General features: G+C 63.5%; 58 protein-coding genes and 1 tRNA gene (2 of these 59 cut by a window edge). 41 read left to right on the top strand and 18 right to left on the bottom strand.

Annotated elements, in window-relative coordinates:
- The 3 genes in view from pyrF to purB are tightly spaced (at most 59 nt apart) and all read right to left on the bottom strand, a layout consistent with a single transcriptional unit that may run on beyond the window.
- Positions 1–190 carry the 5' end (the start) of an orotidine-5'-phosphate decarboxylase gene (pyrF, locus tag ACQY4G_RS14260; RefSeq protein WP_067689789.1) on the bottom strand. The gene continues 485 nt to the left of window position 1, outside the view, so 190 of the gene's 675 nt are visible here — the first part of the coding sequence; its start codon is at positions 188–190; its stop codon lies beyond the left edge, outside the window.
- Positions 187–540 carry a DUF1049 domain-containing protein gene (locus tag ACQY4G_RS14255; RefSeq protein ID WP_421991831.1) on the bottom strand — a complete coding sequence of 118 codons (354 nt, stop codon included), beginning with the start codon at positions 538–540 and terminating at the stop codon, positions 187–189. The genes pyrF and ACQY4G_RS14255 overlap by 4 nt, the downstream gene beginning before the upstream one ends.
- A gap of 59 nt (positions 541–599) precedes the next feature.
- On the bottom strand, positions 600–1,910 hold the full coding sequence (gene purB / locus ACQY4G_RS14250; RefSeq protein WP_421991829.1) for an adenylosuccinate lyase: 1,311 nt from the start codon (positions 1,908–1,910) through the stop codon (positions 600–602).
- 208 nt (positions 1,911–2,118) lie between these two features.
- Here purB and ACQY4G_RS14245 point away from each other — a divergent pair, with 208 nt between their 5' ends.
- Complete coding sequence (locus ACQY4G_RS14245; RefSeq protein WP_421991827.1) at positions 2,119–4,893, top strand: DUF3857 domain-containing protein; 2,775 nt, start codon at positions 2,119–2,121, stop codon at positions 4,891–4,893.
- 137 nt (positions 4,894–5,030) lie between these two features.
- Positions 5,031–7,241 (top strand): FAD-dependent oxidoreductase, encoded by a 2,211-nt coding sequence (locus ACQY4G_RS14240; RefSeq protein ID WP_421991825.1) that lies wholly within the window; start codon positions 5,031–5,033, stop codon positions 7,239–7,241.
- On the opposite strand, the gene radC is transcribed toward ACQY4G_RS14240, so the two are convergent.
- Positions 7,238–7,948, bottom strand: a complete 711-nt coding sequence (radC, locus tag ACQY4G_RS14235) for a RadC family protein (protein ID WP_421993674.1) — start codon at positions 7,946–7,948, stop codon at positions 7,238–7,240. The genes ACQY4G_RS14240 and radC overlap by 4 nt on opposite strands.
- A gap of 60 nt (positions 7,949–8,008) precedes the next feature.
- On the opposite strand from radC, the gene ACQY4G_RS14230 reads away from it, so the two are divergent.
- The 8 genes from ACQY4G_RS14230 to ACQY4G_RS14195 all read left to right on the top strand — a co-directional run bounded on the left by ACQY4G_RS14230 (position 8,009) and on the right by ACQY4G_RS14195 (position 14,578).
- Positions 8,009–11,236: an intermembrane phospholipid transport protein YdbH family protein gene (locus ACQY4G_RS14230; RefSeq protein ID WP_421991823.1), complete on the top strand. Its 3,228-nt coding sequence runs from the start codon at positions 8,009–8,011 to the stop codon at positions 11,234–11,236.
- Positions 11,237–11,268: 32 nt separating this feature from the next.
- Positions 11,269–11,436: a YnbE family lipoprotein gene (locus ACQY4G_RS14225; RefSeq protein WP_369815348.1), complete on the top strand. Its 168-nt coding sequence runs from the start codon at positions 11,269–11,271 to the stop codon at positions 11,434–11,436.
- A gap of 11 nt (positions 11,437–11,447) precedes the next feature.
- Positions 11,448–11,837, top strand: coding sequence for a YdbL family protein (locus ACQY4G_RS14220; protein WP_157075076.1), 390 nt, complete (start codon positions 11,448–11,450; stop codon positions 11,835–11,837).
- Positions 11,838–11,998: 161 nt separating this feature from the next.
- Positions 11,999–12,319: an AtpZ/AtpI family protein gene (locus ACQY4G_RS14215; protein ID WP_067689776.1), complete on the top strand. Its 321-nt coding sequence runs from the start codon at positions 11,999–12,001 to the stop codon at positions 12,317–12,319.
- Positions 12,320–12,404: 85 nt separating this feature from the next.
- Entirely contained in the window at positions 12,405–13,163 is a 759-nt protein-coding gene (locus ACQY4G_RS14210) for a F0F1 ATP synthase subunit A (protein WP_421993672.1), read from the top strand.
- 39 nt (positions 13,164–13,202) lie between these two features.
- On the top strand, positions 13,203–13,430 hold the full coding sequence (locus ACQY4G_RS14205) for a F0F1 ATP synthase subunit C (RefSeq protein ID WP_040964046.1): 228 nt from the start codon (positions 13,203–13,205) through the stop codon (positions 13,428–13,430).
- A gap of 82 nt (positions 13,431–13,512) precedes the next feature.
- Entirely contained in the window at positions 13,513–14,007 is a 495-nt protein-coding gene (locus ACQY4G_RS14200; protein WP_067689772.1) for an ATPase, read from the top strand.
- Positions 14,000–14,578, top strand: a complete 579-nt coding sequence (locus tag ACQY4G_RS14195; protein ID WP_421991821.1) for a hypothetical protein — start codon at positions 14,000–14,002, stop codon at positions 14,576–14,578. Before ACQY4G_RS14200 ends, ACQY4G_RS14195 begins: the two co-directional genes overlap by 8 nt.
- 158 nt (positions 14,579–14,736) lie before the next feature.
- Here the strand turns inward: ACQY4G_RS14195 and ACQY4G_RS14190 are convergent, their stop codons facing one another.
- The 7 genes from ACQY4G_RS14190 to aroA form a co-directional block, all read right to left on the bottom strand.
- A complete protein-coding gene (locus tag ACQY4G_RS14190) occupies positions 14,737–15,702 on the bottom strand; it encodes an NADPH:quinone oxidoreductase family protein (protein ID WP_421991819.1) in 966 nt (321 codons plus the stop codon).
- Between the two features lie 184 nt (positions 15,703–15,886).
- Positions 15,887–16,642, bottom strand: coding sequence for a hydroxyacylglutathione hydrolase (gene gloB / locus ACQY4G_RS14185; protein WP_291171817.1), 756 nt, complete (start codon positions 16,640–16,642; stop codon positions 15,887–15,889).
- Positions 16,643–16,822: 180 nt separating this feature from the next.
- Entirely contained in the window at positions 16,823–18,526 is a 1,704-nt protein-coding gene (gene rpsA / locus ACQY4G_RS14180; protein ID WP_421991817.1) for a 30S ribosomal protein S1, read from the bottom strand.
- Positions 18,527–18,912: 386 nt separating this feature from the next.
- Positions 18,913–19,860 carry a bifunctional helix-turn-helix transcriptional regulator/GNAT family N-acetyltransferase gene (locus tag ACQY4G_RS14175; RefSeq protein ID WP_421991815.1) on the bottom strand — a complete coding sequence of 316 codons (948 nt, stop codon included), beginning with the start codon at positions 19,858–19,860 and terminating at the stop codon, positions 18,913–18,915.
- Between the two features lie 72 nt (positions 19,861–19,932).
- A complete protein-coding gene (locus tag ACQY4G_RS14170; RefSeq protein ID WP_421991813.1) occupies positions 19,933–20,553 on the bottom strand; it encodes a (d)CMP kinase in 621 nt (206 codons plus the stop codon).
- On the bottom strand, positions 20,550–20,810 hold the full coding sequence (locus ACQY4G_RS14165) for a CBU_0592 family membrane protein (protein ID WP_291176852.1): 261 nt from the start codon (positions 20,808–20,810) through the stop codon (positions 20,550–20,552). Before ACQY4G_RS14165 ends, ACQY4G_RS14170 begins: the two co-directional genes overlap by 4 nt.
- On the bottom strand, positions 20,807–22,168 hold the full coding sequence (gene aroA / locus ACQY4G_RS14160; protein WP_421991811.1) for a 3-phosphoshikimate 1-carboxyvinyltransferase: 1,362 nt from the start codon (positions 22,166–22,168) through the stop codon (positions 20,807–20,809). Before aroA ends, ACQY4G_RS14165 begins: the two co-directional genes overlap by 4 nt.
- Positions 22,169–22,285: 117 nt before the next feature.
- Between aroA and ACQY4G_RS14155 the strand changes: the two genes are divergently transcribed.
- The 7 genes from ACQY4G_RS14155 to ACQY4G_RS14125 all read left to right on the top strand — a co-directional run bounded on the left by ACQY4G_RS14155 (position 22,286) and on the right by ACQY4G_RS14125 (position 27,001).
- Positions 22,286–22,630, top strand: a complete 345-nt coding sequence (locus ACQY4G_RS14155; protein ID WP_067689751.1) for a TIGR02300 family protein — start codon at positions 22,286–22,288, stop codon at positions 22,628–22,630.
- A gap of 90 nt (positions 22,631–22,720) precedes the next feature.
- Positions 22,721–22,796, top strand: a tRNA-Ala gene (locus ACQY4G_RS14150).
- 320 nt (positions 22,797–23,116) lie between these two features.
- A complete protein-coding gene (ffh, locus tag ACQY4G_RS14145) occupies positions 23,117–24,613 on the top strand; it encodes a signal recognition particle protein (RefSeq protein ID WP_421991809.1) in 1,497 nt (498 codons plus the stop codon).
- Positions 24,614–24,647: 34 nt separating this feature from the next.
- A complete protein-coding gene (gene rpsP / locus ACQY4G_RS14140; RefSeq protein WP_421991807.1) occupies positions 24,648–25,106 on the top strand; it encodes a 30S ribosomal protein S16 in 459 nt (152 codons plus the stop codon).
- Positions 25,107–25,114: 8 nt separating this feature from the next.
- Positions 25,115–25,603: a ribosome maturation factor RimM gene (gene rimM, locus ACQY4G_RS14135; RefSeq protein WP_421991805.1), complete on the top strand. Its 489-nt coding sequence runs from the start codon at positions 25,115–25,117 to the stop codon at positions 25,601–25,603.
- Between the two features lie 7 nt (positions 25,604–25,610).
- On the top strand, positions 25,611–26,168 hold the full coding sequence (locus ACQY4G_RS14130; RefSeq protein ID WP_421991803.1) for a glycine-rich domain-containing protein: 558 nt from the start codon (positions 25,611–25,613) through the stop codon (positions 26,166–26,168).
- Positions 26,165–27,001 carry a TIGR04222 domain-containing membrane protein gene (locus ACQY4G_RS14125; RefSeq protein WP_421991801.1) on the top strand — a complete coding sequence of 279 codons (837 nt, stop codon included), beginning with the start codon at positions 26,165–26,167 and terminating at the stop codon, positions 26,999–27,001. Before ACQY4G_RS14130 ends, ACQY4G_RS14125 begins: the two co-directional genes overlap by 4 nt.
- On the opposite strand, the gene ACQY4G_RS14120 is transcribed toward ACQY4G_RS14125, so the two are convergent.
- Positions 26,998–27,918 carry an NAD(P)/FAD-dependent oxidoreductase gene (locus ACQY4G_RS14120; protein WP_421991799.1) on the bottom strand — a complete coding sequence of 307 codons (921 nt, stop codon included), beginning with the start codon at positions 27,916–27,918 and terminating at the stop codon, positions 26,998–27,000. The two genes, ACQY4G_RS14125 and ACQY4G_RS14120, sit on opposite strands and share 4 nt — an antisense overlap.
- A gap of 79 nt (positions 27,919–27,997) precedes the next feature.
- On the opposite strand from ACQY4G_RS14120, the gene ACQY4G_RS14115 reads away from it, so the two are divergent.
- The 17 genes from ACQY4G_RS14115 to rimK all read left to right on the top strand — a co-directional run bounded on the left by ACQY4G_RS14115 (position 27,998) and on the right by rimK (position 42,277).
- Positions 27,998–28,330 carry an ArsR/SmtB family transcription factor gene (locus ACQY4G_RS14115; RefSeq protein ID WP_421991797.1) on the top strand — a complete coding sequence of 111 codons (333 nt, stop codon included), beginning with the start codon at positions 27,998–28,000 and terminating at the stop codon, positions 28,328–28,330.
- Positions 28,327–28,818 carry an SRPBCC family protein gene (locus ACQY4G_RS14110; protein ID WP_421991795.1) on the top strand — a complete coding sequence of 164 codons (492 nt, stop codon included), beginning with the start codon at positions 28,327–28,329 and terminating at the stop codon, positions 28,816–28,818. The genes ACQY4G_RS14115 and ACQY4G_RS14110 overlap by 4 nt, the downstream gene beginning before the upstream one ends.
- Positions 28,819–28,874: 56 nt before the next feature.
- Entirely contained in the window at positions 28,875–29,837 is a 963-nt protein-coding gene (locus ACQY4G_RS14105) for a carbon-nitrogen hydrolase family protein (protein WP_421991793.1), read from the top strand.
- A complete protein-coding gene (locus ACQY4G_RS14100) occupies positions 29,827–30,126 on the top strand; it encodes a hypothetical protein (RefSeq protein WP_421991791.1) in 300 nt (99 codons plus the stop codon). Before ACQY4G_RS14105 ends, ACQY4G_RS14100 begins: the two co-directional genes overlap by 11 nt.
- A 48-nt stretch (positions 30,127–30,174) precedes the next feature.
- Entirely contained in the window at positions 30,175–31,023 is an 849-nt protein-coding gene (gene trmD, locus ACQY4G_RS14095) for a tRNA (guanosine(37)-N1)-methyltransferase TrmD (protein WP_421991789.1), read from the top strand.
- A gap of 12 nt (positions 31,024–31,035) precedes the next feature.
- Positions 31,036–31,404 carry a 50S ribosomal protein L19 gene (rplS, locus tag ACQY4G_RS14090; protein ID WP_067689727.1) on the top strand — a complete coding sequence of 123 codons (369 nt, stop codon included), beginning with the start codon at positions 31,036–31,038 and terminating at the stop codon, positions 31,402–31,404.
- Positions 31,405–31,662: 258 nt separating this feature from the next.
- The gene (locus tag ACQY4G_RS14085) at positions 31,663–33,924 is read left to right on the top strand and encodes a DPP IV N-terminal domain-containing protein (RefSeq protein WP_421991787.1); all 2,262 of its coding nucleotides are present in this window, start codon (positions 31,663–31,665) and stop codon (positions 33,922–33,924) included.
- An 86-nt stretch (positions 33,925–34,010) separates the two neighbouring features.
- Complete coding sequence (locus ACQY4G_RS14080) at positions 34,011–35,036, top strand: aspartate-semialdehyde dehydrogenase (protein WP_421991785.1); 1,026 nt, start codon at positions 34,011–34,013, stop codon at positions 35,034–35,036.
- Positions 35,033–35,578: a hypothetical protein gene (locus ACQY4G_RS14075; protein WP_421991783.1), complete on the top strand. Its 546-nt coding sequence runs from the start codon at positions 35,033–35,035 to the stop codon at positions 35,576–35,578. The genes ACQY4G_RS14080 and ACQY4G_RS14075 overlap by 4 nt, the downstream gene beginning before the upstream one ends.
- Positions 35,579–35,603: 25 nt before the next feature.
- The gene (locus ACQY4G_RS14070) at positions 35,604–36,251 is read left to right on the top strand and encodes a 2-hydroxychromene-2-carboxylate isomerase (protein ID WP_421991781.1); all 648 of its coding nucleotides are present in this window, start codon (positions 35,604–35,606) and stop codon (positions 36,249–36,251) included.
- The gene (locus ACQY4G_RS14065) at positions 36,248–36,697 is read left to right on the top strand and encodes a GFA family protein (protein WP_421991779.1); all 450 of its coding nucleotides are present in this window, start codon (positions 36,248–36,250) and stop codon (positions 36,695–36,697) included. The genes ACQY4G_RS14070 and ACQY4G_RS14065 overlap by 4 nt, the downstream gene beginning before the upstream one ends.
- Entirely contained in the window at positions 36,694–37,458 is a 765-nt protein-coding gene (locus tag ACQY4G_RS14060) for an alpha/beta fold hydrolase (protein ID WP_421991777.1), read from the top strand. Before ACQY4G_RS14065 ends, ACQY4G_RS14060 begins: the two co-directional genes overlap by 4 nt.
- Positions 37,455–37,973 carry a hypothetical protein gene (locus ACQY4G_RS14055; protein ID WP_421991775.1) on the top strand — a complete coding sequence of 173 codons (519 nt, stop codon included), beginning with the start codon at positions 37,455–37,457 and terminating at the stop codon, positions 37,971–37,973. The genes ACQY4G_RS14060 and ACQY4G_RS14055 overlap by 4 nt, the downstream gene beginning before the upstream one ends.
- 72 nt (positions 37,974–38,045) lie before the next feature.
- Positions 38,046–39,890, top strand: a complete 1,845-nt coding sequence (locus tag ACQY4G_RS14050) for a M2 family metallopeptidase (protein ID WP_421991773.1) — start codon at positions 38,046–38,048, stop codon at positions 39,888–39,890.
- Between the two features lie 50 nt (positions 39,891–39,940).
- Positions 39,941–40,900 (top strand): YncE family protein, encoded by a 960-nt coding sequence (locus ACQY4G_RS14045; protein WP_421991771.1) that lies wholly within the window; start codon positions 39,941–39,943, stop codon positions 40,898–40,900.
- A complete protein-coding gene (locus ACQY4G_RS14040; protein WP_067689701.1) occupies positions 40,897–41,361 on the top strand; it encodes an ATP-dependent zinc protease family protein in 465 nt (154 codons plus the stop codon). Before ACQY4G_RS14045 ends, ACQY4G_RS14040 begins: the two co-directional genes overlap by 4 nt.
- A gap of 10 nt (positions 41,362–41,371) precedes the next feature.
- Positions 41,372–42,277, top strand: a complete 906-nt coding sequence (gene rimK / locus ACQY4G_RS14035) for a 30S ribosomal protein S6--L-glutamate ligase (protein WP_067689698.1) — start codon at positions 41,372–41,374, stop codon at positions 42,275–42,277.
- A 327-nt stretch (positions 42,278–42,604) separates the two neighbouring features.
- Here rimK and ACQY4G_RS14030 read toward each other — a convergent pair whose 3' ends face one another.
- From ACQY4G_RS14030 to rpsF, 5 genes are all read right to left on the bottom strand, one after another.
- Complete coding sequence (locus ACQY4G_RS14030) at positions 42,605–43,378, bottom strand: SDR family NAD(P)-dependent oxidoreductase (RefSeq protein WP_421991769.1); 774 nt, start codon at positions 43,376–43,378, stop codon at positions 42,605–42,607.
- 25 nt (positions 43,379–43,403) lie between these two features.
- Complete coding sequence (locus tag ACQY4G_RS14025) at positions 43,404–44,843, bottom strand: AMP nucleosidase (RefSeq protein ID WP_421991767.1); 1,440 nt, start codon at positions 44,841–44,843, stop codon at positions 43,404–43,406.
- A 129-nt stretch (positions 44,844–44,972) separates the two neighbouring features.
- On the bottom strand, positions 44,973–45,641 hold the full coding sequence (rplI, locus tag ACQY4G_RS14020) for a 50S ribosomal protein L9 (protein ID WP_425061763.1): 669 nt from the start codon (positions 45,639–45,641) through the stop codon (positions 44,973–44,975).
- Positions 45,642–45,652: 11 nt separating this feature from the next.
- Entirely contained in the window at positions 45,653–45,877 is a 225-nt protein-coding gene (gene rpsR, locus ACQY4G_RS14015) for a 30S ribosomal protein S18 (protein ID WP_067468986.1), read from the bottom strand.
- Positions 45,877–46,242, bottom strand: coding sequence for a 30S ribosomal protein S6 (gene rpsF / locus ACQY4G_RS14010; RefSeq protein WP_421991765.1), 366 nt, complete (start codon positions 46,240–46,242; stop codon positions 45,877–45,879). The genes rpsR and rpsF overlap by 1 nt, the downstream gene beginning before the upstream one ends.
- A 214-nt stretch (positions 46,243–46,456) precedes the next feature.
- Between rpsF and ACQY4G_RS14005 the strand changes: the two genes are divergently transcribed.
- The 3 genes from ACQY4G_RS14005 (at position 46,457) to ACQY4G_RS13995 (ending at position 50,476) form a co-directional block, all read left to right on the top strand.
- Entirely contained in the window at positions 46,457–47,620 is a 1,164-nt protein-coding gene (locus tag ACQY4G_RS14005) for a hypothetical protein (RefSeq protein ID WP_421991763.1), read from the top strand.
- 51 nt (positions 47,621–47,671) lie between these two features.
- Positions 47,672–48,622: a DUF808 domain-containing protein gene (locus tag ACQY4G_RS14000; protein WP_421991761.1), complete on the top strand. Its 951-nt coding sequence runs from the start codon at positions 47,672–47,674 to the stop codon at positions 48,620–48,622.
- Between the two features lie 156 nt (positions 48,623–48,778).
- Positions 48,779–50,476 carry a diguanylate cyclase domain-containing protein gene (locus tag ACQY4G_RS13995; protein ID WP_425061762.1) on the top strand — a complete coding sequence of 566 codons (1,698 nt, stop codon included), beginning with the start codon at positions 48,779–48,781 and terminating at the stop codon, positions 50,474–50,476.
- Here ACQY4G_RS13995 and ACQY4G_RS13990 read toward each other — a convergent pair.
- A complete protein-coding gene (locus ACQY4G_RS13990; RefSeq protein WP_421991757.1) occupies positions 50,473–51,900 on the bottom strand; it encodes a glutamate ligase domain-containing protein in 1,428 nt (475 codons plus the stop codon). The genes ACQY4G_RS13995 and ACQY4G_RS13990 overlap by 4 nt on opposite strands.
- A gap of 54 nt (positions 51,901–51,954) precedes the next feature.
- On the opposite strand from ACQY4G_RS13990, the gene ACQY4G_RS13985 reads away from it, so the two are divergent.
- From ACQY4G_RS13985 to dnaN, 4 genes are all read left to right on the top strand, one after another.
- Entirely contained in the window at positions 51,955–52,779 is an 825-nt protein-coding gene (locus ACQY4G_RS13985; RefSeq protein ID WP_421991755.1) for an LD-carboxypeptidase, read from the top strand.
- Between the two features lie 22 nt (positions 52,780–52,801).
- Positions 52,802–53,740 (top strand): ACP S-malonyltransferase, encoded by a 939-nt coding sequence (gene fabD, locus ACQY4G_RS13980; protein ID WP_421991753.1) that lies wholly within the window; start codon positions 52,802–52,804, stop codon positions 53,738–53,740.
- On the top strand, positions 53,740–54,492 hold the full coding sequence (fabG, locus tag ACQY4G_RS13975) for a 3-oxoacyl-[acyl-carrier-protein] reductase (protein WP_067689666.1): 753 nt from the start codon (positions 53,740–53,742) through the stop codon (positions 54,490–54,492). The genes fabD and fabG overlap by 1 nt, the downstream gene beginning before the upstream one ends.
- 244 nt (positions 54,493–54,736) lie before the next feature.
- Positions 54,737–55,198: the beginning of a DNA polymerase III subunit beta gene (gene dnaN, locus ACQY4G_RS13970; protein WP_067689663.1), read on the top strand. 663 nt of this gene lie beyond the right edge of the window; only the first 462 of its 1,125 coding nucleotides appear in the window; its start codon is at positions 54,737–54,739; the stop codon falls past the right edge of the window.

The raw sequence follows: 55,198 nt of genomic DNA, 5'->3' as shown, positions 1-55,198 counted from the left end.
CGTAGAGCTTGAGGTCGAGGAAGATCGGCAGGCCGAGCTGGCCGATCATATGCACGCCGTGCGCCCCATGCGCGCAGAAAAACTCAAGCCCCAGCTTGATTCCGCCGACATGCCCCTTGACCTTCTTCGCGAGAGCCACGCCGTCGTCGAGGCGTGGAACGTCGAGAGCGAGGTAGATCGGATTGGTCATGCCGGTTTCGACGGTTCGGGTTCGACCGGATTGTCCGGCTCGGGAGCACTCTCTTCGGTCGGGCTGTCGGTGGCTGTCGTCGGTGCGGATGCCGGCGCCGGCGTCGCCAGTCGGTTGGTTGCCGCCTCAAGAGCACTGATGCGCCGCGCCGCCCGCCACTTGCTCGCCCGGTGGAGCAACCACATCGGAACCAGGCCGAGCAGGAAGGCGACGATTACCAGCGCTGGCAGCTTGGTCTCCAGCACGAGGTTAGACCAGATCTGCACTTCGACCGGCTTCCAGTTGAAAAAGCTGAAAGCCAGCAGCGAGAAGAGCAACAGGGCCCAGACGATGGTACGCACGATCTGCATGGAGCGATGTCCCCTCTTGTGTATCGTGACCGGATGCTAGGCTGCGGTGACCTGCGCGTCTAGCCGAAGACCCTCGCGAAGATGGTGTCGACATGTTTGAAGTGGTACTCGAGGTCGAATTTCTCTTCGAGTTGCGCTTCGGATAGGGCCGCGGTGACTTCATCGTCCTGCTTGAGCAGGTCGAGCAGCTTCAGTTGTCCGTCGGACTCCCACACTTTCATCGCATTGCGCTGGACCAGGCGATAGGCGTCCTCGCGGCTTACTCCGTTCTGGGTCAATGCCAGCAACACGCGCTGCGAATGGATCAGGCCGCCCATGCGGTCCATGTTGGCCTGCATGCGGTCGGGATAGATCAGCAGCTTGTCGACCACGCCGGTGAGGCGGGCGAGCGCGAAGTCGAGAGTGACGCACGCATCCGGTCCGATGAACCGTTCGACCGAGGAGTGCGAAATATCGCGCTCGTGCCAAAGCGCCACGTTTTCCAATGCGGGCAGGGCATAGGCGCGGATCATGCGCGCCTGGCCGGTGAGGTTCTCGGTCAGGATCGGGTTGCGCTTGTGCGGCATCGCGCTCGACCCCTTCTGGCCGGGCGAGAAGTATTCTTCCGCTTCGAGCACTTCGGTGCGCTGGAGATGGCGGACTTCGACCGCCAGTCGCTCGATCGATCCGGCGATAACTGCGAGCGTGGAAAAGAACATGGCATGGCGATCGCGCGGGATGACCTGGGTGGAGACGGGCTCGACCGACAGGCCGAGCTTGTCGGCGACATGCCGTTCCACTGCGGGATCGATATTGGCGAAGGTGCCGACCGCGCCGCTGATCGCACAGGTCGCGATTTCCTCGCGCGCGGCGATGAGGCGGGTCTTGCAGCGATCGAACTCGGCATAGGCCTGCGCGAGCTTGAGGCCGAAGGTCACCGGCTCGGCGTGAATGCCATGGCTGCGGCCGATGCTCGGGGTGTATTTATGCTCTTCCGCGCGGCGCTTGATGGCCGACAGCAGGTCGTCGAGATCGGCGAGCAGGATATCGGCCGAGCGCGCCAGTTGCACTGCCAGCGTGGTGTCGAGCACGTCGCTCGACGTCATGCCCTGGTGCATGAAGCGTGCTTCGTCGCCCACGTTTTCGGCCACCCAGGTCAGGAAAGCGATCACGTCGTGCTTGGTGACCGCCTCGATCGCATCGATCGCCTCGACGTCGATCTTGGGATCGGTCGCCCACCAGTCCCACAGCGCCCTGGCCGCACTATCGGGCACGACTCCCAGTTCGCCGAGCTTTTCGGTGGCATGCGCCTCGATCTCGAACCAGATGCGGTACTTCGCTTCGGCTTCCCAGAGGGCAGTCATTTCGGGGCGGGCGTAACGGGGGACCATGTGTGAACTCCAGGTGCGCTCTGGCGGGATTCGCGGGATGCGCGGCGGCTAGGCGGAGCGGCCCGGAATAGCAAGGTTCGCGCATTGCATCCGAAGCTGTGTTGTGCGCGCCACTTGGGGCGATGAAACGGTTCACCTTTGCGACGAATTCTTGTGAGGAAGCCGCAAATACCATAGGCTTGCTGAAAAGAGGGGGAGTTCCAAAAACTTGTTGTACCGTTCGTTTGTCATCGCACCGATGTTCGTTCTCGCTGCGCCTGCCATCGCAGGGGAGGAGGTCCGCTTCGTCGAGCCGCCGGCCTGGGTCGAGCCACTCTATGATGGTGGCATAGCTGAATCGCGCGAAGACGTGCCGCTTTACGACCGGCAGGTACGGCTCGAAGACGGGACGGTCACCCGCTATACCGATATCGCCTATCGCCTCGATACGACCCAGGCGCTGCAGCAGATGGGCACCATCCAGCTGGCCTGGTTGCCGGACAAGGGCGACCTGTCGATCCATCGCCTCCAGATCCTGCGCGATGGCGACATCATCGATCTCGTCGCGGACGGACTGCGTCCCGAAATCCTGCGCCGAGAGCGTGAACTGGAAAAACGATCGGTCGACGGTGCGCTTACCGCGGCTTTCGCGATTCCGGGGCTGAAGATCGGCGATGTGTTGCGCGTAACCTCTTCGACCAGCCTGCGCGACCAGGCGCTGGCGGGCGAGATGCAGGCGATCGAGACGATCCTCGCCGAACCGACCAAGATCGGATTGGGACGCCTGCGGCTCTCCTGGCCGGAATCCGCGCCGATACGCTGGGCGACGTTGGGCGATGTCGCGGATCCCGAAAGCTGGAGCGAAAACGGCTTTACGATACTGGATTTCAACCTGCCGGTAACGCAGCCTGCAGCGATGCCTGATGATGCTCCGGGCCGTTTCAAGGTCTCGCCGCACATTCAAGTCGGCAGTTTCGCCGACTGGTCGGATGTCTCGAGCACGATGGGCGGATATTTCGCGACCGAAGGCACCATCGCACCGGGCGGTTCGATCGCTCAGGAGATCGAACGGATCGAGCAGGCGGCCACGCAGCCGCTCGAACGTGCGGCCCTGGCACTGCGACTGGTTCAGGACGAGGTGAGCTACCTGCTGAACGGGATGGCCGGGGGCAACTATCTGCCTCAATCTCCGGCCGAGACCTGGGCCAAGCGCTACGGCGACTGCAAGGCCAAGAGCCTGCTGCTGCTGGCGATGCTCCGCGCCATGGAGATCGAGGCGGAGGCCGTGCTGGTCGACAGCCGGAACGGCGATGCGGTGGCGATTTCGCAGCCGATCCCGGGGGCTTTCGACCATATGATCGTGCGCGCGACTATCGGCGACAAGGACTATTGGCTGGATGGCACCAGCGCAGGCACGCGCCTTGAAACCATTGGGGAAGTGCCCGACTTCACATGGGCGCTGCCGCTTCGCAGCGAGGGCGCCGGATTGATACCCGTCGAACAGCGCTGGCCGAGCGTGCCGGACAGGGTGCTGAAGGTCACCTACGACATGTCGGCCGGTGTCGATATGCCGGTGCTCTATGCGGCCGATGTCGAGCTTCGCGGCATCATGGGCGCGCGCCTTCGCGCGCAGGCTGCCCGCGACGATCGTATGACGCTGGTCGGGGTCGCGACAAAATATCTCGAAGACGTGATCGGCGGGCTCGTCTACGACGCGCGCATCACCTACGACGATGAGGCCGGGATCGCACGCCTGGAAGCCGAGGGAATGACCTTCGACCAGTTCGGGTTCGATCGCGGAGTGGCCAGCCATGCGATTCCGGGGGCGACCGTCAACTGGAGCTTCAAGCCCGATCGCGCGCGCTCCGCCTGGCGCGACATACCCTATCGCACCGGCGGTCCGCTGACGATGCGGGAACACTGGACCTACCGCCTGCCCGAAGCTGCGGGCAGCATCCAGATGACCGGAATCGCCGAGCTCGACGAGACTGCGGCCGGGGTTCGCTTCAAACGCAGCACGAGGTTGGGAGACGGCATCTTCGAGATCGCCGATTCCACTTCCTATATCCCAGCCGAGATTCCGGCAGCAGAACTGGGCGATGCGCGCCGCGCCATGCGCCGAATAGCAAGCGGCGACCCCGACCTGAGATTGGAAAACCCGCAGCGGCTGTGGGAACTCGACGATCGGGCTATCGCCCGGCGTCTCCAACCGCACATCGATGCAGCATCGACGCTGATCGACCTGCAGGACGATATGGCGGCATTCCATAATTTCCGCGCCAGCCTGTTGAGCCTGGCGCGCGATTACGAGGCTGCGATCGCCGATTACGATCGCGCGATCGAACTCGAAGCGACCCCGGAAATGTACCTGTTGCGTGGCGAAGCCTATAATGCGCTGGGGGAATACGATGCCGCGCTGGCCGATGCGCAGACCGCGTTCGATCTCCAGGGCGATATCTCCTACGCTTCCAACCTCGCCATACAGCTTTCCCGCGCGGGCCGGGCCGATGAAGCGCTCGACCTTATCGACCGGCTGGGCCTCTCGGGCGACGAGGGTGTCGATGCCGAGATCGTCTGGTCGGAAATTGCCGGCCATGCCGATCGCGCCGCGGAAGCATGGGACCGATTGCAGGTCGCGCTCGACGAGCGCCCGGACGAGGCAGCCCTGCTCAATTCGCAATGCTGGACCGCAGGCATCTGGAACTACGAAGTCGAACTGGCCGAGGAGGTCTGCGACCGCGCGGTTGCGGTGTCGGGCAATTCGCCCGGCGTGCTCGATAGCCGCGCGCTCGCCTACTATCGCCTCGGCCGAAAGGACCGCGCCATGGCGGATCTCGACGCTGCACTGGCCCAGGAACCGGGACAGGCGGCGAGCCTTTTCCTGCGTGGTCTGATCCGTCTCGAAACGGGGGACAAGGGCGGTCGCGAAGACCTGGTCAAAGCACGCCGCATCAGCCCGGATATCGATCGCCAGTACAAGGGCTATGGCCTGGTACCGCGCTGACCGGGGCGGGCTTTGGCGAACTGCAAGCGATCGATCCCTGGGACCGGTCCGATTCGGCCTAGACCGATGCCGACGGCGCGTTAGCCTGTAACCGACCAGGTGCTGGACACGAACCTCTTCCCGGGAGGATGAGTGTCATGACCGCAGCGGGCGAAATTGGCGCCGGACCCAAGCGTGAACTCTTGCAGGAAGAGCGGTTTCCACCGCTTGTGCGCGTGACTTTGCGGCGCTGGGTCAAATGGTATCTTGGCGGCACCGAAACCTTCTGGCCCCTTACCGATTTCGCCACGCGGATATTCATCGGCCTGTGGTTCCTGCGTTCCGGGCTGGTGAAAGCGGCCGATTGGCAGACGGCGGTCTATCTTGCCGCGAACGAATATCCGGTCGGCTGGATGGACCCCGTGACCGCCGCAACAACGGGCCTTGCCATCGAACTGGTCGGGCCGCTGCTTTTCATCTTGGGATTCTTCACCCGTCCCGCGGCTCTGGCGATGGCGACGTTGATCCTCATATCGCAGGCAGTCTACGTCCCGACGACGACCAACCTCGTCATCGGTGCGATGCTCGCCTGGTACGTGTTTCACGGACCTGCGGCCATCTCGCTCGATCGGGTTCTGGCGACCGGCCTCAAGCGGAGCGCGCTGCCATTCGCGCGGCCCATCGGCATTGCCGGGGACTGGTCGCGCGAGAAGCTTGCGCCTGTCGCGATGGCGGCGATCCGGGTGTGGCTTGGTCTGACATTGCTTGCCCACGCCGGAGTCATCGAACCGTCGGTAGAGGTCCTCACATGGCTGCCGACAACGATCTTCTGGGGCTTTCCCGACTGGCTTGCGCTGGTCAGCGCTGCCTTCTTCGTTACCGGCTTCGGCGCCGTGATCGTATCCTACGGTCTCTTCATTCTGATCGCTGCCTTCATGGTAACGAGCGCGCATCCCAGCGTGACGCTTTTCCCGTTTCTCTTCCTCGCGATCTATGAGGCGCGCGGTGCGGGAGCCCTTTCGGTCGATCGCGCGCTGCTGGCGTGGATGGAAAAGAACATCCTTTTCGACCGCGACTACTCGGAAATTCCCGAAGACTGGCCCCACGTCATCGTCGTCGGTGCAGGCTTCGGCGGGCTCGCCGCGGTGGAACGGATCAAACGCCTGCCGGTGCGGATCACGTTGATCGACAAGCGCAATTACCATCTGTTCCAGCCCCTGCTTTACCAGATTGCCACGGCAACGCTCAATCCGGCCGACATCGCCACACCCATTCGCAGCCTGTTCCGCGGTGATGGCAACGTGCGCGTGATCAAGGGCGAAGTTCATGCCGTCGATACCGACGCCAGGACGGTCGCTTTCGCGTCCATCGGCACCGATGACCAAACTCTACGGTACGATAAGCTGCTCCTCGCGACCGGGGCTGCGCACAGCTATTTCGGGCGCGAAGAATGGCGCTCCTGCGCGCCGGGCCTCAAGACGATCGAGGACGGTGTTGCCGTGCGCGCCGCGATACTCAACGCTTTCGAAGAGGCCGAAGCCTGCGCGGATGAAGACCGTATCCGCCGCTTGCTCACCTTTGTGATTGTCGGGGGCGGACCCACCGGAGTGGAATTGGCGGGTGCCATCGCGGAGCTTGCGAAGGTCAATGTAAAACGGGAATTTCGCACCATCGATCCGGCGAGCGCGCGCGTGATCCTGGTCCAGTCGGGTCCGCATATCCTCCCCGCTTTCCCCGAAGAACTGTCGGTCAAGGCAGCCGAGTCGCTCGAGGATCTCGGGGTGGAAATTCGCACAGGCGGGCGCGTGACCGAAATCGCGGAAAATCACGTGCGTGTCGGCGAAGACGCCCTGATAGCGACCGAAACCGTCTTGTGGGCGGCCGGGGTCACCGCTTCGCCCGCTGCCCGGTGGCTCGACGCCGACAGCGACCGATCGGGCCGAGTCTTGGTCGATGAAAACCTTCTTGTGTTGCGTGGCGGAGAGGCCGTCCGAGACGTTTATGCCATCGGCGATACCGCCGGCAGTCATGGTTGGGACGGCAAGCCTGTCCCCGGACTTGCCCCGGCGGCCAAACAGGCCGGGTCATATGTGTCGAAGGTCTTGGAGGCCGAGTTGCTCGGCAGGCCGTGCCCTGGCCCGTTTCGGTACAAGCACCGGGGCAGTCTTGCGACAATCGGTCGGAAATCGGCAGTTGCCGACTTCGGGACCATCAGATTGTCGGGCAACCTCGCCTGGTGGCTCTGGGGCCTTGTCCATGTGGGTTTCCTCGGCGGTGTGCGGAACCGCCTGACGGTGATGATAAACTGGGCCTGGAATTTCTTCGCCCAACAATCGGGCGCCCGGCTGATTACCGGCGGGAAGGCTTAGATAAGCCCCTTTGCCCGCAGGCTGACATGCCCGTCGCGCCCGACGATCACGTGGTCGTGCACGGTTACGCCCAGCAACCGGCCCGCTTCGGCGATGCGCGCGGTGATCGCGATGTCGGCGCGGCTCGGTTCGGGATTGCCGCTCGGGTGATTGTGCACGAGGATCAGCGCGGTGGCGCCGATGTCGAAGGCCTTGCGGATCACCTCGCGCGGATGGATCGCGGCCTCGTCGATCGAACCTTCGCCCAGCATGTGATCGAGGATCAGGCGATTCTGCGTGTTGAGATAGAGCACCCTTACGCGCTCGTGATTGAGATGGGCCATATCGATCGCGAGATAGTCGAGCAGCGACTGCCAGCTTCCCAACACCGGCTTGTCCTGTACGGCTCCGCGCGCCATGCGCCTCGCGGCAAGGTTGACCGCATGGAGCGCAGCGGCACTGGCTTCGCCCATACCTTTCACCTGTTTGAGCGCCTGCGGATCTGCCGCCAACACGGCCGGCAACGATCCGAAATGCCGGATCAGCGCCTTGGCGAGCGGCTTGGTATCGCCCTGGCGGATCGCCGCGAACAGGAGGAATTCGAGCAATTCGTAATCGGCCAGCGCTTCTGCCCCGCCGGATAACAGCCGCTGACGCAGTCGACCGCGATGCCCCGCACCCGCGTGTGCTGGTGAAATTTTTCGATCCCCCGGCAACCATTCCCCCATGCACGGCGTTTCAAGCACTTGCATTGCCTTCGGCGAGCGCTAGGCGCAAGTGTGGGATCGATGGAGCGGGACGCAAACGACGATACTATGACGGTCGATACCGATCCCGTCCGCCGTGCGCGCTGGCGCCGGAAGCGCTGGGCGATCCCCGGCGTCCTGCTTGCCCTGCTTATCGTCGCGGGCATTGCCGTGTGGTTCTCGCGCGAAACGATCGTCGACGACATTATCCGCGACCAGCTCGAAGCCAACGGCGTCCCGGCAAGCTACACGATCGACCGGGTGGGTGGGCAGACGCAGGTCCTGTCGGACGTTGTTGTCGGGGATCCCGATGCCCCCGATTTCACGGCCGAGCGCGTCATCGTCGATTTGCGCCACCGCTTCGGCACGCCCGAGATCGGCGGTGTCACGCTCGTCGCGCCGAGGCTTTATGGCACCTATGTCGATGGCGAAATCAGCTTCGGCAGTCTCGACAGCCTGATCTTCGGGCCAAGCGAGGAACCTGCGGGCCTCCCGAATATCAATCTCGCGATTCGCGACGGGCGTGGGCTGATCGAGACCGAATTCGGTCCGGTCGGACTCAAGATCGTCGGATCGGGACTGCTGAGTCACGGTTGGGAGGGTCGACTGGCCGCGGTCGCGCCGGATCTTGCCTTGACCGGCTGCGAAACGGGGCGAACGAGCGCCTACGGCCGACTTTCGACGACTTCGGGCGAGCCGCAGTTTTCCGGGCCCGTTCGCCTGGCTTCGCTCACTTGCGAGGAGCCGGACCTCGCCCTCGCCGACTACGCGATGGATTTGACTGTCGCCGCCGACACGAGACTGGCCAATCCCTCGATCGAGGCGCGGATCGAGGGGGGAGACACGCGTTATGCCGAAAATTCGGCGTCCGCAGTGCTGGGCACAATCCGTGCGCAGATGCGCGACCGGCTGGTCACCGCACGGTTCTCGCTCGCCGCGCGGGGGGTCGAGACTCCGCAGGCGCTGGCAGCGGTCATGACCGCCGAAGGACAGTTGCGCGCCAATGACGGGTTCGCGCGCGTCCAGATGGACGGCGATCTCGAAGGCAACGGCTTGCGGCTCGGCCGCGATTTCGTTGCGGGCGTGGAAGGACTGGCGCGCACGGGCGAGGGCACTTTCATCGCGCCGCTTACGCGCAAGCTGGCGAATGCGCTGCAGGCGGAAACCCGCGGCAGCGCGCTCGATGCCGAAATCCGGATGCGGCTCGATCCCAATGGCTATTCCTTGCTGACACCGCGGGCGGAGCTTCGCGGAGGCAGCGGTGCGCGCCTGGTTTCGCTCTCGCGGGTCGAGATCGCTGCACAGGGTGGCGAGATGCCGCGAATCGCGGGCAACATCGCGACGGGCGGGGCGAATATGCCGCGGATCACCGGACGCATGGAGCGCAGCGAATCGGGCGGCTCGATCTTCCGCCTCGCCATGGAACGCTATGCTGCCGGATCGTCCGCTTTGGCCGTTCCGCAGATCGTTATCGCGCAGGGCAGTTCGGGGGCGCTGGGCTTTTCGGGCCGCGTCCTCGCCAGCGGCCCGCTTCCGGGCGGTTCGGCGACCAATCTCTTGCTGCCGGTGGAAGGACGCTACGGCAACCAACAACTCGCGCTGTGGCGCAATTGCATGGATGTGCGCTTCGACCGGCTGGAATATGCCGATCTCGCCTTCGAGAAGCGCGGGCTGACGCTTTGTCCGGTCCCCGGTCGCGCGATCCTGACCAATGGCCCGGGAGGCATGCGGATCGCCGCCGGGACACCGTCGCTCGACCTCGAAGGCTACCTTGGCGAAACGCCTATGAGGCTCACCACGGGACCTGTTGGATTTGCCTATCCCGGCGTGATGACGGCCCGCTCGATCGACGTTGCGCTCGGGCCGCCGGACACCGCCAGCCGCTTCCGCGTCGCAGATCTCGAAGCGCGCATCGGCGAAAACGTAGCGGGTACGTTCACCGATGCCGACGTTGCGCTCGCGGCAGTGCCGATGAATCTCAACGGGGCCAGTGGAAACTGGCGCTTTGCCGATGGCCGGCTGGCGATCGATCAGGGCGCGTTCACGCTGGTCGACCGCGAGAATCCGCCCCGGTTCGAACCGCTGGTTGCGCGCGGCGCGACCCTGTCGCTCGTCGACAATCTCATCCTGGCCGATGCCGAGCTGCGCAACCCGGCGAGCGATCGGCTCGTGACCACGGTGGACATCCGTCACGATCTCGCGAGCGGCGCGGGCCATGCCGATCTGGATGTGCCCGGAGTGCAGTTCGACCGCGGCTTGCAGCCCGACGAGCTTTCCCGTCTCGCGCTGGGCGTGATCGCCAATGCCGAAGGTGTCGTAACCGGTTCGGGTAGGATCGATTGGGCGCCGGACGGCACGATCACCAGCTCGGGCGAGTTCTCCAGCGACGATCTCGATTTCGCCGCCGCCTTCGGACCGGTGAAGGGGGCCAGCGGGACGGTCACGTTCACCGATCTGCTCAACCTGACGACTGCACCGAATCAGACGATCAGGGTGGGCTCGGTCAATCCGGGCGTCGAGGTCTTCGATGGCGAGGTCGCGTTCGAATTGCGCAATGGCGAACTGCTCGCCGTGTCGGGTGGCAGCTGGCCCTTTATGGGCGGCCAGCTGATATTGCGCGATGTCGATCTCAACCTCGGGATCAGCGAGGAACGGCGCTACATATTCGAGATCGTCGGTCTCGATGCGGGAACATTCGTTACCGAAATGGAGCTAGAGAACCTGTCCGCTACCGGCCGGTTCGACGGCACGGTCCCGATCGTTTTCGACGAGAACGGCAATGGCAAGATCGACACCGGCGTGCTGATTTCGCGTCCACCCGGCGGCAATATCTCCTATGTCGGCGAATTGAGCTATGAGGATCTCTCGCCGATCGCCAATTTCGCCTTCGATGCGCTCAAGAGCCTGGACTACTCGCAGATGCGGGTGATCATGGAGGGGCCGCTGACCGGTGAAATCGTGACCCGCGTCCGGTTCGACGGCGTCAAGCAGGGCGATGGCGCCAAGTCCAACTTCGTCACTCGGCGCCTCGCCGCGCTGCCATTACAGTTTCGCATAAACATCAAGGCGCAGTTCTATCAGCTGCTGACCAGCCTCAAATCGCTTTACGATCCCGCTTCCGTGCGCGATCCGCGCGAACTGGGCCTGCTGTCCGACGACGGCACACGCCTGCTGCGCCGCTCGATCACCGGCGAGGAAGCCGAACCCGACATCGATCCGGAAGATATCCTTCCGGATGAATCCACTATTCAGGAGCAGGAAAGCGAGTGAGGGCTATGACTCAAGCCAAATTGACCGGGAGGATGGCTGCCGCCATGCTTGGTACCGTCGCGCTCGGAGGATGTATTACGGTCAATGCGCCCGAAGAGCCGATCGTGATCGAGCTGAACGTCAACATCCGCCAGGAAGTGATCTACCGGCTCGCGGAGGATGCGGGCAATACGATCGAGGAAAACGCGGATATCTTCTGATGGGTGACATGATGAAATCAATAACCAAATCGGTTCTTGCGGCTACGGCTTTCGCCACCGCGCTCGGTGGATTTGCCGCGCCTGCCTTCGCCCAGCGCGATCCGGCATACGCCGCCGCGCGCGCCGCCGGTCAGGTCGGCGAAAAGATGGACGGCTATCTCGGCATCGTCGTTGCCGAAACGCCCGAACTGCGGCGCATCGTCAACGATATCAATATCAAGCGGCGCGCCGTCTATTCGGAGCGCGCGCAGGCCAACAACGCCACGCTTGAGGAATATGCGCTGACGGCGGGCTGCCAGGCGATCCTCGCGACCGCGCCGGGCGAGAAGTACCAGGCCCCCGATGGCAGCTGGCAGACGCGTGGCACTTCGGCGCCGCTGCGCGATCCGCGCTGCCCCTGACTTGATAGGTGCGCTAGCGACGTCCGTCGCAAGCTTTGTGCTGATCCGGCCAATCGCGCCGCACTCCATGTTGACTCGCCACCACCCCCCTTCTAAGGGGGCGGCGCCCTCGGCGGGCAAGTCCGTGCCCGTGCCGCGCAACCCCCTTCAAGGAGCAAGGCATGAGCGACGACGAGCCCGCACGGGAACCTATCGAGGAGGATGCGCGGATCGACGCGCTGGAAAAGCGGCTAGCGGCCGCCCAGCAGCGCGAAGAGCAGCGTAACCGCCCGCAAAGTTCCGGGGCCGATGCGAATTATCGCAGCGGCAACCGGGTCCTGGCGGACCTCCTTGGCGGGATTCTCGGTGGAACGGTGATCGGATATGCCATCGGCTATTTTACCGGCACCAACCCCTGGGGTCTGTTGGTCGGCCTGTTCCTCGGAATAGTGGTCGCCTTCAGGAACGTAATTCGTGCGGCAAACAAGCGCCCCGAGGAATGATCTCCCAAGCGGGAATTTCCGGGGCGTTGTTCTTAGGGTTTAGGGATTAGCAGACGTGGCAGCCGATCAAGCCAAAGTCGACCCGATGAAGCAGTTCGCGATCGAGCCGATCGCCGGAACGCAGGGTTGGGAAATTGCCGGCCTCAACATCGCCTTCACCAACAGTGCGATGTGGATGCTGATCACGACCGTGGTGCTGTTCTTGTTCGTGCTGGGTGGCATGAAGCGCGAGCTGGTTCCCGGTCGTTGGCAGATGATGGTGGAGACCTTCACCGGCTTCATCGACAACATGCTCGAAGCGAACATCGGCAAGGAAGGGCGCAAATACGTGCCCTATGTCTTCAGCCTGTTCATGTTCATCCTGATCGCCAACCTGATCGGCCTGCTGCCGCTGGGCCTCGTCGGCATCCACCCGTTCACCTTCACCAGCCATTTCACGGTGACCGGCGTGCTTGCGATCATCAGCTTCTCGATCGTGCTGATCGTGGGTTTCTGGAAGCACGGCGTGCATTTCTTCAGCCTGTTCGTACCCCATGGCACTCCGTTGCCGATGGTTCCGGTGATCGCGCCGATCGAGTTCATCTCGTTCATGGTACGCCCCTTCAGCCTCGCGCTCCGTCTCTTCGTTGCGATGATGGCCGGTCACGTGCTGCTCAAGGTCCTGTCCAGCTTCGTGATCGACGGTACCAATGCCGGTATCGGCTTCGGTGCGCTGGTCGGTCTGCCGAGCTTCCTGCTGATGATCGGGATCAGCGCCCTCGAAATACTGGTGGCGGGCATCCAGGCCTATGTCTTCGCCCTGCTCACCTCGCTCTACATCAATGATGCAGAGAACCTTCACTAAGTTTATCCCTCAATTGCCTGTTTTCCAAAGGAGTTTGTCATGGAAGTAGAAGCTGCAAAGCTGGTTGGTGCCGGTCTCGCTGCAATCGGTGCCGGCATGGCCGCCATCGGTGTCGGTAACGTCTTCGGTTCGTTCCTCGAAAGCGCCCTGCGCAACCCGGGTGCAGCCGACGGCCAGCAGGGCCGCCTGTTCATCGGCTTCGCCGCTGCCGAGCTTCTCGGCCTGCTGGCGTTCGTCGTCGCGATGATTCTGATCTTCGTCGCCTAAGCACGACTGCCGATTTCGCGCCGGCCGGGGAATGCCTCGGCCGGTGCCGTGAATTTATCGTACCCGCCTTTCGAGAGCTGCAATGCCCCAGATAGCACAGCTTGCCGATACATGGTCCAGCCAGGTCTTCTGGCTGCTGGTGTTCTTCGGCATCACCTTCTTCGTCATCGGCCGCGGCATGGTGCCCAAGGTGATGGAAACCGTCGCCCAGCGTGACGGCCAGATCGCCGCCGACCTCGCTGCCGCCAAGGCCGCGCGCGAGGCCGCCGACGAGCAGGAAGAAGCCTGGCGGGTGCGCGAGAACGAGAACCGCGCCGCGGCGCAGGCGATCGTCGCCAAGGCCAAGGACGAGGCTGCGGCCAAGTCCGAGAAGAAGCTGAAGGCGGCGCAGACGCGGCTCGACAAGAAGCTCGCCGAAGCCGAGACCCGTATCGCCGAGGCGCGCACCGCGGCACTCACGGAAGTGGAGTCGGTTGCGGTCGAAGCGGCTCAGGACATCGTCAAGACGCTCGCCGGCGTGAAGGTGACCAAGCCCACCGCCGCCAAGGCGGTGAAGGAGGCGATGGCTCATGGCTAATCCCGCATCCGATCTGCCCGAAGTGATCGCTACCGAAGCCGCTCAGACGGAAGCGGTGGTGGATATGGGCGCAGCCAAGCTCGTCGGCCCCGAACTGTGGGGTCTCGAGCCCTACCAGATCGTCTCCGTGGCGATGCTGGTCCTGTTCGCTTTCGCCTTCTTCGGCGCCAAGGTGCACAAGATCATCGGGGGCGGCCTCGACGGCAAGATCGCCGCGATCAAGGAACAGCTCGACGAAGCCAAGCAGCTGCGTGCCGAAGCCGAAGCGCTGCGTCAGGAATATGCCGACAAGATCGCCGGTGCCGAGAAGGACGCGGAAGCCATGCTCGCCAATGCGCAGCACGAGGCCGACGCGATCCTCGAGAAGGCCGAGGCCGACAGCAAGGCGATGGTCGAGCGCCGCAAGCGCATGGCCGAAGACAAGATCGCCGCTGCCGAGCGCGAAGCGGTTGAAGACGTGCGCAACCGCGCGGTCAGTGCCGCGACCGAGGCCAGCCGCACGCTGATCGCCTCCAAGCACGACGCGGAAGCGGACAAGGCGCTGGCCGACAAGGTCATCGCCGGGATCTGAGCGACTCTTGATCGAAGAACTTTGTAGAGGGCGGTCCTGCGGGGCCGCCCTTTTCGTATGTCGCGAGCCCCAGCGAAGGTCGGGACCTCAGGCACCAACGCGCCAACTCTCCTGAGACCCCTGCGTTGGCCGTCGGCCAGCTCCGCTCTCGCAAGGGATCACGGTTCAAGCACGATCTTCCCAACGATCTCCCCGCGTTGCATGGCCTCGAAAGCCTCTCGCCAGTCGGTGAGGGGAAGGGTGCGGTCTACATGGGGTCTGATGCGCCCCTCCGCAGCCAGCCGATCGACCGCCTCGGCAATACGCGCACCTCGATCGGGAAAGCGCCGCGAATATTCGCCCGCCCGCACACCGACGACCGAGAAGCCCTTGATCAGCGGGATGTTGACCGCGATCTCCGGGATGCGACCCGATACGAAGCCGATTACCAGCAGCTTGCCGCCGAAGGCCACGCAGCGCGTGCTCTCGTCGAATACGTCGCCGCCGATGGGATCGTAGACGAGGTCGCACAATTTCACGTCGGTCAATTCCGAGACGTCTTCGCGAAACCGGCCGGTGTTGAGTATGACGGCCTCGGGCCTGGCGATCCTGCGCAATGGCTCGACTTTGTCTTCGCGATGCGTCGCCGCGATGACTGTCGCTCCGAGAGCACGCGCAAGATCGCAGGCGGCAAGCCCCACGCCGCCGCTCGCGCCGTGGACCAGAACCGTCTGCCCCGCCTTCAGCCCGCCGATCTCTACCAGCGCGACATAAGCGGTATGATAGGCGGCGCCCATGGCCGTTGCCGTGGCGAAATCGAGATTCTCGGGCAATTTGCGCAGCGAGGCGGCAGGCAGGGCGACATAGTCGGCAAAAGCACCGGTCTTGGCCCCGCCGCGTACCCTGTCGCCGGGTTTGAAACCACTGCCTTCGGCCGCCTCGACCACTTCGCCCGCCATCTCGAGTCCCGAGACGAAGGGCGGCTCGGCTTTGAACTGGTACTCCCCTCGAGTCATCAGCAGGTCGGGATAGTTGAGCGAGGCGGCGCGAACGCGCACCAGCACCTCGCCTTCCGGCTGCTCGAGCTCGGCCAGCTCGACACCCGAAAGGTCGGGCGACAGCTTGCTGACAAAAACGGCTTTCATTGCTGCTGGGCCGGCAGATCAATAGTTACCGTATGTGACTGGGAATCAGGGGGAGCAAATAGCACAGCCATCCCTGCTACGATCCCTACCGCCCCCCAAGTGTATTTCCGCTGTCGAATGTCGGCAAAAGCCCGAGCAAAGCAATAGAGGGCTGCGCCAAGTAGCATCAACATCCAGAACATGTTCAGAAATGGTCCTTGGCGGTGCGCAGTGCGGCGAAGGTTTCGGCAGGGCTGTTGCCGCCCCAGCGATCGCGCAGATCGGCATCGTCGGCCCGCAGGAAGGGATTGGTTGCAAGTTCGCGAGAGAGAACCGTCGGGACCGTCGGCTCGCCCTTGGCGCGCTTCTCGTCGATCCGTGCGGCATAGAGGCGCAATTCGGCATTGTCGGGGTCGGCATGAAGCGCGAACTTGGCATTCGCCTGCGTATATTCATGCGCGCAATAAAGCAGCGTGTTGTCGGGCAGCTGGCGAATACGGTCGAGGCTGTTCCAGAACTGCTCCGGCTGGCCTTCGAACATCCGGCCGCATCCCAACGCAAAGACGCTGTCGCCGACGAAGGCCATATCAGCATCGGCGATGTGATAGGCGATATGGCCGTTGGTGTGGCCGGACACGTCGATCACGCGCGCCTGCCAGTCGCCCAGCGCCACGCTGTCGCCATTGCCTACAACGCGGTCGATCGGGCTGAGCTTCTCGACTTCCCTGGGCGCAATCACCTTGGCACCGGTTGCCTCGACGATGGCCTTGTTGCCGCCCGCGTGATCGGGGTGCCAATGGGTGTTCCAGATCTGCGAGATTTGCCAGCCCTTGGCCTCGGCCTGCTTGAGGTACTCCGCACCGTCGGGCGTATCGATCGCCGCGGTTTCGCCGCTGGCAGGATCGTGGAGGAGGAATCCGTAATTGTCGGACAGGCAGGGGAACTGGTGGACTTCGAGCATGGGTAATTTTCGGCCCTATCGCTGCGCTACGTGAGAGCGGGGAGCCTACGCGCCTTGGCCGATGTAGGAAAGGCCCGCCGCTCGATTGAGCAGCGGGCCTTCCTTTGTCGTCTGGATCCCCGCCTGCGCGGAGATGACGGTGCGGTAAGCGCCCGCTTCGCAGGCGCCAACCTGTTACCGTCAGTCTTCCTTCTTCTTCAGCGCTTCGCCGAGGATGTCGCCGAGCGATGCGCCCGAATCCGACGAACCGAACTGTGCGACCGCTTCCTTCTCTTCGGCGATCTGACGCGCCTTGATCGAGAAGTTCGGCTTCTTCGAGCGATCGAAGCCGGTAACCATCGCGTCGACCTTGCCGCCGACCTGGAAGCGGTCGGGGCGCTGTTCGTCGCGGTCGCGGCCGAGGTCGCTGCGCTTGATGAAGCCGGTCGCGCCGTCTTCGCCAACCTGCACTTCGAGGCCGCCATCGCGGACTTCGAGGACGGTGACGGTGACGGTTTCGCCCCTGCGCAGCGAGCCCGAAGCGCCTGCTTCGGTCGGCGCGCCCTTTTCCAGCTGCTTCATGCCGAGGCTGATGCGCTCCTTGTCGGTGTCGACGTCGAGAACGACGGCTTCGACCTGCTCGCCCTTGCGGTGCAGCGCCAGCGCGTCTTCACCCGAGATGCCCCAGGCGATGTCCGACATGTGGACCATGCCGTCGACGTCGCCATCGAGGCCGATGAAGAGGCCGAATTCGGTGGCGTTCTTGACTTCGCCTTCGACCTTCGAGCCGACTGGGTGCTTCTCGGCGAACTCTTCCCAAGGATTACGCTGGGCCTGCTTGAGGCCGAGGCTGATGCGACGCTTTTCGCTGTCGACCTCGAGGACCATGACTTCGACTTCCTGCGAGGTCGAGACGATCTTGCCCGGGTGGACGTTCTTCTTGGTCCAGCTCATTTCCGAAACGTGGACCAGGCCTTCGATGCCAGGCTCGATTTCGACGAATGCGCCGTATTCGGTGATGTTGGTGACGGTGCCCGTCAGCTTCATGCCGACCGGGTACTTGGCCGAAACGCCGTCCCACGGATCCGATTCCAGCTGCTTCATGCCGAGGCTGATGCGCTGGGTTTCTTCGTTGATGCGGATGATCTGGACGGTCACGGTCGCGCCGATCTCGATCATTTCGCTGGGGTGGTTGACGCGCTTGTAGCTCATGTCGGTGACGTGGAGCAGGCCGTCGATACCGCCGAGATCGACGAAGGCACCGTAATCGGTGATGTTCTTCACGACGCCGTCGATCACCTGACCTTCGGCCAGCTTGTCGATCAGTTCGCTGCGCTGTTCGGCGCGGGTTTCTTCGAGGACCGCACGGCGCGAGACGACGATGTTACCGCGGCGGCGGTCCATCTTGAGGATCTGGAACGGCTGAGCCATGTCCATCAGCGGGGTGACGTCGCGCACGGGGCGGATGTCGACCTGGCTGCCGGGCAGGAAGGCCACGGCGCCGTCGAGGTCGACGGTGAAGCCGCCCTTGACGCGGCCGAAGATGCGGCCTTCGACGCGCTTGCCTTCGCCGAATTCGTTTTCGAGCTTGTCCCAGGCGGCTTCGCGGCGGGCGCGGTCGCGGCTGAGCATCGCTTCACCTTCGGCGTTCTCGACGCGGTCGACATAAACTTCGACTTCGTCACCGACGCCGGGCGCGGTTTCGTTTTCGGAGCGCTGGAATTCCTTGAGGTCGACGCGGCCTTCGCTTTTCAGGCCGACATCGATGTGCGCCATGCCGTTTTCGATGGCGGTGACGGTGCCCTTGACGACGCGGCCTTCGAAGCCGCCGTCATCTGCGCCGCCGAGCTGCTCGTCGAGCATTTTCGCGAAATCGTCGCGAGTGGGATTGGCTGCAGTTGCCATGTGTGTAGTCCTAACGTTCGTTTTGCTACCGGCCACCGGTTTTCCCGGGGTCTTTACCCGTCTGCCTGCGCACCATTGCACGGGCCGTACGGGGCAAGAGGGCCGATGCCGCGCGGGGCCGGATGCCGTCGCACGGGTCCACTCAATCCAGAGATTGCGAGAACGGGCGCGCGCCTAGGCGAAACGGGCACGAAAGGCAAGTGAATTGCGGGAGCGTCGTCCGGAGACATGGACCGCATGTTACACCGTCCAGGGCGAAAACCGTCGCCGCCGGCTCGGGGGCGGAAAACGCCGGAATTGCGCGAGTTTCGAGGTCGGGCAAGGGCATCGGGCAGGTCATGCCAGCGCAGCCCCCCTGTAGGAAAGCGGCTATCGCCGCGATGCGGTCATCCTGTGTAGAGCATCGCGACATCGCAACGATCGTAGCGCGCGGCATAGCGCTCCATCACTGCCCGATCGTGTTCGAAGCCGAGCTTCTCGTACAGATGGATGGCCGGGGCGCACTTGCTGTTGGTGAGGAGGTAGAGCGTCTCGGCACCGAGTTCGCGCGCTCGCTCGATCGTCGCGGCGAGCAGGAATTCGCCCGCTTTCAGTCCGCGCGCGCTTTCGCGTACGCCCATCTTGGTAAGTTCGAAGGCGCCCGGGCCCGTCTTGAGCAGCGCGCAGGTGCCGACGATGCCGAGCCCTGCAGCTTCGACGAACAGGATATCGCCGCCTGCATCGATGATCCGCTCCTGCGGGTGCTCGAGGATCTCGCGGTCGGCCTCTTCCATCGCGAACATGTCCTCGATCCATGCACGGTTGATGTCGAAGAATTCGTGAGCGAGCGAGGGATCGTATTCGCGCAGGGAGAGGGGTTGCGGGACGATACGGGCGGCGCGTTCGGCGATGGAGGCCTCGGCAAGCGCTTCTTCGATAATCGCGAGCTGGCGAAGGAAGTCGCCATCGACGCGGGCGAGGATTTGCTCTGCCGCGGCGCCTACCTTCGGCCATACGTCGCTCGCGATGGTCTGCGCCATGCGCTCGCCTTGCTCGGTAAGCGAGATCATGCGGCTGCGCTGGTCCGCGCAGGCTTCGTCCGTGGCGAGGCCGAGCTTCTTCAGGTGCCCGATCGTGCGCGTCATGCCCGGCTGGCTGGTCCCGCTGGCTTCGGCAAGCTGGCCGACCGTCTTCGGACCCGTCCTCAGCGCCGCCATCGCTGCCATATGGCCGGGTTGCAGCGGGATACCCGCATCGGTCAGAACGCTGGCCGCGCCCGCCTGCATGCGCTCGCCAAGCCGCTTGAGGCGGCTGCCGAGAAAGGCGGGCCCCATCTGGGCAACGACATCGACCATGCGAATCTCCATAGCGTGATATATAACATGATATGGATATGGGCGAAGTATGGCAAGGGCGGGAGAGGCAGCTTAGGAAACAGCTTCAGTCACAGCCTCGATCGCGGCGGCGATGGCCTCGTCCTTTCCCAGCGCGCTGGTGTCGATCACCATCGCGTCCTCGGCAGGGATCAGCGGCGCCACTGCACGGTTGCGATCGCGCTCGTCGCGGCGGCGCAAATCGTCCTGGATTTCGAGCAGGGTCACGCCGGCCCCGCGCTCGCGCATCTCGACGAAGCGCCGCTGGGCGCGCGCTTCGACGCTCGCCGTGATGAACAGCTTCGCGTCCGCCTCCGGCGCAATGACGGTCCCGATGTCGCGTCCGTCGAGGATCGCTCCGCCATCTTGCGTGGCGAAGGCGCGCTGGCGTTCGTGGAGCGCTTGGCGGACCGCCGGATGGACCGAGACGCGGCTGGCGAGTCCGCCGGTTTCCTCGTCGCGCAATTGGGGATCGTCCAGCAGGCTGTCCGCAAAGCCCGTCGCCGCCAGCGCATCCTCGGCATCGTCGGGATTGCCGCCATTCAGCGAGACCTGCCTCCCGACCGCGCGGTAGAGCAGCCCCGTATCGAGATGCGGCAGGCCGAAATGCGCGGCCAGCGCCTTGGCAATCGTGCCTTTCCCGCTGGCAGTGGGTCCGTCGACGGCGATAATCATACGCCTGTCCTGCGCGCCCGCACCGCTTTCGCCAAGCCCCAGATGGCAATCGCTGCCCAGAATCCTTCGAGCACGAGGCTGGGCCAGTTGGTGTGCACCAGCAGCGAGACGGTCAGTAGCGCCGCGCCGGTGAGATTGGTGCCGTGCAGGATGAAGGGGTTCGGGTCTTCCTTCCACGTGAGATAGGCATAGGCGGCAATGATGCAGGCCATCCCGACGAAGCCGATGAGCGTATAGATGTCGAGCTGGTCGGTCACTCGGCCGCCTCGTCCAGCAGGGCGGTGAAATTCGGGAAACTCGTCGCGATCGGTTCGAGGCTGTCGATTTCGACGCCGTCGCGACTGACCAGTCCGGCGATTGCCATGCTCATGGCGATGCGGTGATCGAGGTGAGTGGCGATGGGGCCACCTCCGGCAAGGGGCTTACCCCCGGTCCCCTCGATAACCAGGCCATCGTCATTCTCCTCGACATTCGCACCGGCGAGGCTGAGCGCCTCGGCCATGGCCGCCAGGCGGTCGCTTTCCTTGACGCGCAGTTCCTCCAGCCCGCTGGTGATGGTCGTCCCTTCGGCCAGCGCAGCGGCGACGAACAGGACGGGAAACTCGTCGATCATGCTCGGTGCGATGCCGGGGTCGACCTCGATGCCTTTCAGCGCCGCATGGCGCACGCGCAGGTCGGCAACCGGCTCGCCGCCGACTTCGCGCGCATCGAGCCTCTCGATGTCGGCGCCCATGAGCTCAAGCACGCGGAAGATGCCGTCGCGCGTGGGATTGAGCCCGACGTTCTCGATCACGAGATCGCTGCCCGGCACCACGCTTGCCGCCACCGCGAAGAAAGCGGCGGAGGAGGGGTCGCCCGGCACGGTGATGTCGCAAGGCTTGAAATCGGCGGGGCCGTGAATGCGAATTACGCGCTCGCCCTCGTTCTCCTCGACCGTCAGTTCGGCACCGAAGCCGCGCAGCATGCGCTCGGTATGATCGCGCGTCGGCACCGGTTCGATCACCGTGGTGATGCCGGGAGTGTTGAGACCGGCGAGCAGCACCGCGCTCTTTACCTGCGCGCTCGCCACCGGCAGGCGGTATTCGATCGGCACGGCCGGTTGCATGCCCTCCATCATCAGCGGCAGGGTCCCGCCGGGGGAGGGGGTGAAGCTTGCGCCCATGGTCGAAAGCGGATCGATCACCCGGCCCATCGGTCGCTTCGACAGGCTGGCATCGCCGGTAAAGGCCGTGGAAATGCCGTGGCTTGCGACAAGGCCCATGAGGAGCCTGGTGGAAGTGCCCGAATTGCCCATGTCGAGCGCCTGTTCGGGCTGGAGCAATCCTCCGACACCCACGCCATCGACCACCCAGTCGTCACCGTCGCGCTCGATCCGCGCGCCCATGGTACGCAGGGCCGCTGCGGTCGCGAGAACGTCCTCGCCCTCTAGCAGGCCGGAAATGCGGCTGCGGCCTACGGCCAGCGCGCCGAACATGAGCGAACGATGGCTGATCGATTTGTCGCCCGGTACACGGATGCGTCCGGTCAGCGGTCCTGCGGGCATGAAGCGGTGAGCGGTCAATCGGGCGTCCCGGTGATGGCATGGATAGGGATGCGGCGCTTTGACAGCGCACATACGTTCTGGCAAGGCGCGCGCGCTGTTGATTCCTGCCCAGCGGGAACCCATCAAGACAATTACGAATTCACGACCCCGCGGCGCTACGCCGGGGGCGGCAGACTCTAAGGATTACACATGGTCAAACCTGAATGGGGCACCAAGCGGACCTGCCCGAACTGCGGCACCCGCTTTTACGATCTGAACAAGGACGATCCCGTCACCTGCATCGAATGCGGCGAAGAGTGGACGCCGGAACCGGTGCTCAAGTCGAAACAGCCGATCCTCGCCGAGGAAGAGAAGAAGGACAAGAAGGGCGAAGCCGACAGCGATCTGGGCGGCGACGACGACGACGACGATCTGGACATCGACATCGACGAGGACGACGATTCGCCCGACAATGAAGTCGATCTGGGCGGCGACGACGACCTCGGCGTCGAGACCAAATCGAAGGGCGACGACGACGACGCCGACGAAAGCTGATTTAGCTGTTGCATTGCGGGATGGCTGCTTATATTGGGCGCCTCCCGCAAGGGTGACGCGCCTCCCAGGACGCGTCGCAGGAAATGGCTCGGGGCCTTAGCTCAGCTGGGAGAGCGCTACAATGGCATTGTAGAGGTCAGCGGTTCGATCCCGCTAGGCTCCACCATTCCACCGCTTTGAGGCCCAGGTCGGGCTGCAAATGGCGGATCGGTGCGCTTCCGGTGCTCACGGACTTTTGGTCCGCTGCGCGCCGGTTCTCGCGATCCCCCGTTTTCGCTCCAACCTGAACCTCAAATCGGCGAAATGGCCCGTTTTGGGTTTGATGGTAGCAGGTCGTGGCGACGGCTGCGGCTTGCTTCCACCACACCCGGGCATGAGTTTGGGTTTCATCGGGGAATTCCCCACGCTGGCCGACGAGTTCTCGTCCGCCGGCGTTTTTCGCGTTTAATCGGGCCGGTCATGGTTCGATAAGGAGTTTAGGCAGTCATGTTCGACAATCTGTCCGACCGCCTCGGTAATGTCTTCGACCGCCTGAAAGGGCGTGGCGCGCTGTCGGAAAACGACGTGCGCGAGGCGATGCGCGAAATTCGCATCGCGCTGCTCGAAGCCGATGTCGCGCTGCCCGTCGTGCGCCGCTTCATCGATGCGGTCACCGAGAAGGCGATCGGTTCGGAAGTCCTCAAGTCGGTCACGCCCGGCCAGCAGGTCGTCAAGATCGTCGACGACGAACTCACCTCCATGCTGGGCGGGGGCGAGGATGCCGATCCTGCCGACCGCGAACTGAACTTCGCCGCCAAGCCCCCGGTGGTCATCATGATGGTCGGCCTGCAGGGCTCGGGTAAGACGACGACCACTGCCAAGCTCGGCAAGCTGATCAAGGAAAAGCACGGCAAGAAGGCCATGATGGCCTCGCTCGACGTCAATCGTCCGGCCGCGCAGGAACAGCTCAAGGTGCTCGGCGAGCAAGTCGAGGTCGCGACGCTGCCGATCATCGAAGGCCAGCAGCCGGTCGACATTGCCCGCCGCGCGATGGAAAGCGCCAAGCTGCAGGCCGCCGACGTGCTGCTGCTCGACACAGCGGGCCGCCTCCATGTCGACGAAGCGCTGATGGCCGAGATGAAGGCGATCGCCAGCGTCTCCGCGCCGACCGAAGTGCTGCTGGTGGTCGACAGCCTGACCGGTCAGGACGCGGTCAACGTCGCGCAGAGCTTCACCGGCGAAGTGCCGCTGACCGGCGTGGTTCTGACCCGCATGGACGGCGATGCGCGCGGCGGTGCGGCGCTCTCGATGCGCTATGTAACCGGCAAGCCGATCAAGTTTGCCGGCACGGGCGAGAAACTCGACGCGATCGAGGCTTTCGATCCCAAGCGCGTGGCCGGCCGAATCCTGGGCATGGGCGATGTCGTGTCGCTGGTCGAAAAGGCCGCCGAAACCATCAAGCAGGACGAGGCGGAAGCGCTCGCCAAGAAGATGGCGAAGGGCGAATTCGACCTCGAAGACCTGCGCATGCAATTGAAGCAGATGCAGAACATGGGCGGACTTGGCATGCTGGCAGGCATGCTTCCGGGCATGAAGAAGGCCAAGCAGGCCATGGCGGCCTCGAACATGGACGACAAGGTGCTCGTCCACATGGATGCGATCATCGGTTCGATGACGCCCAAGGAGCGCAAGCAGCCCAAACTGCTCAACGCCAAGCGCAAGAAGCGCGTGGCCGCCGGTTCGGGCACGCAGGTGCAGGACGTCAACAAGGTGCTGAAGATGCACCAGGAAATGTCCCGCGCGATGAAGCAGATCAAGAAAATGGGCGGGCTTAAGGGCCTCGGCGCGCTGTTCGGCGGCGGAGGCATGGGGGCTGCGATGCCCGGCCTCGGCGGTCCCGGCGGCGCAGCGGGCGGCCTTCCCGGAATGGGCGGCGGCAAGGGCCCCGGCGTGGACCCCAGCACGCTCCCGCCTGACCTTCAGGACCTCCTTAAGAAGAAATAAGTTTCAGACGTTTACATTCGAAAGGTAATATCAAATGGCAGTTGCAATCCGTCTTTCCCGTGGTGGTGCCAAGAAGCGCCCCTACTACCGCATCGTCGTTGCCGACTCGCGCGCTGCGCGCGACGGCAAGTATCTCGAGCAGATCGGCACCTACAACCCGATGCTGCCGAAGGATTCGGGCGAGCGCGTGAAGCTCAACGAAGACCGCGCGCGTCACTGGCTGTCGGTCGGCGCAACGCCGTCGGATCGCGTCCACCGCTTCCTCGATGCCGCCGGCATCCTGGAGCGCGCGCCGAAGAACAACCCGAAGAAGGGCGAGCCGGGTGAAGCCGCCAAGGAACGCGCCGAGGAGAAGGCCGCCAAGATCGCTGAAGCCGAGGAAGCCAAGAAGGCTGCCGAGGAAGAAGCCAAGGCTCCGGCCGAAGAAGCTGCTGCTGAAGAGGCTCCGGCTGAAGAAGCCGCCGAAACCGCTTCGGAAGACAAGGCCGAGTAATCGCGCCCATGTCGGACAAACCCGTCACGCTGGCTGCCGTCACCGGCGCGCATGGCGTGACGGGCGAGGTTCGGCTGAAGCTGTTCGGCGAGGGCGTCGACGCGCTCAAGCCGCACAAGAGCTTCAACGAGGGTGCGCTGACCCTCGCCAAGATCCGCAGCGACAACAAGGGCGGTGCCATCGCGCGCTTTGCCGAGGTGACCGATCGCACCGCGGCCGAGCGATTGCGCGGCACCGCCCTTTCCGTTTCGCGCGAAGCCTTGCCCGCGCTGGACGAGGGCGAGTTCTACTTCTCCGACCTGATCGATCTCGCGGTGGTCACCGATGCCGGCGAGGCGGTGGGCCGCGTCTGCGCGGTCGAGAATTACGGTGCGACCGACATCGTCGAAATCGAGAAGCCCGACGGCAGGAAATTCATGGTCCCGCTGACCAGGAAGGCAGTGCCCGGCTGGACGACGAGCGAGTTGACCATTTCGGAGCATTTCTGGGATAGGTAAGCGCGCAATGTGCGCCGCCTCCACAGACCTCTGGCAACGCCTCGCCGCTTACGAGATCGGTCCGGCCGATGCTGCGCTTGGCTTCACCCAGAGGCTGGCGCGCGAGAACCGCTGGAGCGCCGATTATACAACCCGCGTCGTTCGCGAGTACAAGCGCTTCTGCTACCTTGCCAAGACCGCCGGCCACGAGGTTACGCCTTCGGATTCGGTCGACCAGGCTTGGCACTTGCACCTGACCTACAGCCGCGATTACTGGCAGCGTTTCTGTCCCGAGGTGCTCGAAGCGGAACTGCATCATGGCCCGACTGCGGGCGGGCAACTCGAGCGTACGCGCTATTACGATCAGTACGCCGCCACGCTGAGGAGCTACGAAGAGGCTTTCGGCGAGGCGCCACCGTCCGACATCTGGCCCGATGCGAACCGCCGCTTTAACATCGACCCGCAGTCTTTTCGCGTTAACCCCCGCGATGTATTCGTGGTCCCGAGGTGGCGGTTTATGCTACCGCTTGGGCTGGGCGCACTGCTGGTTGCGGGCGTCCTACTGATGGAGGTATTCAGCGGATGATCGAAGGCTTCTCGACCTATTCCGGCGGCGAGTTTCTCGTATTCTACGCCCTGCTGGTGATCGGTGCGATCATCGCGGGTGTGTGGTTGCCGGGCTTCCTGCGCGCGGATGGCGAGAATCGCCGGGTCGATGACCGCTACGATATGGCCTATCTAGCCGGTGGTGCCCGCCGGGTAACCGAGACCGTGCTTGCACAGCTGCTCGGAACAGGCTCGCTTGAGGCTGCGGGCGGCAACAAGGTTCGTGTCGCACACCAGCAGGGCGGCGAGAATGCGCTGGAGAACGATCTGCTGCGCAAGGTGACCGATTTCGGCCTCACAGAGGCACAGAGAACCGTCGGTACCCATATCGACGAAATCCAGGAGCGGCTGGCGCGCACTCGCTTGCTGCTCGATCAGAGCGAGCGTCTGCAGCTGCGGATCGTTTCGGTATTGCCATATCTCGCTGTGCTCGCAGTGGGCTGGTATCGCCGTTCTGCCGGGATCGCCGAGGGCGAGCCGGTCGGCTACCTCACCGGCCTGATGATCCTTGCCGCGATCTTGGGTTCTATCCGCTTCATCAAACTCGATCCGCGGACCCGCGGCGGGCTTGCCGCCGTGGCAGAGGGCAAGGCGATCAGTTCGCGCCTGAAATCCGCGCCGACGGGACCCGAACTGGGCTTCGGCGTGGCGTTGTTCGGTACTGCTATTCTTGCGGGCACACCCTTCTCGCAGCTCCACGCCATGCGGCAGGCGGCTTCGGGCGATGGTGGCGGCTATTCCAGCGATGGCGGCGATAGCTCGAGCAGCGACGGTGGTGGCTGCGGCGGTGGGTGCGGCGGCTGCGGGGGCTAACGCCGCAACGGTCGCTTATTGGCCAGATGGTTGCGGATCTTGGTGGCGGCCACGCCTGCCTGGCCCATCGCATGGCTGATCTGGTCGAGCCCGAGCACGACGTCGCCCGCGGCGAACAGGCCGGGGACGCTGGTTTGGAGATGGTCGTCGACGATGATGCAGTCCTTCTCGCTCACCTTGGCGCCGCATTTTACGGCCAGTCCCGAGCGCACCACCGACCCCAGCGCGGGATAGACGCTGTCGAACGCCAGGCGTCCCTCGGCAGTGTCGAGCGCAATCTGCCCGCTCTCGAATGCATAGCCGCCGCAGGGCCCTGCCACGCGGGCAATTCCCGCGTCGTCGAGCACAGTCGAGCATTCTTCCGACAAATCGTGATCGCCGCCGGGTGAGACCAGCGTCAGGTTCTTCGTATAGGCGCGGATGAATTGCGCCTCTGCCGTGCCGTGCTCGCCCGTGCCGATGACCGCCACGCGCTTGTCGGTTACCTCGTAGCCGTCGCAGATCGGGCAATAGCGGATCAGCCCTCGGCTTACCGCCTCGTCGTGAAGCTGGTCCTCGATACCCTCGGGCCGGTTGTTGACCACGCCGGTGGCCAGAAGGACCGAACGGGCCCGATATTCCTCCTTGGCGCAGCAGACCGTGAAAGACTCGCCGTCGCGCCTCAGGTCCGTAACGCGTTTGGGCTCGCGCAGAGCGCCGTATTTCGCCGCCTGTTCGCGCATGCGTTCGAGCAGTTCGTTGCCGTTGATGCCATCGGGAAACCCCGCGTGGTTGTGGCTCTTCGGGATCCAGCTTGCCCGGCTGGTCCCGCAATCGAACAGGCGAATGTCGAGGTGGTAGCGCGCAAGGTAGATCGCGGCGGTCAGTCCGGCAGGGCCAGCGCCCACGATGATGCAATCGTCGATGTCCTCGCTCATGAAACAGCCAACGCGCCGACCCTCGCTACGGTCCCGGCGCGAACTTTACATAACGTGAATGTTATATAACATAGACATTATGAATGATTCGCTTGATCGCGCTTTTGCCGCGCTTGCCGACCCCACCCGGCGGGCCATCCTCGCCCGCTTGGGCGAGGGGGCTGCCAGTGTGGCGGAACTTGCGGAGCCTTTCGATCTCAGCCAGCCGGCCATCTCCCGCCACCTCAAGGTGCTCGAAGATGCCGGGCTCATCGCGGCAGGACGCAAGGGGCAGCGACGACCTCGTGCCTTGCGGCCCGAAGGCCTCGAAGCGCCCCAGCGTTGCATCGAAGAGCTCGCAGCCTACTGGCCCGACCGTTTCGACCGCCTCGACGAGTATCTCCAAGCCGCTACCAAGGACTCCGGACAATGAGCGACCTGCCCGTTTTCACCATCACGCGCCTCTTTGCGGTCGATCGCGACACAATGTACGATGCATGGGCCGACCCTCGCAAAATGGTCCAGTGGTCGGGGCCGAAAGGATCGACCGTCGAGATCCTGTCGGGCGAGGTCAGCGAAGGCCACACCGTCCACTCGAAGACTATCTCGCCGGACATGCCGCCGATGTTTACGTTAGCGAAATGGATTACGCTGTCGCGGCCGGAACGTGTCGTGTGGGAGCAGAGCTTTGCCGATGAGCACGGCAAGAAGACCGTTCCCGAGTTCTTCGATGCCTGGCCCGAAACCCTCCTTACCGAGGTCGATTTCACCGAAGAAGAGGGGGGAACCCGCGTGACGCTGAGCTGGACGCCAATCGAGGCAACTCCGGAAGCATTGACCGAATTCGAGAAACAGATGGCCGGGATGAAGGGCGGCTGGGGCGGTAGCTTCGACGAACTCGAGGCGTTCCTCGCTGGATGAGTGAAGCGTCGGGGCCTATGGCCTTGCGGGAAGCTGCACGCTAACCCTGCCCGATAATGACCAAGCTTCCCGTCGCCATCGTGCAGGCCGCTCCCATTCCGCTCGCCATCGGCGACGGGATCGACAAGGCGGTTCGTTTGGCACGCGAAGCGGTGGAGGGCGGGGCAAAGCTCGTCGCGTTCGGCGAGACCTTCCTCGGCGGCTACCCATTGTGGCTCGACGAGGCACCGAGCGCGGCCTTGTGGGACCACCCCGGCACCAAGGCGCTGCACCGCATCCTGCTCGAACAGGCGGTGGTCGCGGACGATGAGCGGCTGCTGCCCTTGCAGGAACTCGCCGACGAAAGCGGCGTGGTCATCAGCATCGGCGCGCATGAGCGGGTGCGGCGCAGCCTCTGCAACAACCAGATGACCTTCCGGCCCGGCCTGCCGGTGCTCGACCACCGCAAGCTGGTGCCCACGCATGGCGAGCGGCTCGTCTGGATGCGCGGCGACGGCTCAACGCTGGGCGTTCACCAGGCCGAATGGGGCAAGGTCGGCTCGCTGATCTGCTGGGAGCACTGGATGCCGCTCGCCCGCGCGGCGATGCACAACCTCGGCGAGAGCGTGCACGTCGCCGCCTGGCCCACCGTGCGTGAGGAATACGCGCTCGCCTCGCGGCACTATGCGATGGAGGGCCGCTGCTTCGTTCTGGCGGCAGGACTAGTGCAGGCGAAGAACGACCTCTTCGACGGGCTGGAGCGGGCCGGAGGGGGCGACAACGCTGCCGCGCGCGAACTGCTGGAAGCCATCGAAGCGGAAACCCTCAATCGCGGCGGCTCGCTCATTATCGCCCCCGACGCGCGCATCCTCGCTGAGGCGGGCGAGGGCGAGGAAACGCTGTTCGCAGAGCTCGATCTTACCGAGATAGACGAAGGCTTGGCATTGCTCGACACCGACGGTCATTACTCCAGGCCTGACGTATTCGAGCTGCGTGTCGATACGCGGGCCAAGGATGGGGTGGAGTGGAATGATCGATAATGCAGTATTCCTGATCGCGGCCTATGGCGCGATGACCGCGGGGCTCAGCGCCACGGTCGCGAAGGTTTCGCCGAGCATCGGCCCAAAGCTGCGTCACCTGTTCTCGGGCGCGGCCCCGCTTGCCGCGGTGCTCGCTGCGCGTCTCGACGGCGCGGACAGCGTGACCTTGCAGGGGATGGACCTGTTAGCCGCGGGCGGATTGGTCGTTTTCGGCGTTATCACCTCGAGTGTGGTCGGGAAATTCGTTCCTACACAGCAGGCCGGAGAGAGGCGCCTGACTTCGCGCTGATCGCGCCGGGATGGAATTGCGCTCGCCGACCCGCTAAGGGCGCGGCCGATGACCTTCGCCGCGACGATCCTAACTCTCTATCCCGAGATGTTTCCCGGGCCGCTTGGCGTTTCGCTTGCAGGCAGGGCGCTCGAGCGGGGAGACTGGTCGTGCGAAACGGTCCAGATCCGCGATTTCGCCAAGGACAAGCACCGCACGGTCGACGATACGCCGGCTGGCGGCGGTGCGGGCATGGTGCTCAAGCCCGATGTGCTGGGTGCTGCGATCGATAGCATCCTCCCCGGAACGGGGAGGGGGACCAGCGAAGCTGGTGGAGGGGCACTATCGCCTGATCAGAACGGTTCCGAGCAGCCGACCGTGCCCCTCCACCATCCTGCGGATGGTCCCCCTCCCCCGGTGGGGGAGGCTATTCCCATCCTCGCGATGACACCGCGCGGGAAACCGATCACGCAGGCGCGTATCCGCGAAATCGCGCAGGGGCCCGGTGTCGCCATTCTGTGCGGCCGGTTCGAGGGCTTCGACGAGCGGATTTTCGAGGCCTATCCGCAGATCGAGCAGGTTAGCCTGGCCGACATCGTCCTGTCTGGCGGAGAGCCCGCCGCGCTTGCGATTCTCGACGCTTGCATTCGCCTGCTTCCCGGAGTAATGGGCGCGCCCGATAGCGGAGTCGAAGAGAGCTACGAAAATGGCCTCATCGAATATCCGCAATATACCCGACCTGCCGAATGGGAAGGGCGCACGATCCCTGAAGTGCTGCGATCGGGGGATCATGCGAAGATCGCTGCTTGGCGCAAGGCAAGGAGCGAGGAAGACACACGGTTACGCAGGCCGGACCTTTGGGAGCGTTACAGTGACGCTCGGGACCAGTCTGCCTCTGGCGCGCGGCGAAAAGACTAAGGATATGGTTCGATGAACCTCATTCAGCAGCTCGAAGCAGAAGCTATCGAGAACCTCGGGAAGGACGTTCCCGAATTCCGCGCCGGTGACACCGTGCGCGTCGGCGTCCGCGTTGTCGAAGGCAGCCGCGAACGCGTCCAGAATTTCGAAGGCGTCGTCATTGCCCGCTCGAACCGCGGCATGGGCAGCAACTTCACCGTGCGCAAAATCTCCTTCGGTGAAGGCGTGGAACGCGTGTTCCCGCTCTACTCGCCGATCGTCGACAGCATCACCGTGGTCCGCCGCGGCGTGGTGCGTCGTGCCAAGCTCTACTACCTGCGCGGCCGCACCGGTAAGCGCGCCCGCATCGCCGAGCGCCGCGAGAACGCGCCCAAGGCGTAAGCTAGACCCGTTTTCTCATCACGAGAAAATGAAGGGCGGCCTCCCGATCGGGATGCCGCCCTTTTTCGTGGGCATCGCATGTGAAGACCGCAATCGGTGTCGCCCGCTGCCCCGCTCAGTCGCTGCTTATCAAGCCACGGAAAGGCGCGTGGATAGGTTGACGGGATTCCCGAAACGTGCGCGCAATGCGAATCTGCCCAAAGCGACCATGCAGCGGCTTGCACGCTCCCGCCCATTTCTCCATCACCCACCACATCGATGAAGGAGAGATCGTTGCGCCACCTGACTTTCGCGACCGCACTGGCCCTCGGCACATGCCTTGCCGCCCCGCTTGCCGCCCAAGACCCCACGCAGGAAACGGAGAACGCGCCAATGGAGCTGACTTTCGAGCGCGTGTTCGCCTCGCCCGACCTTACCGGGCCTGCCCCGCGCAAGGTCAAGCTGTCGCCCGACGGTCGCTATCTCACCTTGCTGCGCAATCGCGAGGACGACCGCGAGCGGTACGATCTGTGGGCCTACGACCGCGAGGCGAGCGAGTGGACGATGCTCGTCGACAGCGAGGCGCTGGGTACGGGCCGGGAATTGTCGGAGGACGAAAAGATGCAGCGCGAACGCGCGCGCGTCGGCAGCCTGAAGGGTATCATCGATTACCAGTGGACCGAGGATGGCAGCGGCGTGCTCGTCCCGCTCGACGGCGATCTCTACCTCGCGCGATTGGGCGGCGAGGTCCTGCGCCTCACCGATACCGAGGAGAGCGAACTCAACCCGGCCCTCAGCAGCAAGGGCGGGTATGTTTCCTTCGTGCGGGACCGCCAGCTGTGGGTCGGCGAAGTCGGTGGCGAGGCACAGCCGATCACGCCGAAGGAGGGCGAGGCGATCCGTTGGGGCGAGGCCGAATTCGTAGCCCAAGAGGAAATGGCACGGCTTACAGGATACTGGTGGGGTCCGAACGACCAGCGCATTGCCGTTCAGCGTTTCGACGAGAGCATGGTCGGCATCGTCACCCGCGCCGCGATCGGCGCGACCGGCACGAAGGTCTTCGACCAGCGCTATCCGGTCGCGGGCAGCGCCAACGCGGTGGTCGAGCTCTTTGTGATGGACCCCGATGGCGAGAACCGCGTGAAGGTCGATCTCGGCGAGGAGACCGATATCTACCTCGCCCGCGTCGACTGGGCGCCCGATGGCAGCGCGCTCTATGTCCAGCGCCAGAACCGCGAGCAGACCGTGCTCGACATGCTCAGGGTCGATCCTGTCACCGGCGAGAGCGAGGTGCTGTTCACCGAACGCGCGGCGATGGACGATTACTGGATCAACCTCGGCGACGACTACAAATGGCTCGACGATGGCAGCCTGATCTGGTGGTCGGAGCGCGATGGCTTCGGCCACCTTTATCGCTATGCCGAGGGCAATTGGACCCAGCTGACCAGTGGCGAGTGGGTGGTGACCAAGCTGGTCGGCATCGACCAGCAGGCGGGCCGGGTGTTCTTCCAGGGGACTAAGGACGATGTGCTGGCGCAGCAGGTCTATTCGCTCGACCTGGCCGATCCGGGTACGATCACGCGGCTGACCGATACCGACTTCGCCAATAGCGCGACGATGGATGCGAAGGGCCAGACACTCGTCGTCACCCGCTCCAACGACGATACGCCGCCGCACAGCTATATCGCCGACCAGCAGGGCAATCGTCTGGCTTGGATCGAGGAAAACGCGCTCGATGCGGACCATCCTTACGCGCCGTTCCTCGCCAGCCACCGGCCTACGCAATACGGGACGATCCCTGCCGAGGACGGCACGCCGCTCTATTGGGAGATGGTCACGCCCGAGATGGAGCCGGGCAAGCGCTACCCGGTCTATTACTACCACTACAGCGGGCCGGGGCCGCAGGTCGTCAATAAGGGCTGGAACGGCGCGCTGCGGCAGGCGATCGTCGACAAGGGTTATATCTGGTTCGCGCTCGACAATCGCGGCAGCGCCAATCGCGGCGTCGCCTTCGAGCAACCGCTCTACCGCGCCATGGGCGGGGTCGAGGTGCGCGACCAGAAAACGGGGGCCGAGTTCCTCAAGACGCTCGACTTCGTCGATCCCGACAAGATCGCGATCGATGGCTGGTCCTATGGCGGGTATATCACCCTGAAGCAGCTGCAGGCCGATCCGGGCCTTTACGCCGCCGGGATCAGCGGTGCGCCGGTAACCAAGTGGGAACTCTACGACACCCATTACACCGAGCGTTACATGGGCACGCCGCAAGAGGATGCAGAGGCGTATGACGAGGCCTCCGCCATTCCGGATGCCGCCAAGATCTCAGATCCGCTGCTGATCATTCACGGCATGGCCGACGACAATGTGGTGTTCGAAAATGCGACCGAAGTGATCTCGGCGATGCAGGAGGCCAATGTGCCGTTCGAGATGATGCTCTATCCCGGATATACGCACCGCGTCTCGGGCGAGCAGATTTCTCCGCATCGCTACAACACGGTTTTCCGCTTTCTCGAGGCCCACGACGTAACGCCGCCCGAATAGCGCTTTAGGCCGCGCAATCGAATGTGCGCTTGCGGGGGCGGGGGTAATCGCTATCTCGGCCGCGCACGCAAAGTGGAGATGGTGAATTGGGTTATCGTGTTGCCGTTGTCGGCGCGACCGGGAATGTCGGTCGTGAAATGATGCAGGTGCTCGCCGAGCGCGGGTTTCCCTGCGACGAGGTGGCGGCGGTTGCCAGCAGCCGTTCGCATGGCACCGAGGTCGAATTCGGCGACACCGGCAAGATGCTCAAATGCAGGAACATCGAGCATTTCGACTGGTCGGGCTGGGATATTGCGCTGTTCGCAGCGGGCAGCGGGCCGGCGAAGGAGTATGCGCCCAAGGCCGCGGCCGCCGGCTGCGTGGTGATCGACAACAGCTCGCTCTATCGCATGGACCCCGACGTGCCGCTGATCGTGCCCGAGGTGAACCCGGATGCGATCCACGATTATGCCAAGCGCAACATCATCGCCAATCCCAACTGTTCGACCGCGCAATTGGTCGTCGCACTCGCGCCATTGCACAAGGCGGCAACCATCAAGCGCGTGGTGGTTTCGACCTACCAGTCGGTCTCCGGCGCAGGAAAGGCGGGCATGGACGAGCTGTTTCAGCAGAGCCGCGCGATCTTCGTCGGCGACCCGATCGAGCCGGTGAAGTTCACCAAGCAGATCGCCTTCAATGTCATCCCGCATATCGACGTCTTCATGGATGACGGTTCGACCAAGGAAGAGTGGAAGATGGTGGTCGAGACGAAGAAGATCCTCGACCCCAAGATCAAGCTCAATGCGACTTGCGTGCGTGTGCCGGTCTTCGTCGGCCATTCCGAAGCGGCGAATATCGAGTTCGAGAACGAGCTGTCGGCCGAGCAGGCGCAGGAAATCCTGCGCGAGGCGCCCGGCATCATGCTGATCGACAAGCGCGAGGACGAGGGATACGTCACCCCGGTCGAAAGCGCGGGCGACAGCGCGACCTATATCAGCCGCGTGCGCGACGACCCGACGGTCGACAATGGCATTGCCCTGTGGTGCGTCAGCGACAACTTGCGCAAGGGCGCGGCGCTCAACGCGGTGCAGATCGCGGAACTGCTCGGGCGCGAGTGCCTTAAGAAGGGATGATCCGACAAAGCCTTCTCGTCGTCCTCCCGCTGGCTCTTGCCGCCTGCGGCGAAGCTCGGACCGAACCCGAGCCGATCGAAACATCGGCCGATACGGTGGAGGAGGCAAAGGTGTTGGTCGATGCCAATGGCCTGGGGCCGGCAGGCGCGGCGCCCTTCCGTTTCGGTGCGGCGCGCGCGGATGTCGACGCGGCCATAAGCGAAGCGCTCGCCATCGCGCCGGGAAAATCGCGCAACGAGGAATGCGGTGCGGGTCCGATGGATTTCAGCCAGTTCGGCCCGCTTCAGATCGCCTATATGGATGGCGAACTTCGCGGCTGGTTCCTGCGCGAAGGCGAGGGCGTGGCGACCTCCGACGGCGTGCAACCCGGTACGACCACGTTCGAAGGGCTCAAGCTTGAAAAGCGGGTGCGCGAACTCGACACCACGCTGGAGGGCGAATTCGAGTATACGACCGCCGATTACGGGACGATCACCGGCTTTGCGGAAGATGGCGAGAGTGTGACGGCGCTGCAGGCCGGGATAAGCTGCTTCTTCCGCTAAGGCGCTGCGTGCGTATAAGGGCCGCATGACCCTGACCGCAGACCTCTACTTCAGCTTTCGCTCGCCCTACAGCTTCCTTTCGGTCGGGCGCTACCGCGCGCTGGCCGAAGAGTACGATGTCGATATCGCGCTGAGGCCCGTCTACCCGCTCGCGATCCGCCAGCCCGATTTTTTCGAGCGCAACCATCCCAATTGGATGGCCTATACGATCCGCGACATGATGCGGGTGGCGCAGTTCCACGGCATCGCATTCGGCCCGCCGCGCCCCGACCCGATCGTTCAGGACCCGAACACCCGGGCGATCGCCGACGAGCAGCCCTATATCCGCCGGGTCACGAGGATGGGTCAGGCTGCTGCACGGCGCGGCAAGGGCCTCGTCTTCGCGCATGAGGCGGGCAAGCTCCTCTGGGGTGGGCAGGAGAACTGGCACGAGGGCGACCATCTTGCGGGCGCATTGACTACCGCCGGGCTCGATGCGGCGGAAGTCGTAGCCGAGGTCGAGGCGCAGGGGGAGGAACTCGACGCCGAGATCGCGGCCAACCAGGATGCACTCGAAGGCGCCGGGCATTGGGGCGTGCCCACGCTGGTTTTCGAGGGGGAGCCCTTCTTCGGCCAGGATCGGATCGAGATGGCGCATTGGCGAATGGAGCAAAACGGGCTCGCCAGGCGATGAAAGGCGCGCTGACCGGCGGCTGCCTGTGCGGCGCCGTGCGCTATACTTTGCACGAGGGCTTTCGCCTCAAGCCCTATGCCTGCCACTGCACCGACTGCCAGAGCCGCACCGGTACGGCCTTCAGCGAGCATATGCTCTTTGCACTCGCCGATCTCGAAATCTCGGGCGAACTCGACACCGGCGAGTACAATCAGCCCAGCGGAGCCCATTCGCGCATCCTGGGCTGTGCGACATGCAAGGCGCGAATCTATGCGGTGAACGACGCTCGCGAGGGCTTCGCCAGCCTGCGCTGCGGCACGCTCGACGACAGCGCGTCGCTGGTTCCCGCGGCGCATCTGTGGGTGAAGAGCAAACAGCCGTGGATCGGTCTGCCCGCGGATGCGAAGGTCATGGACGGACAGCCGCAAACCACCGAGGAGTGGATCGAATTCGTGGGGATGGCATGAGCGGACCGGTGACCGAAGAATTCGAGAGTTTCGACGGGACGAAACTCGCCGTCCATCGGCACGGCGAAGGGCGAACGCTCGTCTTGCTGCATGGTCTATTCTCCAGCGCGCAGATGAACTGGATCAAGTGGGGCCACCACGAAGCGATCGCGGCGCAGGGCTTCGAGGTACTGATGCTCGACTTTCGCGTGCATGGCGAGAGCGAGGCTCCGCACGAGCCTGAGAGATATCCCACCAATGTCCTGGTACGCGATGTGGCAGCGCTGGTGGATCACTACGGGCTCGACGAATACGATCTCGGCGGCTTTTCGCTCGGCGCGCGCACTTCGCTTCATGCGACCGCGCATGGCGTGCTCGAGCCACGGCGGCTGATCGTGGGCGGGATGGGAACTGCAGGGCTGGGCGAATGGCATCGCCGTGCGGCCAAGTTCCGGCGCGTGATCGACGAGTTCGATGCGATCCCGCGTGGCGATCCGGACTATTTCTCGATGCAGTTCCTCAAGTCGCAGGGAGTCGATCGGGTTGCCGCGCGGCTGCTGCTCGACACCATGCCCGATCTTGACCTCGCATTGCTCGATGCGATCACCATGCCCACCCTGGTGGTCTGCGGCGATGAGGACCGCGACAATGGCTCGGCCGAGGGGCTCGCGGACCTGCTGCCGAACGCCGATTTCGTCGAGGTCCCCGGCACGCATATGGGCAGCGTGACCAAGCCCGATCTGGGGCAGGCCATCGCACGTTGGCTTGGGGGGCAGACATGAGAGAACCGAAACCGAACCTGCGCTGGTGGCTGTGGGGCCTGCTGGCATTCGTGATCGTCATTGCGCTGAGCATGGCGGTTACGCATCCCGAAAGCGTGACGCTGGGCATAGCCGAACACCAGGCGGCGGGCAGCGCGGCGCGGGTGGACGAAATACAGGACCAGTGGCGCGAAGGGGGAGTACGCACGCTCGCCATTATTGCGATGCTCGGCGATCTGGTTTTCATCGGCATGTACGGCTGGGGCAGCTGGCTGGCCGGCCGCAGCTTCATGGCGATGCGGGGTTCGGCAAGGATGCTCGGCATATTGATCGCCATTTCGGCGATCATCTTTCTCGTCACCGACTATACCGAAACCATTCTCCAGGTGGTCCAGCTTCTCAGCGAACAGGGTTCGGACTGGATGGCAGCGGTCGCTGCCACGGTCCGCCCGGTGAAGATTCTCGCCTGGATTGCGACCTTCGGCGGGGTGCTGATGGCGCTCGCCATTCGTCGATTTGGCGCGCCTGCCGCTTGATTAAGCGTCTCGGCAGGTGCAATCCGGTAGCACGTGAAACTACACGCAAGAATAATCCCTGAGAGGACAACCATGAAACTCGCATCCGTCGCCCTTTCCGCGCTCGCAATTTCGCTCGCCAGCCCGGCGCTGGCCGATGATCATCAGATCACCGCAACGGCCGAAGCGACCTACCCGTTGACCCCGCAGGGCGCGGCCGACTGGGTGGCGATGGTCGAAAAGGACATGTTCGATTTCTCGGTCGAATACGGCCGGGTGCTGTGGATCAATTCGACTTACATCATCCACGATAGCGACCAGCTCGCCGCCAAATACGGCGCGCAGGCGACTGAGAAGTCGGTCAAATACGCCAATGAAGCAGCGAAGTATGCGCAGGTTGCAGGGCTCGATCCAGAAGTCGCGCGCAAGCTCGACATCCTGCGCAACGGCATCGTCATGCCCGCGCCGGTCCGCGATGGTGCGGCGACCGAGCTCAACGAGATCGCGACCAAGCTCGGCTCGGCCTACGGCAAGGGCAAGGGCACGCTCAACGGCGAGGAGATCAACGGCAGCGATATCGAGGCCGAAATGGGCGATCTCGACCGCACGCCTGCCGAGAAGGCCGAAATGTGGACCAGCTGGCACGACAATGTCGGCGCGCCGATGCGCGATGATTACCAGCGCATGATCGCCATCGCCGGCGAAGGTGCCAAGGAACTGGGCTTCGATGATCTGGGCGCTATGTGGCGCTCGAATTACGACATGTCGCCCGACCAGTTCGCCGCCGAGACAGAGCGCATGTGGCAGGAAGTGAAGCCGCTCTACATGGCGCTGCACACCTATGTGCGTGGCAAGCTCAACGAGAAGTACGGCGACGAGGTGCAGGCCGCCACCGGCCCGATCCGCGCCGATTTGCTCGGCAATATGTGGGCGCAGGAATGGGGCAATATCTATCCGCTGGTCGCGCCTGCGGGCGCGGGCGACATCGGCTATGACCTCACCGAACTGATCGAGCAGAAGGACCTCGACGAGGTCGAGATGGTCCGCGTGGGCGAGCAGTTCTTCTCCTCGCTGGGATTCGAACCGCTCCCCGAGACCTTCTGGCAGCGCAGCCAGTTCGTGAAGCCCGCCGACCGCGAAGTGGTCTGCCATGCCAGCGCCTGGGACGTCGACAATGTCGACGACCTGCGCATCAAGATGTGCATCAAGCGCAATGCGGACGACTTCAAGGTCATCCACCACGAGCTCGGCCACAACTACTACCAGCGCGCCTACAACCAGCAGGATTATCTGCACCTCAACGGCGCAAACGACGGCTTCCATGAGGCTATCGGCGACATGATCTCGCTGTCGATCACCCCCGAGTACCTCGTCCAGATCGACATGCTCGACCGGGCCCAAGTCCCGAGCGCCGACAAGGACATCGGCCTGCTGCTGCGCGAAGCGATGGACAAGGTCGCCTTCCTGCCCTTCGGCCTGATGGTCGATCGCTATCGCTGGCAGCTCTTCGACGGTACCATCCCGGCAGAGGGTCTGAACAAGGGCTGGAACGACCTGCGCCTCGAATACCAGGGCATCGTCCCGCCGGTCGAGCGCGACGAGACCAAATTCGATGCGGGCGCGAAGTACCACATCCCGGGCAACGTGCCCTACACGCGCTATTTCCTCGCGCGCATCCTGCAGTTCCAGTTCTTCAAGGCCGCGTGCGACCAGGCCGGCTGGGAAGGCCCGCTGCACCGCTGCTCGTTCTACGGCAACGAAGACGTCGGCAAGAACCTCAATGCGATGCTCGAAATGGGCGCCAGCAAGCCTTGGCCCGACGCGCTCGAAGCCTTCACCGGCGAACGCCAAATGAGCGGCAAGGCGATGGCCGAATACTTCGCGCCGCTGAAGGCATGGCTCGATGAACAAAACGCGGGTAAGACGGAAGGGTGGTAAGTCGTTTCGCCTCGCTCCTGGTCCTTCCGCTCGCGGTCGCCTGCGCGCCCGTGGCAGGGGAAGGAGATGCCGCCTCCCAACCTGTTGCGAGCGATGTCGAGGGTGCCCTGTTCGTCGCGGGCAAGTTCGGCAACACGCTGTCGAAGGTCGATCTCGCTACGGGCGAGCAGGTCGTCAGCGTGGACAGCTGTGCCAATCCGCACGAATTGGCGACTTCACCCGATGACAGCCACGTTGCGCTGGCCTGCTACGGCGGCACGAGCATCGACATCTTCAAAACTGCCGATCTTTCGAAGGTCGCTAGCGTCGACCTAGGCGAAAACGCGCGGCCGCACGGCATCGTGTGGCATGCGAATGGCGATCTCTATGCGACTGCCGAAGGGCGCCAATCGATCTTCTGGATCCGCGACCCGCTGGGCGCGGCAGAGACCTTCGAATACGGATCGGGCCAACGCGGGACGCATATGCTCGCGGTTGCTCCCGACGGCACGCACGCCTGGACCACCGATCTAGGATCGCGCACCGTCACGCTGATCGACCTCAAGACCCGCCGGGCACCGCAATCGGTCGAGGTCGGGGAGGAACCCGAGGGCATCTGGCTGTCGCAGGATGGCGAAACCCTTTGGGTGTCGGCGCGCGGTTCGAACGCCGCTTTCATGCTCGACCCGCAATCGCTCGAAGTGCGCCAGAGGATCGAAACCGGCGCGTTCCCTCTGCGCATCACGCTGCGCCCGCAGGGCGACTATGCGGTCACATCCGACCTCGCCGATGGCGGCTTGACCGTGATCGACACGGCCACCGGCAAGGTCGTGCGCAGCATCGCCGTGTCGAGCCCGTCGGAGGCCGCGGCGCGCACGCAGGTGACGATCCTCTTCTCGCCTGATGGCGAACGCATTTATGTCGCCGAAACGCGCAACGATACGATCGCCGAAGTCGATTTCGACACCGGTGAGGTTCTGCGCCGCCTGCCGGGGACCGGTGGCGGCGACGGGATTGCAATCATCGAATGAGCGCCCAACGCAGGGATCTGCCGGTGGTCGGCTGGCGCGAGCTGGTGCACCTTCCCGAACTGGGATTGCACGACGTCCCGGCGAAGATCGACACCGGCGCGCGGACGTCTTCGCTTCATGGCACGGTGATCGAGGAATTCGAACGCGATGGCGAGCAATTCGTCCGCTTCGCGGTGGATTTCGAACAGCAGCACGTGCGCCAGGTTTGCGAGGCGGTGCATGTCGACATTCGCGGTATCACCAGCTCGAATGGGGAAACGCAGCGACGCTATGTGATCAAGACCCCGCTCAGGATCGGGGACGTCGAATTCCGGGCGGAAATCAGCCTCGCGGATCGCCGGGACATGCGCTTTCCCATGCTGATCGGCCGATCCTCGCTGCGCCGTCGATTTGTAGTCGACAGCGGCTATTCCTGGCTGCAGACGCCCGAACGCAAGACCACGAAAGGGCACAAGCCCTGAGGAGAACACCATGAAAATCGCCATGCTGGCGCGCAATGCCAATCTCTATTCGCACCAGCGCCTCAAGCAGGCGGCGGAGGAGCGTGGACACCAGCTCGATATCCTCAACACCACGCGTTGCACGGTCCATATCGCCAGCCATCGGCCCGAGGTTTACTACAATGGCGAGCCCTGTGTCGGATACGATGCGGTCATCCCGCGGATCGGCGCGTCGATCACCAATTACGGCTTGGCGATCCTGCGGCAGTTCGAAATGCGCGGCTGCTGGCCGCTGAACGAGAGCGTCGCCATAGGGCGTAGCCGCGACAAACTGCGTTCGATGCAGATCCTCGCCAAGCATGGGTTGGGGCTGCCGCTGACTGCCTATGCCAACGATCCCAAAGCGGCCGAGGAAATCATCAAGGCGGTCAATGGCCCACCCGTGGTGATCAAGCTGCTCGAGGGCACACAGGGCATCGGCGTTGTGCTGGCCGAAACGATGAGCAGCGCCAAGTCGGTGATCGAGGCCTTCCGCGGGGCCAACGTCAACATCCTGGTGCAGGAATTCATCAAGGAGGCCGGCGGTACCGACATTCGTGCACTGGTGGTCGGCGGCAAGGTCGTGGCAGCGATGAAGCGCACCGGCGCGCCCGACGATTTCCGCAGCAACCTTCACCGCGGCGGCAGCGCGCAGCTGATCAAGATCACGCCCGAAGAACGTTCGACAGCCGTCCGCGCGGCGAAGCGCATGGGGCTGAACGTGTGCGGCGTCGACATGCTGCGCAGCAACCACGGACCGGTGATCATGGAGGTGAACTCCTCCCCCGGCCTCGAGGGCATCGAGAAGGCGACCGAGAAGGATGTCGCCGGAATGATCATCGAGTTTATCGAGAAGAGCGCGAAGGACGGCAAGACGAAGACGAAGGGGCAGGGGTGACTCTCTAAGGCGGCTAATGGCCCGCTTGCCGACATTGCTGTCTCGCGTAGAGTCTGGGCATGAGACCGGTCGCTCGATACATTGTCTGGACGCTTGGGTCAGGTGCCTACTGGGCTATCTCGCTATCCCTTGTCCTGCTCGTGAGTTGGGTAGTCGGAGGCGACTGCGGGTTGGAGCAGACTGACACTGCCCTTAGGGCATGTGGGCAGGAAAAGCGCTGGGCAGTCGTCGTTAGCTTCGTGGTATTCGCCATCGCCTACATCGCGGGAGTTCGCGCCATTCTAAGGCGTAGTCGCTAATGACTGGAATCCACCCAAATATTAGCCCTCACGCATTCCGCGCCACCAGCCCGCCGTCGACCGGAATCACCGCACCGGTGATGTAGCTCGCGGCGGGCAACACCAGTGACAGCGTGACATGCGCGACTTCCTCGGGATCGCCATAGCGCCTGAGCGCGGTTCGGCGCTTGGCGAATATGGTCTTGTGCTCGTCGGGCACTGCCTCGGTCATTGCGGTCCGGATCGGGCCGGGGCAGATGCAGTTGACCGTGATGCCCTCGGGGCCGAGATCGACGGCGAGGCCGCGGGTGAGGCCGGTCACGCCGGTCTTCGCCGCGACATAGGGCGTGTCGCCGGGCGTTGCGCCCAGGCCTTCGGTGCTGGCGATATTGACGATCCGCGCGGCGTCGCTGCGGCGCAGATACGGCAGCGCGGCGCGCACCATGCGCTTCTGCGCGGTCAGCATTACCGCCAGCGCCCGGTGCCAGACCTCCTCGTAGGCATCGCCTTCGTCGAGCGGGCAGAAGCTGGAGACGCCGGCATTGTTGACGAGGATGTCGATCCCGCCGAAGTCCTCGGCGATCTTCGCCACGGTCATCGCGATCGCTTCCTTGTCCGCCACATCGAGTGCATAGGCACGGGCGTCGGCCCCGCACTCGCGCGCCACCTTTTCGGACGCGGTAAGATCGAGATCGGTCACCGCCACCCGCGCGCCTTCTTCCGCGAACAGCCTTGCGGTGGCGCGGCCCATCCCGCTCGCTGCTCCGGTCACGATGGCGACGCGGCCTGCAATCGAGCGCGAGCGGTTCGGCGCAACTGTCATTTTGTCCTCCCTTGTGGGAGCGAGCTTACCTAAACGGCGGCTCGTTGAAAGCGCGCAGCTTGCGGCTGTGGAGGCGCGGGCCTTCCTCTTTAAGCCTGCGGCAGGCGGTGACACCGATCTGGAGGTGCGCGGCAATCGCCTGCTCGTAAAAGGCGTTGGCTTGGCCGGGCAGCTTGATCTCGCCATGCAGCGGCTTGTCCGAAACGCACAGCAGCGTGCCGTAAGGCACGCGGAAGCGGAAACCCTGACCGGCGATGGTGGCGCTTTCCATATCCACCCCGACCGCACGGCTGAGGCTCATGCGGTGTGCGGAATTGGTATAACGCAGCTCCCAGTTGCGATCGTCGGTCGTGACCACGGTGCCGGTGCGCATGCGTTTCTTGAGGTCCGCGCCGTGTTCGCCCGATACCTCTTCCGCCGCACCGGCCAGCGCCTGCTGCACTTCTGCGATGGCGGGAAGGGGGATTTCGGGCGGAAGGACCGGGTCGAGCACATGGTCGTCGCGCAGATAGGCGTGGGCGAGTACGTAATCGCCGATCTTCTGGCTTGGCCGCAGACCGCCGCAATGGCCGATCATCAACCAGGCTTCGGGACGCAGGACCGCAAGATGGTCGCAGATGGTCTTGGCGTTGGACGGGCCGACGCCGATATTGACCAGCGTGATGCCTTCCTTGTTGGGGCCGACGAGATGGTAGGCCGGCATCTGATGCCGCCGCCATGCCGTGTCGGACAATTGCTCGCGCGCATTGTCGGTTTTCTCGGTCAGCATAAGCCCGCCCGCGCCGGCGAGTGCGGTGTAACCGTTGGATCCCAGCTGCGAACCCGCCCAGTCGACGAATTCGTCGACGTAGCGGTGATAGTTGGTGAAAAGGACGAAGCGCTGGAAATGCTCGGTGCTCGTGCCGGTATAATGCGCCAGGCGCGCCAGGCTGAAATCGGTGCGCAGGCCGTCGAACAGCGACAGCGGGATCGCGTCGTCGGGCCCTTCCAGCACGATACCGTCGGCCAGTTCGTCGCCGATATCGGCGAGCTCGGTCGAGGGGAAATGCCGCGCGATCAGGTTGGGATCGACTCCGACCAGTTCAGCGCCCGCATCGCCGTCGAGGACATATGGGAAAGGAATCTCCTGCCGCGAGGAGCCCACTTCGAACTCGACCTCGTAATTCTCGGAAATCAGTTCGAGCTGCTCGCGCAGGTAATCGCGGAACAGCGCAGGGCGCGTGACCGTGGTGGTGTAGAGACCCGCCGCGTTCAGCCGGCCGAAGGCACGATTGCGATCCTCGGGCTGGTCGCCGCCACGAAAGCGCAGGCGCAATTCGGGATAGGCGTAGCTTCCGTCGCTGCGGCGTTCGGGCGCGGGCAGTTCGCGCTGGCGCCCGAAAGCGATGACGTCCTCGCGGAGCCGCTCCACCGCCGCGTCGTAAATCGTCTCGATCCGGTCGAGCGTCTGTTCGATCGATTCCATGGGCGCTTCTCCTGCCTCTTGTTGTTTTCGCTTTTGCGTCTCGCCCGCAGATAGGGATTGCGGGCGTCTCTTACAAAAAGGGCGCGGGGGCCGAAGCCGCCGCGCCCTGAATGTTCTCGTCGCCGAAGGTCAGGCGTCGTCGCCGTCGGGCGCGGTCGCTTCGATCTTGGCTTCGGTTTCGCTCACACCTTCGGGCGTGCTGACGCCGTCTTCGAGCATGTCGGCGGGAATTTCGCCGGGCTCGAGCGTCGGGTCGACGCGGTTGGCTTCGGCCTGCTCTTCGATCTCGCGCTGTTCGTCTTCGAACATCTGCGCCATCACGTCGATGCCCTGGCTCTGCAGTTCGGCTTCGTCGTCCGAGCGAGCGACGTTTGCCTTGATCGACACCGAGACTTCGGGGTGAAGGTCGATGCGGACTTCATGCATGCCGATCGTCTTGATCGGATCACCCATGATGACCTGCTTCTTGTCGATGTCGTGGCCCTTGTCGCCGAGCGAGGCGGCGATGTCGCGCACGTTTACCGAGCCGTAGAGCTGGCCGGTGTTCGATGCGGCACGGATCAGGACGATTTCTTCGCCATTGACCTTTTCGCCGGCCTTTTCGGCTTCGGTGCGGCGTTCCGCGTTTTCCTTTTCCAGGCGCTCGCGGTTCGCTTCGAAGACCTTCTTGTTGGCTTCGTTGGCGCGCAGGGCCTTCTTCTGCGGGAGCAGGAAGTTGCGGGCATAGCCGTCCTTCACGGTGACGACGTCACCGATCGAGCCGAGCTTTTCGATCCTTTGAAGGAGAATGATATCCATGGATTTTCCCCTTACTTCACGATGTACGGCAGCAGGCCGATGTGGCGCGCGCGCTTGATGGCCTTGGCCAGTTCACGCTGCTTCTTCGCGCTGACGGCGGTGATGCGGCTGGGGACGATCTTGCCACGTTCGGACATGAAGCCCTGGAGGAGGCGGACGTCCTTGTAGTCGATCTTGGGGGCGTTCTTGCCCGAGAACGGGCAGGACTTGCGGCGGCGGAAAAACGGGCGGGCCATCAGTTACGCTCCTCACGGTCGCGGCGCTTCTTCGCATCGCGCTCGTTCTTGCGCATCATCACGCTTGGGCCTTCTTCGTGTTCTTCGACACGGATGGTCATGTAGCGGATGACGTCTTCGTTGATGCGCGTCTGGCGCTCGAGCTCTTCCACGACGGCACCGGGGCCCTCGATGTTGAGCATGACGAAATGCGCCTTGCGGTTGCGGTCGATCTTGTAGGCGAGGTTCTTGAGGCCCCAGGTCTCCGTCTTGGTGACCTTGCCTTGATTCTTCTCGATGATCTCGGTGGCGGTGGCGGCGAGTTGGTCCACCTGAGCCTGGCTCAGGTCCTGTCGCGCCAAGAAAACATGCTCGTAGAGAGCCATGCCCTTGTCCTTTCACTTAGCGGCCGATCGCTGGCTGATCCGCGGGATTGCGGGGCCCCTCCGGCTTTCTTCGAATCCCCGGGGCGGACCCGAGGGATGCGCGCACATAGCGGGATTAGCGCGGAATGCAAGCCTCTGCATTGGGTCGCGACGTGACCGAAACATACAATCAATCGCACCTATCGTTGATGATGAAGGGGGTGGAGGTAGGGGTATGAAAAAATTTCACTCATGGTCGGCAGTATTCGGTAGCTTTGCGGTCTTGTTCGCTCATTCCGCTGTCGCCCAGACGCCACCGGAAGCGCAGGATGGGACGACCATCGTCCAATCCACCGATAGTTTTCGCATCGAAAAGCTGGCAACTGGCGGTCAGTCTATACCCGACAACGCGTATACTCGTCTCGTAATCGAGGCGGACCCCGAGGCGCTGAAAACGCTCGGATACGGGAAGCGTTCGGCATTCTGGCGTTTGGCAGCCGGCAAGAAATACAGCTATGCGGCCGTCCTCAAGGCGCAAACGGGGCGATTTTCGGATACGATTCCGATTTATGGGCGTGATTATGAGAGCTCGCGCAAAATCGGGGAGAGTTTCGAACGAAAGGTTAGCGGCGACATTCTGGCCTTCCCGTATTTTCTGGTCGGTAGCGAAGCATCCGCCGGGATCGTAAGCTTCGTATTCGACGCGAACATGACCGAGACCACCGGTACCGAGATTTCAGCCAATACGCTCGGCGTCGTACGAAATCTCCTCAAGGCAGTCGCCCCATCGTCCAGCGTCGTCACTACACTGACCGCAGATTCCAGCCGGTCGGTGGCCGATAAGATCGACGGACAGGTCAACAAGCTTTTCGGAACGTCGATGGCCGAGGGAAAGACCTTCGACCTCAATATGAGAACGACAAACTCATACAGGATTACGGTTTACGCGCCATATCGGGAACTGAACGAGATGGAATATGATCGAACGGTGGGCCGCTGGACCCTTTCGGTCGCTCAGCCCCGGGCATCGATGTTCGTGGAATCCGAATGCAGTTCTTCTTGCGACTGGTCGGGTGCATTCGAGGGTGCCACGGCCAATCCGTCGAACGTCTTGCAGTTCAAGCTTGTCGATCAGATAGGCGACCAAGGCGACGTTGCGGCATATCTGCAGGCCAGGGATTGGTGGACCGAGACCGTTTCCAGCCTCGAAGACGGCAACAATCAGGAAAAGGATTTCGGCAAATTCTGCAACAAGATACGCGATGCCATTCAAGGCCTCGGGTTCAATTTCACGGACGGCACAATCGTCGCTGCATCGGTGGCACGCTCTGGATTGGTCTCATCCGGCCTGGGTGCATCGATGCAAGGTGAATCTTCCTGCAAAATTCAACCAGCTTGAATTGGCTGCCGCTCGCGGGCAATGCGCTCGCTTTAGCTGGAGGAGTAACGCGTGCCCGGTGGACTTGTAGCCCTGCTCGACGACGTATCGATCATTGCGCGTGCAGCGGCGGCCTCGGTCGACGATATCACCGTTGCGGCCGGCAAGGCAGGTTCGAAGACGGCCGGGGTCGTGATCGACGATGCGGCGGTGACACCGAGCTACGTGACGGGCCTTAGCCCGGCGCGCGAGTTGCCGATCATTTGGAGCATCACCAAGGGTAGCTTCAAGAACAAGCTCATCATCCTGCTGCCCGGCGCTCTATTGCTGAGCTGGCTGCTGCCGAGCGCGATCATCTTCATCCTCATGCTGGGCGGGGCGTATTTGTCCTACGAGGGCGCCGAGAAGGTGATGGAAAAGCTCGGCGGGCAAAAGCACGGCCAAACGGTCGACGATGTGATCGACGATCCGGTGGCGTTCGAAATGAAGCGCATAAACGGTGCGATCCGGACCGACCTGATCCTGTCGGCGGAGATCATGGCGATTACGCTGAACGAGGTCGCATCGGAAGATTTCGTGGTGCGCGCCGGCGTGCTGGCGATCGTCGGGATCGCGGTAACGGTAGTGGTCTATGGCTCGGTTGCCGTGATCGTGAAGCTCGACGATATCGGCCTGCATCTAAGGGAGAAATCCTCACAATTTGCGCAGGCGTTCGGCCGCTTCCTCGTGAACTCGGTTCCTTACCTGCTGACCTTCCTCTCCTTCATCGGGACCATCGCCATGCTGTGGGTAGGCGGCGGGATCATCCTCCACGGCCTCCACGAACTGGGTATCCACGGGCCTTCAGACTGGGCGCATGGCTTGCAACACATGGTCGAGGCGGCGACCGGGGGGATGTCCGGCATTCTCGGCTGGGCGACGTATGCAGGCCTGTCGGCGCTGGCAGGCCTCGCGCTCGGTTTCGTCATCGCGATCCTGCTGCACAATGTCTTGGGCGTGGGTACCGCGGAGAAGGCGCATTGAGATTGCGTTTTCCAGGCGCCGGCTGTTCCCTTCGCGCCTGTTTTCCCTTTTCGGCACACCATGGATTCCGGTGCAGTCGGGAGTATCGCGGATTGATAGGCTGGTGCGCTAACGAATAACGAAGATAGGGCAAGGGTGCGGCGGTTTTGTGCAATCATGGCAGGATGCTTTGGCCTGATAACGGCCGCACCTGCTGCCGCCCACGCAATCGATCTCGAAGACAGGGTGTGTACCGGCGGCGCTGACAGCGTGGAAGCCGCATTGGACCTTCCCACCCAAGGTCTCCAATGTTCCGGTAACCGTTTCGATCTGCAAGACAGGTTCGTGCGCACTTCGGTGCAATTGGAGGATCTCTTTCTCCCTCAAATCTCCGAGATGATGTGGCAGCCGGTTGCATCGAATTTCGAGTCGATGCTCATTCGGTTCACCTATGCGGACGGGACCCAAAGGATCGTCGACGTGGACCACCAACTGCCTGCACGCGACTGGTTTGCGGGAAATCGCTTCAACGTTCCGGTCCCGTCCCATCCCGAGCAATTGGTGGCCGTCGACACGGTTATAGAAGAACCGCATTCGCGAATGACCATCCGGAGTCCGCGCCTCATGGCGCAGGACCATGTGGAGCAGGATAATTTCGGGCGATCTCTGGTCTACGCACTGGTGCTCGGGCTCTTGATCCTGCCAGTTTTCTACGATCTGCTGTTTTTTCGCATCCTGCGGCAGAGTTTCATAATCTGGCATCTGGTCACGGTCGGCAGCATGGCGGCCTATACCCTCTTACATTCGGGCCTGATCTACGTCGTCATCCCCAACCTGGGCCTCGGAGCCCGGTGGTGGGGTATGGTTTCGAGCTTCGTCTTCTCGGTGTCTTCTGCGATCTTTCTGGTTCGCGGACTCATCGAGCGCCGTTGCATGACGCGACGCATGTTCGTGACCATGAACATTGCAGCCATCATTCCTCTTGCGTTGCTGGTCGTCTCATTCGTCGGTGTCGACCAATTGCGAATAGTATCGAATCAGCTGCAATTGCTCGGCTTCATCCCTTCCGCACTCATGGTGCTGGCGGTCTTGTTGATTGCCCTCGCCAAAGGCAGCCGTGGCGCAATCTGGGCGATGCTGGGTCTTGGCGGGCTGGTCATCGTAGGCGCGATGCGGCTGCTTGAGGGGCTCGATCTGTATTTTTTGCCTTTCCCGGTGGGGGATATGATCTTTGCGGCGATGGTGGGGCTGTCGGTCTTCACGACCTTCGGGGTGGGCGACAGGTTCCTGAGCCTGCGCCGGGACCGCGATTTTGCGCGCGATCAGGCGATCCGGCTGCGCCAGGTGGCCAATACCGACGGGCTTACAGGCCTCGCCAACCGCCGCGCTTTCGACATGATGGGGCGTCTGAGCAAAGGATACGGGCTGCTGGTCATCGACGTCGATCGCTTCAAGCAGGTCAACGACAGTCACGGGCATCAGGTCGGCGATGCGGTCTTATGCCAGCTCGCCAGCGTGCTGCGCGCGGCTCTCGAGGATCGACCCGGTGCGCGCGTTTTTCGTCTCGGAGGGGAGGAGTTCGCGGTCATCGCCAAGGTCGGCGCCAGGGAGGCCCTGAGAGATTTGGCCGAAGATCTGCGGAACCGTGCGGACGGTTCGGACGAAATGACCAAGAATCTCGACCTGCCGCCTGTCACGGTCAGTATCGGCGGCGTGCTGGGCCAGGGCCAGTTGATCCACGAAGCGTTCGGCAATGCCGATGTGGCGCTTTATCGGGCAAAGGAAACCGGCCGCAACCGAACGGTGATCTTCCCCTACGATCAGGATCAAGAGCGACGCCGCGAGATGCGTTTCGAGCGTCTCGGCGGAGGCTAGTTCAACCTGCCGAAGAGATCGCGCGCGAAGGTGCTCAGCGTATCGTCCCGCGCGCCCATGATGACGATGCGATCGCCGGGCCGCGCGATACTCGCCAGCCTTTCGCCTACCTCCTCGCGCGAAGGGACGTATTCGGCATGGCCGCCAGCATCCTCGATCAATCGCACGATCCGCTCGCTACCCTGGCTGCGATCGACCGTCCCCCCGAAATAGACCGGATCGCACAGGATCACACGATCATCTTCGTCGAGTTCCTGGGCGAAGGTTTCTGCCAGCTCTTCGCCCATCTGGACAAGCGGGCCGTAGCCATGCGGCTGGAAGAATGCGAGCACGCGGCCCGGGTGCGCTTTGAGCGTGCGCAGCGTGGCAGCGCATTTCTCCGGATTGTGCCCGAAATCGTCGATCACGGTGATGGCCGAGGTACTGGTCCCGACCACGTCGAAGCGGCGTGCCAACCCCTCGAATGCGGCGAGTGCCTCGACCGCCTTGGCCACCGGGATGCCCGCCGCAGCCGCACCGGTTATCGCAGCGAGTGCGTTCGACAGATTATGCCGCCCGGGCAGGTTGAGCATAAGCGCGTGCTCGCTGCCATCGTGCCGGTCGATCACCATCGCCGCCTGGCGCATCGGACCCTCGGCGATCGAACCTGGGACGATGCCGATTTGCGCCTTCTCCCGCTCGATACCGAAGGTAATCGTTTCCTTGGCATGCGGCAGCAGCGCCAGCGCTTCGGCATCGTCGGCGTTGATCACCGAAATGCGGCTACGCGCGAGATATTCGCCGAATAGCTGGCGCAGTTCCTCCATGCTCTTGTGGTCGAGGCTGACATTGAGCAGCACGCCCACTGCCGGGCGGTAGAGCGCGATCGAACCGTCGCTTTCGTCGACCTCGCTGACGTAAAGGCTCTGCCCGCCGACCACTGCGCTCGCATAGGGGCGTTCGGGAGCGACGAAATTCTTCATCACCGCGCCATTCATGATCGTCGGCTCGCGCCCGCAGGCGTGCAGGATCCAGCCGAGCATTCCGGTAACGGTCGACTTGCCGCTGGTGCCGGCCACCGCGATCCCGGCGCCGCTGGTATTGAACAGGATCGAATTGAGCTCCGCGCGGCTGAGACGCAGACAGCCGAGCTCCTTTGCCCGTTGCACTTCGGGCACGCTGTCCTCGACCGCTGCGCTGGCAACGAGGATCTGCTCCTTCGAAACCATACCGCTGCCGTCCTGCGGATGCAGCGCGAAACCCTGCCGCTCGAGCGCGCCGAATTTCTCGGGCGTACGGCCCTGGTCCCGGCTCCGGTCCGATCCTTCGATCGTGCAACCGCGCCCTTTCAGGATCTGCGCCAGCGGCAGCATTCCCGATCCGCCGATCCCGCAGAAGAAGAAGGGACGGGCGAAGAGTTCGTCAGGAGTGGGCATATCGCTCATCCGCGTGCAGCTATTGAGTTGTGCCGCCCGATACAAGCGCGCTAGCAGACGCAGATGGTCAGAATTGCGATCTGCGCCCCCGGAAAACGGTTGAAGCGCGAGCGGGCCGAGGCTCTCGAAGCGTTGGTCACGGGGCGCGACGATGTCGCGCTGCACTTCCACGAGCAGTGCTTTCTCGAGGACGGTCATTTCGCCGGGAGCGACGAGATACGGCTCGCGGCCTTGCTCGAATGCGCCAACAATAGGGATTTCGATGCGGTATGGTTCGCTATGGGCGGCTACGGGTCGAACCGCATCGCAGCGCGGGCGGTCGCGCAGATGAACAATGCGGCGCGCGGCAAATCCTATCTCGGCTATTCGGACACGGGATTTTTGCTAGGCGTGCTTTACCGGCATGGCATCGGGCGCGTGGCGCATGGGCCATTGGCGGGCGATATCAGGCGCGAGGGCGGCGAGGCGGCGATCGAGCGCGCGCTCGATTGGCTCAAGGGCGGTACGCAGGGGCTGGAACCCCATCTCGACGAACGGCCCGCCGCTGCATTCAACCTGACCACGCTCGCAATGCTGGTGGGGACCGAACTGGCGCCCGACCTTTCGGATCATGTCGTCATGGTCGAGGAAGTGGCCGAGCATCTCTATGCCATCGACCGGATGTTCTTCCATGTGACACAGCACCTGTCAGGCATTGCGGGGCTGCGACTCGGGCGGGTTAGCGAAGTGCCCGAAAACGACCGGCCGTTCGGCCGCGACGAACTCGCCATCGCGCAGGATTGGTGCACGCGCAGCGGTATCCCGTTCCTCGGGCGCGCCGATATCGGCCACGATGCAGCCAACACAATTGTTCCCTTCGGGCTTGAGGCGCGCCGCACACGAGCCTAGGCGCGCTCGCGAGGAGATTTTCATGACTGCATTCATCTTTCCCGGACAGGGCAGCCAGAAGGTCGGCATGGGTGCCGAACTCGCCGATGCCAGCGCGCATGCTCGCGAGGTGTTCGAAGAAGTCGACGAGGCATTGAAGCAGAAGCTTTCCGCGCTGATGAAGGACGGGCCCGAGAGCGAGCTCACCATGACGGCCAATGCGCAGCCGGCGATCATGGCCAATTCGGTCGCCACGGCGCGCGTGCTGGAGAAGGAATTCGGCGTTGCGCTCGCCAATGCGGCCGATTGCGTCGCAGGCCACTCGCTGGGCGAATACAGCGCGCTGTGCGCTGCCGGAGCCTTTTCGCTGACCGACACCGCCAAGTTGCTGCGCCTTCGCGGTATCGCCATGCAGGATGCCGTCCCGATCGGCGTCGGCGCGATGGCCGCGCTGCTCGGTGCCGATATCGACAAGGCGACCGCGCTTGCCGAAGCTGCCGCACAGGGTCAGGTGTGCGAAGTCGCCAACGACAACGATCCCACGCAGGTCGTGATTTCCGGCCATGCCGAGGCGATCGAGCGCGCCATCGAGATGGCCAAGGACCACGGCATCAAGCGCGGCATCAAACTGCCCGTTTCGGCGCCCTTCCACTGTTCGCTGATGGGTCCCGCTGCCCTGCGCATGAAGAACGCGCTGGAAGAGACACCCCCTCAGGCCTTCACCGTCCCGTTGTTCGCCAATGTCACCGCCGCGCGCGTCACCGACCCGGCGGAAGAACAGGGTCTGCTGGTCGAACAGATTACCGGTCGCGTGCGCTGGCGCGAGAGCGTCCTCGCGATGCGCGAGGCGGGGGTGGAGCGCTTCGTCGAACTGGGCGGGAAAGTGCTCGGCCCGATGGTCGGTCGCATCGATAAGGAGGCGACCACGGTCAGTCTCGTCACCATGGAAGACCTGGAAAACTTCGCGAAGGAGAACGCGTGATGTTCAGCCTCGAAGGCAAGACCGCCCTCGTCACCGGTGCCAGCGGCGGGATCGGCTCGTCGATCGCCTATGCGCTGGCCAAGCAGGGCGCACGGCTCGCGTTATCGGGTTCCAACGGAGACAAGCTGCGCGCCTTTCGCGAGCAGTTGAACGACGAATTCGGCCACGATCATGTCGAGATCACCTGCGATCTGTCGAATTCGACACAGGTCGAGGAGCTGATCCCCGCCACGGTCGACACGCTCGGCAGCATGAACATCCTGGTCAACAATGCCGGCATCACGCGCGACAATCTCGCCATGCGGATGAAAGATGAGGAATGGGACGATGTGATCCGCATCAACCTCGAAGCCAGCTTCCGTCTGATGCGCGCGAGCGCGCGCCCTATGATGAGGGCGAAAGGCGGCCGGATCATCTCGATCACCAGCGTGGTCGGTCACACGGGCAATCCGGGGCAGATGAATTACACGGCCGCCAAGGGCGGGCTGACCGCCATGTCGAAGAGCCTCGCGCAGGAGCTCGCCAGCCGGAATATCACCGTCAACTGCGTCGCCCCGGGCTTTATCCGCACCGCGATGACCGATGCGCTGACCGACGAGCAGAAGGCCGCGATCAATGACCGCATTCCGATGGGCCGGATGGGCGAGGGCGAGGAGATCGGCGCAGCCGTGACCTATCTCGCCAGCGACGAAGCAGCCTATATTACCGGCCAGACGCTGCATGTGAACGGCGGCATGGCGATGATGGGGTAGGGAATAGGGAAGAGTTTGGTGGCGTCTTTCCGCGTCTGACTGCGTCGGTCGCTGGAACAGTGATGTGAAGCGCGGAGGCGCTCCGCGCACGCCACAAAAACCCCTACTTTTCCCCAAGGAATCACTCCTCAGCGGCGTCCAGCCTTGCTCCACATGTCGGCCCCGCTAGGGTGACTATCCGTATTCCGGCGCTGGTGGGGCGATTCCGGCCTGCCCAGTGCCCAAAAGGGACGAAAGTAGGACCATGAAGGCCACCATCGAACGCGCGACGCTGTTGCGTTGTCTCAGCCACGTCCAGTCGGTCGTAGAACGCCGCAACACCATCCCCATCCTCTCGAATGTGCTGATCGAGGCCGAAGGCGACAATTCGCTCAAGGTGATGGCGACCGACCTCGACTTGCAGGTTGTCGAGCATATGGACGCGAGCGTCGAAAGCGCTGGTTCCATCACCGTTTCCGCGCATTTGCTGTTCGATATCGCGCGCAAGCTGCCCGAGGGTTCGCAGGTGAGCCTGGAAGCGGCGGAGAACCGTATGGCGATCAAGGCGGGCCGCAGCCGCTTCTCGCTGCCGACCCTGCCGCGCGACGATTTTCCGGTAATCGTCGAGGGCGACCTGCCCACCAGCTTCGAACTGCCCGCGAAGACGCTGGCCGAACTGATCGACCGTACGCGCTTCGCCATCTCGACCGAGGAAACGCGCTATTAC

This window comes from Qipengyuania sp., assembly GCF_965277845.1.
In the GTDB taxonomy this organism is placed as follows: Bacteria; Pseudomonadota; Alphaproteobacteria; order Sphingomonadales; family Sphingomonadaceae; genus Qipengyuania.
Note: the sequence above shows the minus strand (reverse complement) of the source record. Positions and strands in the feature narration are given on the sequence as shown.

What these genes read in the sequence shown, in the direction of transcription:
- ACQY4G_RS14125 (WP_421991801.1), top strand. Translation starts at nt 26,165, where the DNA reads ATGATCGAAGGCTTCTCGACCTATTCCGGCGGCGAGTTTCTCGTATTC.
- ACQY4G_RS14065 (WP_421991779.1), top strand. Translation starts at nt 36,248, where the DNA reads ATGAAAGGCGCGCTGACCGGCGGCTGCCTGTGCGGCGCCGTGCGCTAT.
- ACQY4G_RS14105 (WP_421991793.1), top strand. Translation starts at nt 28,875, where the DNA reads ATGACCAAGCTTCCCGTCGCCATCGTGCAGGCCGCTCCCATTCCGCTC.
- ACQY4G_RS14240 (WP_421991825.1), top strand. Translation starts at nt 5,031, where the DNA reads ATGACCGCAGCGGGCGAAATTGGCGCCGGACCCAAGCGTGAACTCTTG.
- ACQY4G_RS14215 (WP_067689776.1), top strand. Translation starts at nt 11,999, where the DNA reads ATGAGCGACGACGAGCCCGCACGGGAACCTATCGAGGAGGATGCGCGG.
- ACQY4G_RS14230 (WP_421991823.1), top strand. Translation starts at nt 8,009, where the DNA reads ATGGAGCGGGACGCAAACGACGATACTATGACGGTCGATACCGATCCC.
- radC (WP_421993674.1), bottom strand. Translation starts at nt 7,948, where the DNA reads ATGGGGGAATGGTTGCCGGGGGATCGAAAAATTTCACCAGCACACGCG.
- ACQY4G_RS14115 (WP_421991797.1), top strand. Translation starts at nt 27,998, where the DNA reads ATGAATGATTCGCTTGATCGCGCTTTTGCCGCGCTTGCCGACCCCACC.
- rpsR (WP_067468986.1), bottom strand. Translation starts at nt 45,877, where the DNA reads ATGGCCCGCCCGTTTTTCCGCCGCCGCAAGTCCTGCCCGTTCTCGGGC.
- ACQY4G_RS14030 (WP_421991769.1), bottom strand. Translation starts at nt 43,378, where the DNA reads ATGACAGTTGCGCCGAACCGCTCGCGCTCGATTGCAGGCCGCGTCGCC.
- ACQY4G_RS14190 (WP_421991819.1), bottom strand. Translation starts at nt 15,702, where the DNA reads ATGAAAGCCGTTTTTGTCAGCAAGCTGTCGCCCGACCTTTCGGGTGTC.
- ACQY4G_RS14005 (WP_421991763.1), top strand. Translation starts at nt 46,457, where the DNA reads ATGAAAAAATTTCACTCATGGTCGGCAGTATTCGGTAGCTTTGCGGTC.
- rimK (WP_067689698.1), top strand. Translation starts at nt 41,372, where the DNA reads ATGAAAATCGCCATGCTGGCGCGCAATGCCAATCTCTATTCGCACCAG.
- ACQY4G_RS14130 (WP_421991803.1), top strand. Translation starts at nt 25,611, where the DNA reads ATGTGCGCCGCCTCCACAGACCTCTGGCAACGCCTCGCCGCTTACGAG.
- ACQY4G_RS14085 (WP_421991787.1), top strand. Translation starts at nt 31,663, where the DNA reads ATGAAGGAGAGATCGTTGCGCCACCTGACTTTCGCGACCGCACTGGCC.
- ACQY4G_RS14100 (WP_421991791.1), top strand. Translation starts at nt 29,827, where the DNA reads ATGATCGATAATGCAGTATTCCTGATCGCGGCCTATGGCGCGATGACC.
- ACQY4G_RS14050 (WP_421991773.1), top strand. Translation starts at nt 38,046, where the DNA reads ATGAAACTCGCATCCGTCGCCCTTTCCGCGCTCGCAATTTCGCTCGCC.
- fabG (WP_067689666.1), top strand. Translation starts at nt 53,740, where the DNA reads ATGTTCAGCCTCGAAGGCAAGACCGCCCTCGTCACCGGTGCCAGCGGC.
- rpsP (WP_421991807.1), top strand. Translation starts at nt 24,648, where the DNA reads ATGGCAGTTGCAATCCGTCTTTCCCGTGGTGGTGCCAAGAAGCGCCCC.
- ACQY4G_RS14040 (WP_067689701.1), top strand. Translation starts at nt 40,897, where the DNA reads ATGAGCGCCCAACGCAGGGATCTGCCGGTGGTCGGCTGGCGCGAGCTG.
- ACQY4G_RS14110 (WP_421991795.1), top strand. Translation starts at nt 28,327, where the DNA reads ATGAGCGACCTGCCCGTTTTCACCATCACGCGCCTCTTTGCGGTCGAT.
- ACQY4G_RS14205 (WP_040964046.1), top strand. Translation starts at nt 13,203, where the DNA reads ATGGAAGTAGAAGCTGCAAAGCTGGTTGGTGCCGGTCTCGCTGCAATC.
- ACQY4G_RS14055 (WP_421991775.1), top strand. Translation starts at nt 37,455, where the DNA reads ATGAGAGAACCGAAACCGAACCTGCGCTGGTGGCTGTGGGGCCTGCTG.
- rplI (WP_425061763.1), bottom strand. Translation starts at nt 45,641, where the DNA reads ATGGATATCATTCTCCTTCAAAGGATCGAAAAGCTCGGCTCGATCGGT.
- ACQY4G_RS14200 (WP_067689772.1), top strand. Translation starts at nt 13,513, where the DNA reads ATGCCCCAGATAGCACAGCTTGCCGATACATGGTCCAGCCAGGTCTTC.
- gloB (WP_291171817.1), bottom strand. Translation starts at nt 16,642, where the DNA reads ATGCTCGAAGTCCACCAGTTCCCCTGCCTGTCCGACAATTACGGATTC.
- ACQY4G_RS13985 (WP_421991755.1), top strand. Translation starts at nt 51,955, where the DNA reads ATGGTCAGAATTGCGATCTGCGCCCCCGGAAAACGGTTGAAGCGCGAG.
- ACQY4G_RS14210 (WP_421993672.1), top strand. Translation starts at nt 12,405, where the DNA reads ATGAAGCAGTTCGCGATCGAGCCGATCGCCGGAACGCAGGGTTGGGAA.
- fabD (WP_421991753.1), top strand. Translation starts at nt 52,802, where the DNA reads ATGACTGCATTCATCTTTCCCGGACAGGGCAGCCAGAAGGTCGGCATG.
- ACQY4G_RS13990 (WP_421991757.1), bottom strand. Translation starts at nt 51,900, where the DNA reads ATGAGCGATATGCCCACTCCTGACGAACTCTTCGCCCGTCCCTTCTTC.
- rpsA (WP_421991817.1), bottom strand. Translation starts at nt 18,526, where the DNA reads ATGGCAACTGCAGCCAATCCCACTCGCGACGATTTCGCGAAAATGCTC.
- ffh (WP_421991809.1), top strand. Translation starts at nt 23,117, where the DNA reads ATGTTCGACAATCTGTCCGACCGCCTCGGTAATGTCTTCGACCGCCTG.
- purB (WP_421991829.1), bottom strand. Translation starts at nt 1,910, where the DNA reads ATGGTCCCCCGTTACGCCCGCCCCGAAATGACTGCCCTCTGGGAAGCC.
- ACQY4G_RS14025 (WP_421991767.1), bottom strand. Translation starts at nt 44,843, where the DNA reads ATGGAATCGATCGAACAGACGCTCGACCGGATCGAGACGATTTACGAC.
- ACQY4G_RS14225 (WP_369815348.1), top strand. Translation starts at nt 11,269, where the DNA reads ATGGCTGCCGCCATGCTTGGTACCGTCGCGCTCGGAGGATGTATTACG.
- ACQY4G_RS14195 (WP_421991821.1), top strand. Translation starts at nt 14,000, where the DNA reads ATGGCTAATCCCGCATCCGATCTGCCCGAAGTGATCGCTACCGAAGCC.
- rplS (WP_067689727.1), top strand. Translation starts at nt 31,036, where the DNA reads ATGAACCTCATTCAGCAGCTCGAAGCAGAAGCTATCGAGAACCTCGGG.
- ACQY4G_RS14060 (WP_421991777.1), top strand. Translation starts at nt 36,694, where the DNA reads ATGAGCGGACCGGTGACCGAAGAATTCGAGAGTTTCGACGGGACGAAA.
- rpsF (WP_421991765.1), bottom strand. Translation starts at nt 46,242, where the DNA reads ATGGCTCTCTACGAGCATGTTTTCTTGGCGCGACAGGACCTGAGCCAG.
- ACQY4G_RS13995 (WP_425061762.1), top strand. Translation starts at nt 48,779, where the DNA reads ATGGCAGGATGCTTTGGCCTGATAACGGCCGCACCTGCTGCCGCCCAC.
- aroA (WP_421991811.1), bottom strand. Translation starts at nt 22,168, where the DNA reads ATGTGCGCTGTCAAAGCGCCGCATCCCTATCCATGCCATCACCGGGAC.
- ACQY4G_RS14120 (WP_421991799.1), bottom strand. Translation starts at nt 27,918, where the DNA reads ATGAGCGAGGACATCGACGATTGCATCATCGTGGGCGCTGGCCCTGCC.
- ACQY4G_RS14070 (WP_421991781.1), top strand. Translation starts at nt 35,604, where the DNA reads ATGACCCTGACCGCAGACCTCTACTTCAGCTTTCGCTCGCCCTACAGC.
- ACQY4G_RS14220 (WP_157075076.1), top strand. Translation starts at nt 11,448, where the DNA reads ATGAAATCAATAACCAAATCGGTTCTTGCGGCTACGGCTTTCGCCACC.
- ACQY4G_RS14075 (WP_421991783.1), top strand. Translation starts at nt 35,033, where the DNA reads ATGATCCGACAAAGCCTTCTCGTCGTCCTCCCGCTGGCTCTTGCCGCC.
- ACQY4G_RS14255 (WP_421991831.1), bottom strand. Translation starts at nt 540, where the DNA reads ATGCAGATCGTGCGTACCATCGTCTGGGCCCTGTTGCTCTTCTCGCTG.
- rimM (WP_421991805.1), top strand. Translation starts at nt 25,115, where the DNA reads ATGTCGGACAAACCCGTCACGCTGGCTGCCGTCACCGGCGCGCATGGC.
- ACQY4G_RS14170 (WP_421991813.1), bottom strand. Translation starts at nt 20,553, where the DNA reads ATGATTATCGCCGTCGACGGACCCACTGCCAGCGGGAAAGGCACGATT.
- ACQY4G_RS14175 (WP_421991815.1), bottom strand. Translation starts at nt 19,860, where the DNA reads ATGGTCGATGTCGTTGCCCAGATGGGGCCCGCCTTTCTCGGCAGCCGC.
- trmD (WP_421991789.1), top strand. Translation starts at nt 30,175, where the DNA reads ATGACCTTCGCCGCGACGATCCTAACTCTCTATCCCGAGATGTTTCCC.
- ACQY4G_RS14155 (WP_067689751.1), top strand. Translation starts at nt 22,286, where the DNA reads ATGGTCAAACCTGAATGGGGCACCAAGCGGACCTGCCCGAACTGCGGC.